The organism is Buttiauxella massiliensis (assembly GCF_902500225.1).
Taxonomy (GTDB): Bacteria; Pseudomonadota; Gammaproteobacteria; order Enterobacterales; family Enterobacteriaceae; genus Buttiauxella; species Buttiauxella massiliensis.
Window position 1 is genome coordinate 406072 of record NZ_LR722649.1, and the last position, 57671, is coordinate 463742.

47 protein-coding genes (1 of these 47 running past the window's edge) are annotated in these 57671 nt (G+C 48.1%); 29 read left to right on the forward strand and 18 right to left on the reverse strand.

The genetic code is table 11. The features are described 5' to 3' along the window. Positions 1-942, forward strand: a 942-nt coding sequence (locus GC128_RS04135) for an Ig-like domain-containing protein (RefSeq protein ID WP_151993219.1), incomplete at its 5' end; no start/stop codon positions are given. Positions 943-999: 57 nt separating this feature from the next. Next, positions 1000-1350, forward strand: a complete 351-nt coding sequence (locus GC128_RS04140) for a tryptophan synthase subunit beta (protein WP_151993220.1) — start codon at positions 1000-1002, stop codon at positions 1348-1350. 268 nt (positions 1351-1618) lie between these two features. On the opposite strand, the gene lapD is transcribed toward GC128_RS04140, so the two are convergent. The 5 genes from lapD to GC128_RS04165 all read right to left on the reverse strand — a co-directional run bounded on the left by lapD (position 1619) and on the right by GC128_RS04165 (position 8257). Further along, positions 1619-3559 carry a cyclic di-GMP receptor LapD gene (gene lapD / locus GC128_RS04145; protein WP_151993221.1) on the reverse strand — a complete coding sequence of 647 codons (1941 nt, stop codon included), beginning with the start codon at positions 3557-3559 and terminating at the stop codon, positions 1619-1621. Between the two features lie 9 nt (positions 3560-3568). Continuing rightward, a complete protein-coding gene (gene lapG / locus GC128_RS04150; RefSeq protein WP_151993288.1) occupies positions 3569-4207 on the reverse strand; it encodes a cysteine protease LapG in 639 nt (212 codons plus the stop codon). Between the two features lie 82 nt (positions 4208-4289). Continuing rightward, a complete protein-coding gene (locus GC128_RS04155; protein WP_151993222.1) occupies positions 4290-5156 on the reverse strand; it encodes an amino acid ABC transporter substrate-binding protein in 867 nt (288 codons plus the stop codon). A gap of 1 nt (position 5157) precedes the next feature. Then, positions 5158-6072: an amino acid ABC transporter substrate-binding protein gene (locus GC128_RS04160; RefSeq protein WP_151993223.1), complete on the reverse strand. Its 915-nt coding sequence runs from the start codon at positions 6070-6072 to the stop codon at positions 5158-5160. Next, a complete protein-coding gene (locus tag GC128_RS04165) occupies positions 6062-8257 on the reverse strand; it encodes a putative bifunctional diguanylate cyclase/phosphodiesterase (RefSeq protein WP_151993224.1) in 2196 nt (731 codons plus the stop codon). The genes GC128_RS04160 and GC128_RS04165 overlap by 11 nt, the downstream gene beginning before the upstream one ends. Before the next feature lie 762 nt (positions 8258-9019). Between GC128_RS04165 and GC128_RS04170 the strand changes: the two genes are divergently transcribed. The 12 genes from GC128_RS04170 to GC128_RS04225 all read left to right on the forward strand — a co-directional run bounded on the left by GC128_RS04170 (position 9020) and on the right by GC128_RS04225 (position 24578). Continuing rightward, on the forward strand, positions 9020-11200 hold the full coding sequence (locus GC128_RS04170; RefSeq protein WP_226811982.1) for an EAL domain-containing protein: 2181 nt from the start codon (positions 9020-9022) through the stop codon (positions 11198-11200). 130 nt (positions 11201-11330) lie between these two features. Then, positions 11331-13430 (forward strand): methyl-accepting chemotaxis protein, encoded by a 2100-nt coding sequence (locus tag GC128_RS04175; RefSeq protein ID WP_151993226.1) that lies wholly within the window; start codon positions 11331-11333, stop codon positions 13428-13430. Beyond that, entirely contained in the window at positions 13417-14484 is a 1068-nt protein-coding gene (locus GC128_RS04180; protein ID WP_151993227.1) for a chemotaxis protein CheB, read from the forward strand. The genes GC128_RS04175 and GC128_RS04180 overlap by 14 nt, the downstream gene beginning before the upstream one ends. Then, positions 14481-15905 (forward strand): CheR family methyltransferase, encoded by a 1425-nt coding sequence (locus GC128_RS04185; RefSeq protein WP_151993228.1) that lies wholly within the window; start codon positions 14481-14483, stop codon positions 15903-15905. Before GC128_RS04180 ends, GC128_RS04185 begins: the two co-directional genes overlap by 4 nt. 8 nt (positions 15906-15913) lie before the next feature. Continuing rightward, a complete protein-coding gene (locus tag GC128_RS04190; protein ID WP_151993229.1) occupies positions 15914-18058 on the forward strand; it encodes a hybrid sensor histidine kinase/response regulator in 2145 nt (714 codons plus the stop codon). Between the two features lie 23 nt (positions 18059-18081). Beyond that, entirely contained in the window at positions 18082-18450 is a 369-nt protein-coding gene (locus tag GC128_RS04195; RefSeq protein WP_151993230.1) for a response regulator, read from the forward strand. Between the two features lie 33 nt (positions 18451-18483). Then, positions 18484-20142 (forward strand): diguanylate cyclase, encoded by a 1659-nt coding sequence (locus GC128_RS04200; RefSeq protein ID WP_226811984.1) that lies wholly within the window; start codon positions 18484-18486, stop codon positions 20140-20142. Further along, on the forward strand, positions 20139-20663 hold the full coding sequence (locus GC128_RS04205) for a chemotaxis protein CheW (RefSeq protein WP_151993232.1): 525 nt from the start codon (positions 20139-20141) through the stop codon (positions 20661-20663). The genes GC128_RS04200 and GC128_RS04205 overlap by 4 nt, the downstream gene beginning before the upstream one ends. Then, entirely contained in the window at positions 20647-21006 is a 360-nt protein-coding gene (locus tag GC128_RS04210) for a hypothetical protein (protein ID WP_151993233.1), read from the forward strand. The genes GC128_RS04205 and GC128_RS04210 overlap by 17 nt, the downstream gene beginning before the upstream one ends. 220 nt (positions 21007-21226) lie before the next feature. Continuing rightward, on the forward strand, positions 21227-22237 hold the full coding sequence (locus GC128_RS04215; protein WP_151993234.1) for a sensor domain-containing diguanylate cyclase: 1011 nt from the start codon (positions 21227-21229) through the stop codon (positions 22235-22237). A gap of 39 nt (positions 22238-22276) precedes the next feature. Then, on the forward strand, positions 22277-23458 hold the full coding sequence (locus GC128_RS04220) for an acetyl-CoA C-acetyltransferase (RefSeq protein WP_151993235.1): 1182 nt from the start codon (positions 22277-22279) through the stop codon (positions 23456-23458). Positions 23459-23882: 424 nt separating this feature from the next. Next, positions 23883-24578: a porin gene (locus GC128_RS04225; protein WP_151993236.1), complete on the forward strand. Its 696-nt coding sequence runs from the start codon at positions 23883-23885 to the stop codon at positions 24576-24578. Between the two features lie 180 nt (positions 24579-24758). Here the strand turns inward: GC128_RS04225 and GC128_RS04230 are convergent, their stop codons facing one another. Further along, on the reverse strand, positions 24759-25934 hold the full coding sequence (locus GC128_RS04230; RefSeq protein WP_064513496.1) for an oligogalacturonate lyase family protein: 1176 nt from the start codon (positions 25932-25934) through the stop codon (positions 24759-24761). A gap of 427 nt (positions 25935-26361) precedes the next feature. Between GC128_RS04230 and kduD the strand changes: the two genes are divergently transcribed. After that, positions 26362-27123, forward strand: coding sequence for a 2-dehydro-3-deoxy-D-gluconate 5-dehydrogenase KduD (gene kduD / locus GC128_RS04235; protein WP_151993237.1), 762 nt, complete (start codon positions 26362-26364; stop codon positions 27121-27123). Positions 27124-27984: 861 nt separating this feature from the next. Here kduD and GC128_RS04240 read toward each other — a convergent pair. From GC128_RS04240 to GC128_RS04255, 4 genes are read right to left on the reverse strand one after another with little or no spacing between them, the layout of a single operon-like run. Next, positions 27985-29274, reverse strand: coding sequence for an ABC transporter substrate-binding protein (locus GC128_RS04240; RefSeq protein ID WP_151993238.1), 1290 nt, complete (start codon positions 29272-29274; stop codon positions 27985-27987). A gap of 14 nt (positions 29275-29288) precedes the next feature. Then, a complete protein-coding gene (locus GC128_RS04245) occupies positions 29289-30416 on the reverse strand; it encodes an ABC transporter ATP-binding protein (RefSeq protein WP_064560715.1) in 1128 nt (375 codons plus the stop codon). Positions 30417-30429: 13 nt separating this feature from the next. Further along, positions 30430-31344: a carbohydrate ABC transporter permease gene (locus GC128_RS04250; RefSeq protein ID WP_064513487.1), complete on the reverse strand. Its 915-nt coding sequence runs from the start codon at positions 31342-31344 to the stop codon at positions 30430-30432. Next, positions 31337-32227, reverse strand: a complete 891-nt coding sequence (locus GC128_RS04255) for a carbohydrate ABC transporter permease (RefSeq protein ID WP_064560709.1) — start codon at positions 32225-32227, stop codon at positions 31337-31339. The genes GC128_RS04250 and GC128_RS04255 overlap by 8 nt, the downstream gene beginning before the upstream one ends. Before the next feature lie 692 nt (positions 32228-32919). Here GC128_RS04255 and wzz(fepE) point away from each other — a divergent pair. Further along, positions 32920-34029 carry an LPS O-antigen length regulator Wzz(fepE) gene (wzz(fepE), locus tag GC128_RS04260; RefSeq protein WP_151993239.1) on the forward strand — a complete coding sequence of 370 codons (1110 nt, stop codon included), beginning with the start codon at positions 32920-32922 and terminating at the stop codon, positions 34027-34029. A gap of 59 nt (positions 34030-34088) precedes the next feature. Here wzz(fepE) and GC128_RS04265 read toward each other — a convergent pair whose 3' ends face one another. Beyond that, a complete protein-coding gene (locus GC128_RS04265; RefSeq protein ID WP_151993240.1) occupies positions 34089-34412 on the reverse strand; it encodes a cupin domain-containing protein in 324 nt (107 codons plus the stop codon). Between the two features lie 163 nt (positions 34413-34575). Between GC128_RS04265 and GC128_RS04270 the strand changes: the two genes are divergently transcribed. After that, on the forward strand, positions 34576-35271 hold the full coding sequence (locus tag GC128_RS04270) for an aspartate/glutamate racemase (RefSeq protein ID WP_151993241.1): 696 nt from the start codon (positions 34576-34578) through the stop codon (positions 35269-35271). Positions 35272-35478: 207 nt separating this feature from the next. After that, positions 35479-36645: an MFS transporter gene (locus tag GC128_RS04275; RefSeq protein WP_151993242.1), complete on the forward strand. Its 1167-nt coding sequence runs from the start codon at positions 35479-35481 to the stop codon at positions 36643-36645. Between the two features lies 1 nt (position 36646). Here the strand turns inward: GC128_RS04275 and GC128_RS04280 are convergent, their stop codons facing one another. Continuing rightward, entirely contained in the window at positions 36647-37570 is a 924-nt protein-coding gene (locus GC128_RS04280; RefSeq protein ID WP_151993243.1) for a LysR family transcriptional regulator, read from the reverse strand. Positions 37571-37682: 112 nt separating this feature from the next. Between GC128_RS04280 and lysA the strand changes: the two genes are divergently transcribed. Further along, on the forward strand, positions 37683-38942 hold the full coding sequence (lysA, locus tag GC128_RS04285) for a diaminopimelate decarboxylase (RefSeq protein WP_151993244.1): 1260 nt from the start codon (positions 37683-37685) through the stop codon (positions 38940-38942). Here the strand turns inward: lysA and GC128_RS04290 are convergent. Next, positions 38915-39943, reverse strand: a complete 1029-nt coding sequence (locus GC128_RS04290) for a LacI family DNA-binding transcriptional regulator (protein WP_151993245.1) — start codon at positions 39941-39943, stop codon at positions 38915-38917. The two genes, lysA and GC128_RS04290, sit on opposite strands and share 28 nt — an antisense overlap. Positions 39944-40249: 306 nt before the next feature. Here GC128_RS04290 and GC128_RS04295 point away from each other — a divergent pair, with 306 nt between their 5' ends. The 4 genes from GC128_RS04295 to GC128_RS04310 all read left to right on the forward strand — a co-directional run bounded on the left by GC128_RS04295 (position 40250) and on the right by GC128_RS04310 (position 44331). Next, positions 40250-41587 carry a PTS sugar transporter subunit IIC gene (locus GC128_RS04295; RefSeq protein WP_134184504.1) on the forward strand — a complete coding sequence of 446 codons (1338 nt, stop codon included), beginning with the start codon at positions 40250-40252 and terminating at the stop codon, positions 41585-41587. Between the two features lie 7 nt (positions 41588-41594). Continuing rightward, a complete protein-coding gene (locus GC128_RS04300; protein ID WP_151993246.1) occupies positions 41595-43022 on the forward strand; it encodes a glycoside hydrolase family 1 protein in 1428 nt (475 codons plus the stop codon). Positions 43023-43111: 89 nt separating this feature from the next. Next, on the forward strand, positions 43112-43885 hold the full coding sequence (locus GC128_RS04305; RefSeq protein ID WP_134184500.1) for a GntR family transcriptional regulator: 774 nt from the start codon (positions 43112-43114) through the stop codon (positions 43883-43885). After that, a complete protein-coding gene (locus GC128_RS04310; RefSeq protein ID WP_151993247.1) occupies positions 43882-44331 on the forward strand; it encodes a GNAT family N-acetyltransferase in 450 nt (149 codons plus the stop codon). Before GC128_RS04305 ends, GC128_RS04310 begins: the two co-directional genes overlap by 4 nt. Before the next feature lie 3 nt (positions 44332-44334). Here the strand turns inward: GC128_RS04310 and galR are convergent, their stop codons facing one another. Further along, positions 44335-45342: an HTH-type transcriptional regulator GalR gene (gene galR / locus GC128_RS04315; protein ID WP_064555224.1), complete on the reverse strand. Its 1008-nt coding sequence runs from the start codon at positions 45340-45342 to the stop codon at positions 44335-44337. 689 nt (positions 45343-46031) lie between these two features. On the opposite strand from galR, the gene aas reads away from it, so the two are divergent. Both aas and lplT read left to right on the forward strand, forming a co-directional pair. Next, positions 46032-48191: a bifunctional acyl-ACP--phospholipid O-acyltransferase/long-chain-fatty-acid--ACP ligase gene (aas, locus tag GC128_RS04320; protein WP_151993248.1), complete on the forward strand. Its 2160-nt coding sequence runs from the start codon at positions 46032-46034 to the stop codon at positions 48189-48191. Further along, entirely contained in the window at positions 48184-49380 is a 1197-nt protein-coding gene (gene lplT / locus GC128_RS04325) for a lysophospholipid transporter LplT (protein ID WP_151993249.1), read from the forward strand. The genes aas and lplT overlap by 8 nt, the downstream gene beginning before the upstream one ends. A gap of 36 nt (positions 49381-49416) precedes the next feature. On the opposite strand, the gene GC128_RS04330 is transcribed toward lplT, so the two are convergent. The 4 genes from GC128_RS04330 to mutH form a co-directional block, all read right to left on the reverse strand. Beyond that, positions 49417-50457: an NADP(H)-dependent aldo-keto reductase gene (locus GC128_RS04330; RefSeq protein ID WP_151993250.1), complete on the reverse strand. Its 1041-nt coding sequence runs from the start codon at positions 50455-50457 to the stop codon at positions 49417-49419. Between the two features lie 279 nt (positions 50458-50736). Next, a complete protein-coding gene (locus GC128_RS04335) occupies positions 50737-50955 on the reverse strand; it encodes a YgdI/YgdR family lipoprotein (RefSeq protein ID WP_034457556.1) in 219 nt (72 codons plus the stop codon). Between the two features lie 126 nt (positions 50956-51081). Beyond that, positions 51082-51795 (reverse strand): TerC family protein, encoded by a 714-nt coding sequence (locus tag GC128_RS04340; RefSeq protein WP_151993251.1) that lies wholly within the window; start codon positions 51793-51795, stop codon positions 51082-51084. A gap of 73 nt (positions 51796-51868) precedes the next feature. Next, positions 51869-52555, reverse strand: a complete 687-nt coding sequence (gene mutH / locus GC128_RS04345) for a DNA mismatch repair endonuclease MutH (protein ID WP_151993252.1) — start codon at positions 52553-52555, stop codon at positions 51869-51871. A gap of 685 nt (positions 52556-53240) precedes the next feature. On the opposite strand from mutH, the gene rppH reads away from it, so the two are divergent. From rppH to thyA, 4 genes are all read left to right on the forward strand, one after another. After that, positions 53241-53771 (forward strand): RNA pyrophosphohydrolase, encoded by a 531-nt coding sequence (gene rppH / locus GC128_RS04350; protein WP_034457550.1) that lies wholly within the window; start codon positions 53241-53243, stop codon positions 53769-53771. 12 nt (positions 53772-53783) lie between these two features. Then, on the forward strand, positions 53784-56030 hold the full coding sequence (gene ptsP, locus GC128_RS04355; RefSeq protein WP_151993253.1) for a phosphoenolpyruvate--protein phosphotransferase: 2247 nt from the start codon (positions 53784-53786) through the stop codon (positions 56028-56030). Between the two features lie 234 nt (positions 56031-56264). Further along, positions 56265-57140: a prolipoprotein diacylglyceryl transferase gene (lgt, locus tag GC128_RS04360; RefSeq protein WP_151993254.1), complete on the forward strand. Its 876-nt coding sequence runs from the start codon at positions 56265-56267 to the stop codon at positions 57138-57140. A gap of 6 nt (positions 57141-57146) precedes the next feature. Continuing rightward, positions 57147-57671, forward strand: partial view of a thymidylate synthase gene (thyA, locus tag GC128_RS04365; protein WP_151993255.1) — the 5' portion only. 270 nt of this gene lie beyond the right edge of the window; only the first 525 of its 795 coding nucleotides appear in the window; the start codon lies at positions 57147-57149; the stop codon falls past the right edge of the window.

Consider the following 57671-nt stretch of genomic DNA (forward strand, 5'->3'; position numbering starts at 1 on the left):
CACAAGATCTTCACCGGTGACGTTAAGCTTTATAGCGATGGTCATGTGGGATACGAAATTGCAGTTGAGAGAAAATATCTACTTGAAGGCGAAAACGACATTAAAGTCAGCGTCACTGTTACGGACGGTGTCGGTAACACTATCACTGTTGACGACGGGCATACTGTGAATGTGGACACCCACGCTGACGCCAAAATCACTATCAATAATGTCACCGACGATAACCGTATCGACTCGCAAGAAGCGCGTCACCATGTGACACATATTACCGGTCAGATCGATAGCGCCGATGTGCATAACAACGAACATATTAGCGTCACCGTCAATGACAAACATTATGACGACGTGGTACTACACGAAGATAATGGCCATCTGACCTATGACGTTCCGGTTAATACCAATGAGCTTCATATTGGTAAAAATAGCGTGGGTGTTTCAGTTATCGCTAACGACGATCATGGCAACACCAACGTTATCCATCAAAAAGCTGATTTTACGATGGATGATCCATCCCATCGTGGAAAGCATGACGTAGATGGTAGTGACAAATCACATCATGCTGCTAATGCACATTCTCACGATAATGGATTAAGTAACCTGTTTGATGACAGCCACGATACTTTCTCCTTTAATCTTGCCCATGATTCGAAAGGCCATCACGGTGATGAAAGTCTGAAGATCTTTACCGGTAAAGAAAGCCACGGAAACGAGAAAGTTGATCTGAGCGATCTGGCGCACGAACTGCACGAAGGTACAGATATTACGCAGATGATTAAGGGCGGGGATGCACACCACGGCAAGGGAGGTACAAGCGCTGCTGATGCACCTTCTGTTACCCCGGCACACGGTGGTGATGCACACCATGCAAGCTTTGACTCAGCGGGGGCGGCGACCCATTCGCTGGACCACCTAATCCCAAAGCCTGAGCATTACCATTCATAATTGAGAGCCGCCGCCCTTAACCGGGCGGTGATTCCTACGCATATAAAGGTATCGAAAATGTATTACGTTCAACGTAATGAAGAAGGCCAACTGACGCGGGTTGAAAGCGAGCCGTTTGTCGGCATGACGGGTGAGATATTCTCACAGACTCCGGAGATTGCGGCGTGGAACAATGCCCGCGATGTGGTTGATGGGACTTTGCAGCATCGTGAGTTGCTTCAGCGAAGCGACCTGGAAATGGTTCGTGTTCTGGATGACCTGATTTTCTTGCTGATTCAAAAAGGCGTGATAACGATTACTGACTTGCCGCCAATGGCGCAAGTTAAGCTGATGAATCGTGCGCAGGCGCGCCAGGGATTAGGTGGTCTGGAAGATCTATTAAACTCTGACGACCAGGGCATATTCTAAATAGCCGTCATATTTCGAGCTGCTTCTGCGTTGACTGCGTTCACAAACCCCAGTCACTTACTTTTGTAAGCTCCTGGGGATTATGCGGCCCATCCATGGGCCTTACCCCTTTGGGGACGCTGCAAGCAGCGTTCAAATTTGTTCCAGAGAAATTTGTTGCTCTCTTGCCGCCTTGATGCAACTCGAACTATTTAGGCTACGCATTAGTGAACGTGTTTAATGGTTTGTAGGGTGGATAAGCGAAGCGTCATCCACCATTTTTTACTGCTTAAAACGGAGCTGGTTCACCTAACAACTGCCCCATCGCACCATAAATCCCAACTTCTTGCAGCACTCGCAGTTCACCTTCGGTTTCTACTCGCTCGGCAATCAATGGCAAATCAATGTTGTTTGTCGCACCATGTAACACGTCAATAAATAAGCGCTTATCGTTTTCAATATCAATATGGCGGATATAGCTGGAGTCGATTTTCAGATAAGCCAGGCCCCATTGTGACAGGTGGCCAATCATATCGAAGCGACTACCGAAGTGTTGCAGACCCAGGCCACAGCCATACTGGTTCAACGATTTGATAAACACTTCCATCTGCTCTGGTTCCGGCAACTGGTTTTCATCCAGCTCCAGAATTAAGCGGTTGGCAAGCTGCGGGCTTTGCTTCAGTGGGTTGAGGAGCTGTTTGATACTCGCCTCATTGGCCAGTGAATTCCCGGACAAGCTGAGCGCCAGATAGCCCGGGTAGCTTTTCAACTGCTTCAGCGTCAGGCTTAACATCACTTGGTCCAGACGTTGGCTCCATCCAAAGCGGTGAATCCAGGGCAGGAAGCGACCGGCGGTAATGCTGTTGCCGTTTTCATCCACGATGCGCGACAACACTTTGTAATGAATAACTTTCTGTGTATTTTTACAATCGACAACCGGCTGGAAGAATAACTGGAACTGCTCTTTACTCAACGCATTTTCAAGGCGAGTAAACCACAGGTGTTGGTCTTCCAGGGCGGCGTCAGTTTGTACTACTGGCAGGAAATTAGTCTGATGCGTGGTATGGGTTTCTGACTCCGTCAGCGCGCGGTCAGCCTGAACAATCAGCGACTGCGCTGAATCGCCGTAGCTAAACGGCACCATTCCTGTATGTGCGACAGGGTTCATGTCAGACATACCGGTGGCATAGAATGCGGCAAGCTGCTGATTGAGCGAGTTTTGCAAATTCAGCATTTCATTATGTGTGACACCTGGGCAGAGCAGGGCGAATTCACCACCACGGATACGCGCAAGAATACTGTCTGAGCCGGCGTATTGGTTTCTCACCACATTCATCATATCGGCAACATGTTTGAGTAGGTTGTCAGTATGCGGGCCGCCAAAACGTTGGTTCAAACCACCCAGATCCTGAATACGCAGTAACAGTAAATATCCTGGTGCGGTTTCTTCGTCGCTTAAACGTGTCTGCATCTGCATATCGAAAGCACGGCGGTTAGCAATACCTGTCTGGCTGTCGATATAGGCTTCACTATGCAGGCGCTCACTATGCTCGGCCTGATCTTCGAACAGCGTCTTGAGTTTGGTGACCATCAGGTTCATGGCTTCAACCACACGGCGCAGTTCGGGGGTTTTCGGTAAGTCGACCTGAGTCAGGTATTCACGGCGAGTAATAGCTTGTGATTGTTTGACCATGTAGTTGAGGGGGCGCAATTGGCGGCGTAATAGTGCGGCACCGGCCAGAATACACACGACGCTACAGGCCAGCATCCACAACAGGTTTGCCAACGTACTTTCCCACAAACGCTTAATGGCAAAGACTGGGTTACTCACTACTTCGACGCGTGCAGCCTGCTGCCAACCGCGCATAATGGTGGCTTCAGCGGCTTGCGGAGAGACATTAACCAGCGCAACGAACCAGTGTGGAACCTCAGGAATAGACAAAGAGGCGGTGCGCTCAAGGATGATTTTCCCGCTACTCTGATCGATAACGCGGATAGCATCGTAGTACCCACTATCAAAAATCGAGCTAACCATAAGCTCGATCATTGCCGGATCGTCAACGTGCGGAGTTAGTGATAAGCCCAGAGCCGTGGCAGCATCCTGCGCATGGGACAGCAGCTGATTATTATATTGCTCTCGAGAACTTTCGAGATTAACAATAAAACTGCCGCTGAAAATAATCAGCATAAAAAGAAAGATAGCTATAAGAAGCTGTTTGAAAAGAGACACAGGCTTATCCTATTCATCAACCGGGAAACCTTCGTCCCGCATTTTTTTCAACACATCCTGCCAGCGAGAAAGGCGCTTACTATCCCCGACACGTTTATTATTCTGACTTCCTGGTAACCACAGACCGTTATCATTAAAGGAATACACAGGTAATAAATCCGTACGCTTTGTTGCAGGTAAAATGTTATCCGTCAAACTATCAAGAACTATCGGTATTGCATCGGGTGTTTCGTACCAGGTTAAAACCATATGGGCTTTATCAAGTCGTAAGGCTTTAACGTAGGTAATACGCAGCTTTTCTCCTGAAACACCTAGCTGACGTAATGTGAAATATTTAGCGATGGCGTAGTCTTCGCAATCTGCTTCCCCTTTCCGTAGGGATTCTATCGGTGTCGCCCAGTAGTCAATTACGTGCCAGATATCTATATCTTCACGATAGTGCAGCTTCTGGTTAAAAAAGTGATTCACCGCACTTAATTGTTCAGACTCACTTTTGTTTCGCTGCTCAAGCAACAACTGCTGCCAGTCATCAATTCGCTGCCCGGCGTCAATAGGTGCAGGGCCATACAGTTTGTCGGTGCGTTGTTGAATGGTGGTGAAATCCCAGGCAGCACGTAATGAGCTTCCCGCCAATAACAACAAGAGCATGCCAGAAAATATGAAATGCGTAGCGTGTCTGGTATGCAAAAATTTCCTGACTGAGTTCAATTACACGTCCACATCGAGGCGCTTAATATTGGTTTTTCTGTGTGTTTTTTACGACCACTTTCTGCGTCAGCCATTTGTTGACTAACTGAGCATTAAGTGGTGATTCGAATATTGTCCCCAGAGTTTTGTCGACAAAAGCGACAAACATTGGGTCTTCCTTTCTCATCATCAGGGCATATTTCATTTTATCACCAACAACCTCATGTGAAACAACGAAGTCTTCAGGGTGTTCGCTTTGGTTGATATATGGATAAGCCAGAATATCATCCAATATTAATGCAGCTGTACGCTTTTGCGCCATCATATCGAAAGCGTCTTCCACAGTATCTGAAGTAACAATCGAAAGGCTAAGGTTTTTTTCGCGATTAATCCTGTTCAGTTCTAACAGGTCTTTAGATCCACGCGGTACAGCAATGGCTCTGCCTTTTAAATCATTAAGAGTTCTAATGTTATTATTGCGGAAGGACACAATGCGCATGTGCGCAACAAAGTAATCGGTAGAAAAAGAGACGCTATTTTGGCGCTCAGGTGCAACAGTATTAACGCTGCAATCTAAATCAATCTTGCTGGAGTTCAGTGCAGAAACACGCTCGGTAAATAAAACAGGAATATAATGAACAGCGAGTTTTTTGATACCCAGGCTTACTCGTAACTCATCAGCAATCATATTACACAGTGCAATGGTGTAACCTGTGACTTTGCCGTCGCTGTCGCGGAATGAAAATGGCTCAAGCTGGCGATAACCGATATTTAAAGTGTCACTTGATTTGATATGCTCAAGAGTCACAGAGGTTGGCTCTGCGGACAAAGGCTGCGATGCCATGCTTAATGGTATAAACATCAATGCATTGAGTAAATGCTTTAGCTTGAGACTAAATAAATTTTTCATTTTAGTTCGCATTGTTTGATGTTGATGCAATTAGTGCTTTTAGCGCAGTCGACATAGGTATGTTGAGATTTATCGCTTTCGGCGGAATGGGTGACATAAACCAGCGTTGATATAAATTATTAAAGTCCTTACTAATGAGGATTGATTTCATTGTGTCATCAATAAAACCTTTAAATTCATTATCATTTAATGGCAGGAGTAACCCTGCAGGTATTGGCTGGCTAAACACTTCATTCGATATTTCGAACTCATCAGGATTAGGGGATAGAGTCATCATACCTTTAAGTAATACATAGCTTGAAATTAATGCAGGTAATTCCCCCGATTCAAGGCTCTGAAATGCAGCATTGTTACTATTTTCTAGTTCTATATTGAGGTTGAGATCGTTCGTTTTATTAAGCTGATGTAATTGCTCAACATAGATTGTGCCACTTTTGACTAACACACTGTGTCCGGCTAAATCATCGATGGTATCGGTATGATTATTTTTTCGTGTGATAAAGCGTGTGCTGGAAAAGAAGAAGGGGAGGGTGAACTCTGCTTGTTGGTGGCGTGCTTCTGAATAAAATGCCGGAATGCACATCATGTCCGTAGCATGGTTTTTGATCAAAACAAACTGCGAGGCGGTGCTGCTTTTGACCCAGCGAACTTTAAGGTCTTTTATTTTTAACTTAACTTTAAGTGCATCAACGATTTTATTACAAATATCTATCGAATAGCCCGCTGGATGCTGTGACTCGACATACGAAAATGGGAAAGCATCATCCTGGTAGCCGAGTGTGATGGTCTTTGTCTCGGCTATCCTGTCCAGGGTTGGCTTACTATGAATATTATGCGCCCGGCACAGCGGGCTTATCAAAAGCAATAGTGCAATGGCCAGATACGAGGTCTTACAAAACAATGGCTTATTCAGCATTGCAAACCTCACCATCGATGACTTTATTGCCAAAGGTTGGCTCCAGATCTTTTTCTGGCAACGGCCGGCTGTAATAGTAGCCTTGTACGTTTTGGCAGGAAATGCGTCGTAAAATAGTGCGCTGCTGTTCAGTTTCAACACCTTCGGCGGTCACACTCATGCCATATTTCTGGGCAAACTGAATCAGCATGACTACCAGATACTGACTGGCACTTTCTTGTTCCAGTTTCATAATCAGCGTGCGGGCAATTTTTATGCGCGTGAATGGATAAATAAGCAGGTAATCCAATGCTGCGTATCCGGTGCCCAGGTCGTCCATTGCAATTGAGATACCCATCTCGCGAATACTGTTAAAGACGGGTAATGCGATGGACTGATCCAGTTTTTCGGATTCAGTGACTTCGATTTCAAGGCGGTTTGCCGAAAGGCCGCTTTGTTTCAATGCATCAACAATAATATCAAGCAATCCAGGGCTATGAAGTTGATAGGCAGAAATGTTAACGGCAACTTTTATTGTCTCAGGCCACTTAGCGGCTGCCATACAGGACTGGCGAATAATCCACTCGCCTAGTCGAATAATCAGACCTGATTCTTCAGCAATATTAATGAAGTAATCAGGGTATATCAGACCTTTGGTTGGATGATTCCAACGAATAAGCGATTCATAACCACAAACAGTTTCATTTTCCAAATCGACAATCGGCTGGTAGTGCAGCACAAACTCATTGTTATCAATACTATTAATGATTTCCTGGTTCACAAACACACTGTTGGTGTGCTTCATCATCATGCCATCTTCAAAGAAGTGGTAGCAGCCACGGCCACTGTGTTTTGAGGCATACAAGGCCAGGTCGGCATTGATCATCAGCGTCGTAGCGCTATTGCCCTGCGAAGGTGCCGTAACAATCCCGACGCTACAACTGATGGCGAAGGAGTTTGTGCCGTAGGTAAATGGAATGCTTAACGCGCGGACAATTTTTTGCGACAGCGCGGCAGCTTCCTGATTATTGTCTGACTTCACGCTTTGAAGGATCGCGAACTCGTCACCGCCCAAGCGGGCAGCAAAATCCATTGGCCCTAACAGCAGTGATAAACGTTGGGCAACACCGATAAGTACTTCATCCCCGGCCGAGTGGCCGAAGGTATCGTTTACCGGTTTAAAGTTATCAAGGTCAATAAGCAGAAGGTTGAATAGTTGCCCGTTCTGATTCACTTCGCGGATGCACTTATCAAGTGCCTGGCTAAATGAGGCGCGGTTAGGAAAGCCGGTCAGTGAATCATGGTGAGCCATATATTCCATTTTTTGCGACATCTCCTGCATTTTCTGCAGGTAATCTCGTTCAACCATCGCCACGCGCAGTTTTTCAATTGCCGATGCAAGCTTGCCGATTTCATCATCCTGGTCTAAGAAAGGAGTAATGAGGTCGGTTTGCTCGTGTGCAATACGGGTTAAAGAGTTAATCAGTACAGGGACCGGACGGAATAGTCGGCGCATAAAAATGGTAACCAGCGCAAGCGTTGCCAGTAAAATCAACGCCAGAATGACAAGGGTCTTCTTCAACATGGCATCGTAAGCTGCATACAGCTGGCTTTTATCACCGATGCTACTGATCAAACTACCAAGAATTTCACCGGATGGTGCAAGGATCGGAACGGCACTAATAAAGCACTCTTTTCCGTTAATAGAAGCGAAGCCAATATAGTAGTTCACCAGAACGTCTGTGGCTCTTTGCCCTTTAAAGACTATTTTTGCTTCTGGTGAATCTGAATTATTGCTGATGCCCTGAAAGCCTTTTTCTGGCGTATAAAGGAAAAGCCAGGTTGGGTTACGGGTTTGCACTGAAGCCAGTGCCAATACATCAACAGGGTTATAACCGGTTTGGATGACTGAGTCAGGGTCACCAAGTTTATGTTCCGAGACAATACGTGTAATTTGCCCGGTTGAGCTCGTTCCTACCGCGACATTGGTGTACACGTTACGGACGATGTAAGTCATTATTTGAGCATTCGCTTCAGCCTGGTGTACCCATTGCTGGTACGAGAAGCTATCAATCAGGCCCCAACCAGCACATGCACCCGCACCAAACGCAATAAGGATACCAGCCAACAAGAATTGGGTTATTTTTCCTGCGATAGAATGGTGCCAACCTTTTACGCGTTTAAGCGAGAAAAAATTTTTAGCCACAGATTGATAGTTTCCTAATAAATGCGAATGACTCATGAATTAAAAACTTGGTATTAACTCATTACTATATATTGTCTGGTTGTTGCTTTTATGTGAGTTTTTATGAAGTGTGTCAGACGTTGCGTCAACAATAATGAACTGTAATGTAGCATTATTGATGAGATAATAAATAAAGGCAAAACGACGCGCCGGGACTATAGTTAACACTGCTATTCAAGTCAATCATAATAAATGCCTGCTAAAAACCAAACTCGGCATTGATTGATTCTCTTTAACATCCATATTAAATAAACACGTTAAGCACTATTGTATATTGTCCTGCATTAAACATTATAGAATTAATTCTATTTAGTGATTTTCTATTAGTTTTGTTATTTTTCAGCGTGTTGCGTGATTGCTTTGTTTGAGGTTAGATGTTTTTCAATTGTTTGTTATTGTCCATTTTTACCTATAAATAGCTGTTCTTTTTTGTTCGAAAAATGAATACAATTAAAAATGACTTGAGAGTGAAAGCGGTTTTAACATTCATTAATCATAAAGATTATTAAAGTTAAGCGTAATTGTTAGTTATTTGTTTATACCACTGTTGGCTTGGAAGTGTGTATGTTCTTTTTTGCTATGGTGTGAATGTTAATTAATCGCAGCATTTGTTTTAATTCATTATATCTTCTGCAAGAATTTTGTCCATTTAGCAATACACTCACCACATCACATTATTAACATTCGAAAGCATACAAACGGGTTAAATACTTGGACTCTACAGTGAGCAATAGCACAGCATATACCAATAAACGGTGGGTTTTACCGCTGGTACTTCCGTGCCTGCTTTACTTACTGGCGCAGCTACTAAGCAGTCATCGGGTTTTTGAAGACCAGGTATTGGTAGTGTATGACCTGAGATTAGCAGCTCTGACGGCTTTGCTTGTGTTGTTTGGCTACAGAGTCATTGCCGGGGTTACTCTGCTTGCTGTTTACACATTGTTATACCGTCCAGAACCTGAAATCTATGAACTGTTTTGCTATCAGTCTACGGCCCTAATCAGCTACTTCCTTTATAAACAGAGTACGGGCTGGCGAAGTGCGGCAAGTTTTGGGCGTATAAAGCTCACTACCAAAAGAATTATCTGGCTATGTGTTTGTAATGCTTTACTAAATACCGTTATGAGCGAAGTGATTTTTCTGTTTACGACCTATCACACCGACTCAAAAATGGTCTTTGATCAAGTTTTCAATGCGGAAACTCTGGTCAGAATACAAGGGGTGATGAACGGGTGTGTTACCGGCATTCCTTTGTTTTATACCGTGTTAAGGATTATTTGCCGCCCGAAGTATTGGTTTACTTGCGTAAGAACGATGAAGGCTCAGTTTTCTGCAAACGTGAGTCTTTCCCAGTTTGCCGCGTGGTCGGTAGTGCTGATTGCTCTGATGTACTGCCTGAATACTCCTTACCAGGGCTCGGTCTTATTCACCTTTTATAGCCTGATATTAATCTTCCCGCTCATGCTGTGGAGCTCTGTTCGTATCGGCTATGTTTTTACGGCACCTGTCTGGACCGTGATGATGATTGTGCTGGCGAAGAACAACGCAAATTATATCGCGCTAAACGATGACTTCATGCTTCATCAGGTGTTGGTTTCAACGGTCATTTTTATCTTTACCCTGACCATTGTCATCATGGGCGTTTTGGCGAGATTCAATACGTTACGCTTCGAGCAGTTGCTTCATATGGGGTTCACAGACCCCATGACCAACATGCCTAATCTCCGGGCATTAAAGGCTGATATAAAAGCATCCCCGAACTCTACCGTTTGTCTGATACAAGTTCCTGAAGTGGATCTGTTTGCCCGGCGCTATGGCACGCACTTTCGTGCCAGATATCAGAAAAAACTAGCTCAAGAGTTACGTACAAAACTGAATGACGATGAAAAGGTTTACTACCACGCGGGCTACGGTCTGCTGTTCAAGCTCGAGCAGCCGAGCTGGGGAAGACTTAGCATTCTGTACCGGTCAGCGAATACGTTTCGTTATTCCCATAATAACCAGCAACTCGGCTTTCGCAGTGGGCTTGGCTATTGCCGGGCCACACAATTTTGCGATGACGTTTACAGCCTGACCGGGAAGCTCGGCATCGTCTCCGGGCTATCGGTGGTGAGCGGTAAGCCTGAAAACCTCGAAGCACAATCCAGTCGCGCCATTGAACATCATATTGTTGGGCGTACCGATATCCGAACAGTCTTACAGAAGACGCTGGATAACGATGCATTTGTCTTAATGGCGCAGCCCATCGTCAGCACCCGTGGTGAAGAGCGGTATCACGAAATACTGCTTCGCATGCTGGATGAAGAAGGGCGCTTTATTCCGCCAGATCGGTTCTTACCGGTGGCAACCGAAGCGGGCCTGGCACCAGAAATTGATTTATGGGTGATTAAGAACACCTTAAAAAATATGCAGTTGTACCCTGACCGCTGTTTTTCAATCAACCTGACGCCGGTGACTGTTTGTCGCGCAAGCTTTGTTAATAGCGTTCAGCTATTGCTAACGCAGTTTGGGGTCGATCCACATAGGATCATCTTTGAAATTACCGAAGCGGACGCGCTGTCCGATACGGAGCAGTCACAGAATACGGTGCGCTCGCTCAAAAGTCTGGGATGCCGGATAGCGATTGATGACTTTGGCACGGGCTTTTCTAGCCACGCCCGTTTAAGAGACGTCAGCGCGGACATTCTGAAAATAGACGGTTCTTTCATTCGTGAAATTACCGAGAACGAACTCAGCCACTACATTGTTGAGTCGTTTTGCCATGTAGCAAGAATGAAGAATATGCAGGTCGTTGCTGAGTATGTTGAGAATGAAAAAATTCAGCGGTGCCTGGAAAAAATGAACGTTGAATGGCTACAGGGCTATCACTTAGGTAAGCCTGTGCCTTTACTGACGTTGGTATGAAATGGCTGTGAAAAATCACTTTCTTTGGAATGATTTTTCTGGCCCTTACGCTCGCGTGTCCAGTGAGTACTGCACGTAGCAAGATATTAATTCGGCATTAATTTCACATTATCTAGATCACTGGAATCTCATGCATAAATTCTTAAACATGCAGCAACCTGCGGAAGCTGACGCCTTAGCTACTACGGAAAAATTTCTGACATCATGGCTGCATAAGTTGCAAATCGGTGTCGCCATGAAGCTGGGCCTGATGCTGGTTTCATGCATTGCTGTGTTGTTGGTTGGTGCATCCTTCGTGCTTTCGTCTTACCTGGCGACTCAGCTGCAAGATAATGCTCTGGAAGTTCTGCGTTCCAATACACGGATTTTCCACAATAACATCAACACCGAATACAAAAGGGTCCTGCGGGACGCTGAGCGTTATAGCAACGTTTATATTAACAATTACCAGAATATGTCCCCGGCTCCGCTGCGTTCGCTGGATGAAACTGCGCTTAAAGCTTTATTAAGTGATACCAATATTAATTCCCACTTCACTGAGTTAACCAGCGTATTCGCTTCCACCTTAGTGCGTGAAGGCGATCAGTTTGTGCGCGTTTCTTCGACCTTGCAGGGTAAAGAAGGAAAGATTGCCACTTCTACCGTTCTGAGCCATGACAACCCTGCATATGCTGCGTTAATCAAAAACAAACCCTTCTCTGGTGTAGTGGTGATTTACGGAAAACAGTTCATTAGCCACTACGAACCGATTGCCGATAAATTCGGCCAGGTTGTTGGGGCGGTGGCAATTGGTTTTGACGTTAAACTTGCTTTGCAGCCGGTCATTAAAGAACTGTTAGCGGTACACATCGGCGAGGGAGGTTACGCATACGTGCTGGATGCTGGATTTAGCCCAGGCACTATGGTCGCACACCCGACTCTGGTGAATCAGCATGTTGAGAACCTCACCGACGCCCATGGTTATAAGCGTTACGCCGATATTTTAGCGCGTAAAAACGGCACGATTTATTACGAAACCGTCAGTGGATATGGTGCTGCTCCTCGCAAAAGAGTCGCGGTGTTCGAATATATTGATGGGATTAACTGGATCATCGCCACTACCAGTTATGTTGATGATGTTGCTCGCAGCAGCAACCTGGTACGCAATAGCCTGCTGCTTTTCAGCTTGCTGCTGATGCCGATAATTTTGCTGTTGATTGCCGGAACCAGCCGAATCCTGATTTCCAAGCGTTTGAAGAACGTATTGAAAATTTCACAAGCGATTTCTCAGGGTGATCTCACCGTTGATATTCGTATCGATCATAAAGATGAAATCGGTGACTTGCTGAGCGCCAACGAAAAGATGCGGGCTTCTTTGCATGCGTTAGTCGGCGGAGTTGTTTCTCACGCCCATCACGTACATGAAGCGGCACTAAAAATTACAGAGGCTGTTGATGGCCAGGCTTCTACTAGCGTTGAAACCTCTTCTTCGGTAGCAGAAATCACCTCGACCATGGAAGAGTTGTCAGCTTCTTCTACGCAGATTGCTGAGCATTCTCGCGCAGTGGTAGACATTGCCAATGTGACTCTTGATGACTGCAACAAGGGCTCCGATTCGATGGGTGAATTGCTGACTCGCATGTCTGATATCGACAGCGACAACCAGCAAAGCATGCGCGAAATTATGATGCTGGGTAACAAGTCTAAAGAGATTAGCCGCGTGATGGTTATCATCAACAACGTTGCTGACCAGACTAAACTCATTGCCTTTAACGCGGCTCTGGAAGCTTCTAGTGCTGGCGAGTCCGGTAAACGTTTCTCAGTAGTTGCTGCAGAAATTCGCCGCCTGGCAGACTCAGTGACCGAATCGACCTTTGAGATTGAGAACAAAATCAGCGAAATCCAAAACTCGATTAATCGCCTGGTTCTTAACGCAGAGAAGGGCAGCAATAGCATTAAAGCGGGCACTAAAGCCTGTAAAGTCAGCGCCGACCGCTTACATGACATAGTAGCAACTGCTGAACAAACCTCTACCGCGGCCATGCAGATTTCTTTGTCTACTCAGCAACAGAAAACGGCAAGTAATCAGGTCGTTATGGCTTTGCGCGAAATCGTAGTTGCCAGCAATTACACCTCTCAATCAATTAAAGACATTCTGTCCATCAGCCAGGATATGACCCAGTTATCCGAAGAGTTGAACCAGGCCTCAGGGTCTTTCAAATTGACGGATAGACCTGATGAACAGGCCTAAAATTCGGGTGCTGATCGTCGATCATGGCAGCGTGTCGCGCAACGATCTGATTAGACAGCTTGAGATCAATAAAAACATAGTGGTCGTAGGCCAGGCTGTGCATCGCGAACAAGCGGCGAGCCTGGTTCAAAAGATGGCTCCGCAACTTCTGTTGCTGACGTTAGGTGCGCCAGGTCCGGAAAACGTCGAAACCGTTGAAACGATTATGGCCACTTGCGCGATCCCTATTATGGTGATGCGTTACTATCCCGATGCGCAGTGGGATGCGGAGTTCATCACGCGTGGTGCCCTGGCTGTGGTAAACAACCAGGGTGAGTCAGCACAGGCGACTAAAGCGTTGCATCGTCAGGTTGAGATGTTGGTCGGTGTTAAGGTTATTCGCCATATCCAGGGGCTACGTCAGCATTCCGAGGTTCAGCCAGATAGCATTCAGGCTCCCATTTTTGACGAGGCGTATCACCGAGAGTGGCCCTATGTGTTGGCAATCGCCTGCTCAACGGGTGGGCCACAGGCGCTAAGCAAATTACTGCAGGCACTGCCTGCAGATTTTCCTTGCCCGATTATTATCGCCCAGCATATTGCTGACGGCTTTGCCAAAAGCATGGTTGAGTGGCTGGATAGTGTCACTGGACTTATTGTGCAACTCGCTCAGGAAAATGATGTGTTATGTGCCGGCCACGTTTATATCCTGCCTCCGGAGCACCATCTGGTGGTCAAAAAGTATCATCGTTTGGCTGTTATTCCTCGCAAGGTGACTGATGTTTATCATCCAAGCTGCAATTTGCTGCTGGAGTCTGTGGCTGAAGTTTATGGTGAAAAAGCAGTAGGACTCATCATGACGGGCATGGGTAGCGATGGATGCCGTGGCATCGAGGCTATCTTCCATAATGGCGGTAAAACACTGGCGCAGGATGAAGTGTCCTCTGTCGTATTTGGTATGAATAAATTCGCCATCGACAAAAACGTGGTTCATAAGACACTTCCGCTGGAAAAACTTGCTGGTGCTTTGTTGGCTATGGCTCGTCTTGGGCAATCTGAGGGCAAACTGCCATGATCCCAAATATTGCGGCCTTTAAAACACTCATCAAAGATAGAGTGGGTCTGCATTTTTTTAATGGCATGGAAGGATTGCTCAATGCGGCATTGCAGCAGCGCATCTCTGAGCGCGGTAAAGAGAGCTTTGAAGAATACTATGAGATCCTCTGCGTCTCGACTGACGAATTCGATAAGCTTCTTAGCCTACTGACGATTAACGAAACGTACTTTTTCCGTGAGCCGGATGTGCTGGATATCATTTGCGATAAGCTGGTGCCGCGCATTCTTGAGCAACGCAGTGGCCCGGTGCGCATCTTAAGCGCAGGCTGTTCTTCGGGCGAAGAAGCTTACTCTCTGGCAATAAAGCTCCATCAGAAATACCACGATAAATTCATCGACAACGTTGAGATTCACGGCTGCGATATCGATACCAAAATTCTGGAAAAGGCTCGTACAGCAATTTACTCCAGTTACTCTTTCCGTGGTGTCGATCCTTTATTGCAGCAAAGCTATTTCACACGCAACGGTAACCAGTTCCAACTGCATGATGTGATTCGTAATAAGGTGAAGTTTCACCGTGCGAACATTGTTAAAGAACAGCTTCAACCCACATTCGATATTATTTTGCTGCGTAACGTCTCCATCTACTTTGATGTCGAAACGCGCCGAGCACTGCATTTTAACCTGCTGAACATGCTGCAACCGGAAGGGGCGCTGTTTTTTGGTAACGCTGAAACGCTGGCTAATAATTTTGGCATCCTGAAGCTTAAACAAGAGTTCGGGAATTTCTACTTCTGCCAACCGAAAGCGGCGCGTACTCAGGCTCCGGTAACCAACGTACGACCACGTATTATTACTCCGGTTATTCCGGCCGCCGCACCTTTCATTGATGCTCCGGTTCCTTCCGCGCAGCAGTGTGATAGCTGGATTAAAAAAGCACTCGCCTGCGTTGCTGACAAACGCTTTTCTGAAGCAGAAGAGCTGATAGGTCAGGTGTTGAATAGCGACATTCATAATCTGGAAGCGCTGGTTATCAAAGGTGCCATTGCACTGGAGAAATGTGAGTTCGAGCAAACGGCTTTAAGTGCGAAACACGTGCTTGAGCTGGATGAATGGTCTGCGGAAGCGAAAATGCTACTTGGTTTGGCAATGATGTGGCAGCAGCATACCCAACAGGCGATTGCCTGGTTTAAACAGGTTGTTTATCAACAGCCTGGATACTGGCCTGCCCATTACTACCTAGCCGAAATGTATCGACAAAGCGAGTTGTACCGCCCGGCTCAACGGACTTATCGCATTACTCTTCAATTACTCAACGCCGAAATGAGCAATACCGGCAACGCCACCGCATTGCGGCTGCCGCTGTCATTTCCGAGTAATTCTTTTCGTTTTCTTTGTGAACATCAGCTGGCGCAGTTCACCACTCAGGATGGGCAATAGAGAACCGTATGGCTATCGATCTTAAAAAATTTGTGCTGCGCTTTATTGATGAAGCAAACGGCCATTTACATACCGTAAAAGAGGGGGCGTTCCTGCTCTCATCTGGTCAAAATACCGACGCACAAATCGGAGAGATGTTCCGTGCGGCACATACCCTGAAAGGGGGCGCGCGAATGCTGAAATTGCAAAGCATCGCCGATGTTACCCATCAGCTTGAAGAGATATTAAGCGAGCTACGAGATAAAAAACTCGAGCCTAACCAAAGCATTGGTACATTAATTCTTCAGGCCTGTGACTACATTTCAAACCAACTGGCACAACTGTCGGCAAGTGAAGGTAATAACCAGTTGCCTCCGGCCGATGTTGCATTATGCGAGCAGTTAGCCCGCGCCAGCCGTGGAGAAATAGACACAGCTGCTGATGAAATAGCTAAAGCCCCGGTAGAAAAAACGGCCACTTTGCCATCGCTCGAAGTATTAGATGGTGGCTTAAAACAGGCCGGTTCGGTTCGGGTTAAGCTCGAAAAACTCGATGACCTGATTAACATCCTCGGTGAAGTTGTCGCCAGTCATGACCGTCTCGAGCAGCAAGTACACACGTTAGTCAATCTTGGGCCACGGCTGGCACAAATGGATGTCGAACAACTGCGCAAGCAGGTTCTGCAATTCAGCCGCAAGCTAAAAGATGATTTCCAGGTTCAACATCTCCAGATGCATGAACTTTATGATGTTGCCACCACCATTCGAATGCTTCCGGTGTCGATGCTGTTTGAACCGGTCTCAATGCAGGTGCGGGAACTGGCATCCTCCCTGAATAAGCAGGTGGACTGCCGTATTTTGGGTGGTGAAGTAGAGATCGACAGGCAATTAATCGACAGACTTTCTGAGCCTTTAACCCACTTGCTGCGTAATGCCGTTGATCATGGTCTTTGCGAAGCACCAGAACGGTTGGCTGCCGGAAAGTCGGCGCGTGGCACCATCACCCTGACCACTCAGCAAGACGGGCGCGGTATTTTGCTACGTGTGGAAGATGATGGCCGTGGCCTGGATTACGCGGCTATTCGCGCTAAAGCGGTGGCTCGTGGTTTGGTTGATGCGGCTGTGGTTGATCAGCTTTCAGAGCTGGAATGTAACGAGCTTATTTTCCATCCTGGATTTTCAACCAGCAAGATTGTCACTGAATTATCCGGCCGTGGTGTGGGCCTGGATATTGTTCGCAAGACTATTGTGACTGATTTACAAGGCACGCTTCAGGTCCATAGCCGCCCAGGGCAAGGCACCACCTTTATTATCAGGCTGCCCATTTCTCTGGCAATGATGCGCATTTTGCAGTTTGAACAGCAGAACCATCTTTTTGGGGTTGCTGCGCAGTACGTCGTTGAAGTGGTTAAATATTCTCGTGATGAAATTCGTGATATTGCCGGGCGCCCGGCAATTATTCTGCACAACGAATTTATCCCGGTTATCTCCGCGGCTGAAATACTGCGTATCAACGACAGGCCTGGAGTACATAACTCATCGGCCTCTAATGCGAATGACTTGCTGCTTATTATCATTCAGAACCAGTTTGGCAAGATGGCGATGCTGGTGGACAGCTTGCTCGATGAACGCAGCATGATGATTAAGCCTCTGCCGAAGCATATGCAGCAGCAGTCGCTAGTCTCTGGCATGGTTCTAAGCCCCGACAATCAACTGGTCAGTATCTTGCAAGTTCCAGTTTTAATGGATATGGCACAAAAACAAGGGCAGCCACGGACCGCTGCACCTAAGCCACAAGTTCGACAGAACTCATGGCATGTGCTGATCGTCGATGATTCATTGAATACGCGTGAAATTGAGAAAAACGTTCTGGAAGCACACGGTTATCAGGTCACGCTCGCCGAAGATGGATTCTCGGGGTTACAAAAAGCGCGTTTAACACAGTTTGACGCAGTGTTGACGGACGTAGAAATGCCAGTGATGGATGGATTCTCGCTCACTAAAGCATTGCGTGCCGAAGATAACTACCAACATATTCCGATTATTATCGTGACTTCACGGGCTAAAGAAGAAGATCGCCGCCGAGGGATCCAGGTGGGTGCGGATGCATATATAGCCAAGGGTGATTTCGAACAGGACAGCCTCATAGAAACATTAAAAATGCTTTTATGCTGAAGGCTTAAAAAGTGAGAAAAGAGATGCGTGTTTTATTAGTTGATGATGATTTGTTTGCCGCTGAATTGGCTTCGGTATTTCTGGAAATGAGCGGCTATGAAGTGGTTCTTGCTGAAAGTGCAATGACCGCATTAGCCAATCTTGATTCTGACGATGGAATCGATTTGGTCATCAGCGATTTCCATATGCCGGAAATTACCGGGCTGGATTTACTAGAGGTTTTGCGTGCCAACGGCTGGAAAAAACCTTTTATTTTACTCAGCGCCAGTGAGATGACTGACATCACTATCATTCCAGATTGCTGGGTGAAGAAAGACGAGAATATGGCTGAAAGGCTGGTGGCTGTAGTGAATGAGTTACTTAAGCCAGATGCTGCGGTAGAGCAACTATAAATCATGATAAAACAAGAGTTTATGCAAAATACGATGAATACTGCTCAAGATAAAATCGCTCGCTTGCGTCAGCGCTTTTTGCAGCGTATTCCCGTGATGTTAAGTCAGGCAGATGCTCTGCTGGCAAAATTAGTCACTGAACCGAATGAAGTGGATAGTAAGCAATTGCACCTTTTGTTGCATAGCATCCACGGGACCAGTGCGTCGTTTGGTTTCACGAAAATTGCCAGCCAGGCTGCTGAAGGTGAGCACCTGTTAGTGAGTCATTCTGTTTCGGATACGAAATACAGCAAGCTTGGCGAGATATTACGCCAGCTATATGCATTGACTGAAGAGCAGATGGAAAGCGCACGTCGTGGAGCAGACTCTTTAGTTAAGTTCCCGATAGCGGCTTCGACTCAGGAAGAGGTTGCGATTAATCGCACCATTAAGCCTGTTTATCTGTGTGACGATGAATGCGACCAGGCTGAATTACTGGCAACCCAACTTCGCTGTTTTGGCTTTATCTGTTATGTGTTTACCAACACCGCCGATTTTACCAAGGCGGTTTTATCACAGCCTCCGTCAGTGGTCATTATGGATGTTAGCTTCCCGGATAACGCTTATGGCGGCCCGCTTGCGATGTCTGATCTGAGAGAGAAAGTCGGCACACCTTTCCCGGTGCTTTATCTTTCCTGCCATAGCCATTTCCACGCTCGCATTAATGCGATTAAAGCCGGCTGTGATGGTTACTATGTAAAACCTGCATCAACCACCGATTTAGTTCAGGAGTTGCACCGCTTAACGCAACCGTCACTGAAAAAACCGTATCAGGTTTTACTGATTGATGATGAGCCTGAAGTCGCGCAATACAATGCCGAGATGCTGCGTATGGCGGGGATGGAAGTGCATGTTCTTACGCAGATTCCACACTTGCTGAATGTTCTCAATACTCATCCGATCGATATTGTTCTGATGGATTTCCACATGCCGGACTACAGTGGCGAAGAACTGACAAAACTGATTCGTCAGATCCCACAACATATCGGTTTGCCTATCGCCTATCTCTCAAGCGAGACCAATAAGAAAACCCAGTTTGGGGCGATGAGTACTGGCGCGGAAGATTTTATTATTAAGCAGGCCGATCCGCAGGAGTTAATTAATGCGGTTTCGATTCGCGCAGAAAGAATGCGTACACTGCGTGCTCGCATGTCTCAGGATAGTTTGACGGGCCTGTATAACCACTCAACGACGACGCATTATCTGGAAAGCGCCATCACAGAGTCCAACTACAGCGGCATTCCATTTAGTCTGGTAATGGTCGATTTGGATCACTTTAAAAATATCAATGATACCTACGGTCATGTCGCGGGCGATCAGGTGATTCTGGGCATCTCACAGCTGTTTTCCCACCGTTTACGCAGCACCGATATTGTTGGGCGCTATGGCGGCGAAGAGTTTGCGATAATTATGCCGGGCACCACGCAAGAACAGGCAGCCGCAGTGGTTGAAAGACTGCGCCAGGGATTTGAAAAAATTCACTTCTCAGTCAACCAGACTAACTTCAGCAATACCTTCAGTGCGGGAATTGCCTCCTGGCAGCCGGGAGACAAAATAGAAACTATCCGCGAACGTGCAGACCAGGCTCTATATTCGGCAAAACAGCATGGCCGTAACCGTTATTGCATTGCCGATGATAAGGAAGTCGCATGAGCGAGCCATTAGAGCAAATACTCAGTCTCTATCAGGACGAAAATCGGGAAATTGCCAACGTTGATGAACCGCAGTGCAGCCTTGTTTTGTTTAAGCAGGCTGACAAAAATTTTGCTTTTTACGGTTCGCAAATAAAAGAGATTCTGGCCGAGCGCCCTGTGTCATGGGTGCCAGGCTGCCCGCCTTCTCTTGAAGGGGTGATTAATTATCGTGGGCGCGTTGAATCAGTGATTAACATTAATCAGTTAATTGATGCCGCTGGTCAGGATGTGCCAGGCAAACGCACAATTTTTATTGGCCGGGGCAATAAAATGCAAAGCGGGATACTTATCGACAAATTAATAGATGTGCTGGATGTGGCTGAAAGCCTGATTCTTCCTGCCGCTGATAATTTATCTGCTGCTATGCAAAAAGTGGTGGTCGGTATTGTTCCTGTAGGCCACGAGTATTTTGCGCTACTGGATTTGAATTTAGTCTTTGAGCGTTACCTGGAAACCAGTGGCTATGACTCACTCGCTTAGTCTTGCGGCAGTGCGAATCACCCTCGGGAAGATGCATTTTTATATCCCATCATCGCAGGTGCAGCGCTGTGTGCTGGCGGGGCCCGATACACCGGATATACAGCAATTTAGCCACTGGCTAGGGTTGCCGGGTGAGCCACAGAGCGGTATGCATCTGCATTTATTAGTTCCTGCAAGTAACGTCGCAAAAGGTTGGTACTTCTGGGGAGAGCTGGAAAATGTGGTACTACGGCCAAATGAAATACTCCCGCTACCCGTGATATTACAGCAATGTTGCAAATTACCCGGGCTGCGCGCGCTGGTGCAGGATGAAAGCCTGAGTCCGTTATTAAGCTGGCGGTGAATTTTGCACCGCCCGCTCTCTTCGTTATCACTACGTCAAATTCGCAGATAACTCCCTGAACTAAACGTTTCTTCAATCTTGTGAAAAATGAATCCATCCAACGAGTGGCAGACTCCCAATAGTCATATTTGGCAGGGGAAGTCGTACTCAAAATATGTTAAAAACATACCCATCTGAGATTTACATCTGTGCGATTAATTAAAAAGGTATACCCGATTTTATGTCTGACAATCTTATCGAGCGTATTTCCACCGCGTTAGAATCTGAATACACACTTGAGGGGCTTGTCCGACAGCTGCTGGAAATGCTCGAATTGGTTACCAACATGGAGTCAACTTACCTGACTCGTATTGACCCGGACGGCAGTTTCCAGCATATCCTCTTTGCCCGTAATACCCATCACATGCAGATCCCTGAAGGCCTTTCGGTTCCTTGGGGTGATACGCTTTGCAAGCGCGCGTTAGACGAAGGAAAGCGTTACACCTGCGATGTGGCCAATGTTTGGGGGGATTCGCAGGCCGCGAAAGCGTTAGGCATTACCACTTACGTCAGCACGCCGGTAACACTTGCGGATGGTTCTTTATATGGCACGCTGTGCGCAGCCAGTTCCGAGCATCGCATTTTGACTGAGCGTAGCGAACAAGTGCTGCAACTCTTTGCACAGCTGATTGCGCAACAAATTCAGAATGAACAGCTTTTGCAGCAGCTCCAGCAGGCAAATGCCGCGCTCACTACCGCCAGCTATACTGATGAACTGACAGGGCTGCCTAACCGCCGAGCGGTATTTGAAAAGTTACCAAAACTCTTTTCTCAGGCTCGTCAGGATGCGCGTTTTGTGTTGCTGGCTTTTGCCGATCTGGATGATTTCAAAGAAATTAATGATGTTTATGGCCACGATTCTGGTGATGACTTCCTCTGCTCCATTGGGCAGCGCTTGCAAGCAGGTGCCCGGCCTGACGATATAATAGGGCGAGTCGGTGGTGATGAGTTTATCGTGGCCGGTATTGGTCCTAAAGAGTACGGCATGGCGCTACAGGCTGCGCAGGCATTCAAAATTCGCCTCTCAAACTTGCTGACTGGCGAGTATCAGCTACATTCCAGTGTGATTAATTATGCAGGCCCGAGTATTGGTGTTGTTGCAATCAACCCAGAGCTAACCGATCACGATCAGGCGTTGCGCGAAGCTGATGCCGCGATGTATCTCGAGAAAGATCGTCGCCGGGGCTTATAACCTTTCCAGTAAAGCAGTCACAACGTTGCGGAGATAATGATGAAAGATGTCGTGATAGTGGGGGCTGCACGAACGCCTATTGGCTGCTTTCAGGGGGCTCTTTCACCACGTAGCGCTTCGGAGCTGGGGAGTGCGGTGGTTAAAGCGCTACTAGAACGCAGCGGCGTGAGTGAGCAAGAAGTTGATGAAGTGATCCTGGGGCAGGTTCTCACTGCGGGAGCCGGGCAAAACCCTGCGCGCCAAACCGCACTGAACAGTGGTTTGCCGTGGTCTGTTTCCGCTATCACCATTAATGATGTTTGTGGCTCCGGCTTAAAAGCGCTTCATCTTGCGACTCAGGCGATTCAATGTGGTGAAGCTGACGTAGTGATTGCTGGTGGACAGGAAAATATGAGTCGTGCTCCACACGTTTTGGCCGATAGCCGTAACGGTGCTGGCCTGGGGAATAGCCAACTTATCGACAGCCTGGTTCACGATGGATTGTGGGATGCCTTCAACGATTATCATATGGGCGTGACGGCTGAAAACCTTGCGCGTGAATATGGTATCAGCCGTGAAAGCCAGGATGCCTATGCTCTGGCATCACAACATAAAGCGCGGGCAGCGATTGATGCCGGGCGTTTTAAAGATGAAATTGTGCCGGTGGCGTTTGAGACTAACAGTGGAAAACTGGTGATTGTTGATACCGACGAGCAACCACGCACCGATGCCAGTGCCGAAGCTCTGGCGCAATTGCACCCAACCTTCGATATTCAAGGAAGCGTAACCGCGGGAAATGCCTCTTCTATTAATGACGGTGCCGCAGCGGTATTAATGATGAGCGCCAGCAAAGCCGAAGAATTGAATCTGCCGGTGTTGGCTCGTATCAAAGCTTTTGCAAGCGTTGGTGTTGATCCCGCTTATATGGGCATTGCGCCAGTCACCGCGACCCAGCGTTGCCTTGAACGCGCGGGCTGGAAGCTTGAGGAGCTTGATCTTATCGAAGCCAATGAAGCCTTTGCGGCGCAGGCACTTTCGGTGGGAAAAATGCTTGAATGGGACGAGCGCAAAGTGAATGTCAACGGCGGTGCGCTGGCGTTAGGGCACCCGATTGGCGCGTCCGGCTGCCGGATTCTGGTGTCGCTGGTGCATGAAATGATCAAGCGCGATGCCAAAAAAGGGCTAGCGACGTTGTGTATTGGCGGCGGGCAGGGCGTGGCGCTGGCAATAGAACGCGACTAATTTCCTATATTAATTTTGATTATTGATTTTTAAGAATACCGCCTTATGGGCGGTGTTTTTCTATTACAGAGGTCACACTTTCACTCCATTTTATTTAACTGCGTCACAAAATCCCCCCTGTTACTCATTTTAATTGTTAAGCATCCACCCATTTTAATTTCATTTAAGTCCTCAGCTTTTTCTTGTGTAAATAAATTTAAATATCATTGAAATGTATACCAAATGAAGTTTTTGGTTATTTTAATGTGATGATTGTCGCCAAATATCAGGTGTTGTCCTTAGTTTTGTTGATAGTCATCACGAAGATTACCAGATGTTAATTTCGACATAAATATTTACGATCTCGATCACTAAAATAATGTTCATTTAAAAATAAAATCCAGTTTCATAATAATGAAACGATATTTCAATGAGGGATTTATTTATGTTGAAGAAAACTCTGGGCCTGGCAATGTTGATTGGTGCTTCTTTTGCAGCCCAGGCTGTAACCGTCGACTTACGCCATGAATTCATTGACGGTGGTAATAAGGATAAAACCAACGCCGATCGCGTCTCAGTTTCACATCGTTTTGCAAACGGCTTTGGTTTCTCTGTCGAAGCGAAGTGGAAATCAGGCGGTGATAATACCGATCAACCTTATAGCGATTTCGTGGGTAACGGCCATGAAGAAAATATTAGCTGGCAATGGAAAGCGGATAAAAACTTCTCTCTGACGCCCGGTTTTGCCATCGAAAGTAATGACAGCCGCACTATTTATAAGCCGAACCTACGTGCGCAATATAGCTTCGACAATGGTTTCTATGTTGCAGCTCGTTATCGTTACGATTACACCCGCTTCCCGGCGAACGCAAATAAAGATGACGATAAAGTCAACCGTGGTGACGCATGGGCTGGCTTCGTGATGGGGGACTGGCGTACCGAGCTGAACTACGTTTATGCGCGTAGTGAAGAAGGTAATAAGCGTAATAATAACAAACCTTATTCCCAGGAATATAACGTGAAGTTGGCTTATAAACTGGATAAAAACTGGTCCCCATATGGTGAAGTCGGTAACGTCGGTGTGAATGACCGTGACGATCGCCAGACGCGTTTACGTGTCGGTGTTGCGTACTCCTTCTGATAGTTTAATCCTTTAATATCCTCTCCCAGCCTCTGCTATTAGCAGAGGCTTTTTTATATTTGAATAAGATATAAAGCGATTAATTTTAAGTACACAACCAACACCTTAAATAAATAGATATAAAAAAGCCCTCTCATAAAGAGAGGGCAAGGCCTACACAGGGCACACTATGTTTATCTATCAGGCAGAAATTAATTCTGGGTTAGCAGGCATTTTGGCAATATACAGTGCAGGCTTACCATCTTTATCGGAGCTGAATAAAATGGCACTGTCATCCGGAGTAAATGAAGGATGCGGATGCGTAACCTGGCGGCTATTAGCAAAAGTTGCCCAGGAAGTATCGTGGCGAGCGACGCGGAAATAAGCTTTTTTCGCTACATCGAAGGCATATAAATATGGATCGTTGTCGATGGTGTAACCGCTAGTATCTTTAACGTCAACCGGCGTACCGGAACCGTCTCCAACCAGCAACGAACCATCGAAGTTACTCATCAGGTGTGAACATGCTGGCATCTGCATGACTTCGGTATTTTCGCCGTTATCTGGGTTGTAACTATAAATGGTGCGGCCTTGCTGACCTTTCAAATAAGAAACGTACATCAGCGAAGAACCGTTTGGCACCCAGAATTCGTGCGTGCAACTTTCGCCTTCCGCATGTTCTTTCACTTTGCGCACGTTGCTGCCGTCTTCATTAACCATCCACATGCGCGCATCGACTAAATCATGCGGGCCTTCGTGGCAGAACGCGACAGTGTTGTCATCGAACGGGCGGTAAATCGGGTGGCCGAGCCAGTTTTTTTCCTGATGGATAACCGCGCTTTCGCCGGTTTGTAAATCCACACGCAGCAGGCGGCAGTTTGGTCCTTTATGGAAGAAGTCATGGAAGATTTTCCAGTCGTTCAGTGGAACCCAATCGTCTTTGGAAATTTCAATACCGACTAATTTGGTGCAATCGCTGTTAGCAACCCAGGTACCGTAACCAACCCAGTCAGCAGGTACACGATAAACTTCACGCTCAACCAGAGTTTCAAGGTTAACTTCCAGCAGAGTGCGCTCGTTCTTCACATAATAGAGAGATTTGTCATCCGGGGAGAGGAAACCACCAAAGGTATTGTCGCCAGTACCTTCCGTTAACTGTACGGCTTCGGCAGCGGCGATATCCAGCAGATAGTAGTTCCAGTTACCGTCAAATTCGCCTGCAAACAGTAACTTACTGCCATCCTGGGTAAAGCATTTTTGGTAGAAGTAATTGCGGTGGCACGTTACTTCCGGTGGCGTTAAGCGGGTGACTTCGACGCCTGTGTCTGGGTCCTGGCTCACTTCGTAAACCAGTTTAACCCGCATACCTTTAGCCATGATGCTCTCCTTTAAATGACAATTCATATACCCGTCATCCTGCAACTCGAATGCTAACGGATATCCGGTGAAATCAATGTTCAAAATTCTGGTGTTAATTTATCAAAACATTGTTTCAATATATGTGATTGCATTCACTAAACAGCAACACCACTAACAATACTTTCAGTAAACAGATGCATTTAAGGGGGTAAGTGCAGAGGGAACGTGATCGAAATATCAAATTTGAGAAGTATTCTCCGAAAGTTGAAACAACGTTTCATTTATAATTGAAAAGCGATTTCAACAAGATTACTATGAATCCATCAAAGATTACGGAACAGCGTTTTTACCGTAAGTGATTTATGAGTTGCGCAATTTGCGTGAACAAATTTTTCCCCAAAATGCTTGCACTTACAGCAGGCCCGTATAAAAAAAGGAAACCTACATGATTCTGGATTCATTCTCCCTGGAAGGTAAAGTTGCTGTTGTTACTGGTTGTGATACAGGTCTGGGCCAGGGTATGGCTATCGGTCTTGCAGAAGCTGGTTGTGACATCGTTGGTATCAACATCGTTGAACCGGCTGAAACCATCGAGCGTGTAAATGCTCTGGGTCGCCGCTTCCTGAGCCTGACCGCTGACCTGCGCCAGATTGATGGTATTCCATCTTTGTTGGAGCGTGCGGTTGCTGAGTTCGGCCAAATCGACATTCTAGTTAACAACGCAGGTCTGATTCGTCGTGAAGATGCCATCAACTTCAGCGAAAAAGACTGGGACGACGTAATGAACCTGAACATCAAGAGCGTATTCTTCATGTCTCAGGCTGTGGCTCGCCAGTTCATTGCTCAAGGCAAAGGCGGCAAAATCATTAACATCGCTTCTATGCTCTCTTACCAGGGTGGCATCCGCGTACCGTCTTACACTGCTTCTAAAAGCGCAGTTATGGGTGTGACTCGTCTGCTGGCGAACGAGTGGGCACAACACGGTATCAACGTGAATGCTATCGCACCGGGCTACATGGCGACCAACAACACCCAACAGCTGCGTGCTGATGAAGAGCGTAGCGCTGCAATTCTGGAGCGTATTCCTGCTGGTCGTTGGGGTCTGCCAGAAGATCTGAAAGGTCCAATCGTGTTCCTGGCATCTACTGCTTCTGATTACATCAACGGTTACACCGTTGCAGTTGATGGCGGCTGGTTAGCACGTTAATTCGGGTCAGCGGTGGATGACGCTTATCCACCGTACAACACCAAGCCCGTAGGTCGGGCAAGCGAAGCGCCCCCGACACCATCAAACGATAGAGAAGCCTCCTGAAACCAGGAGGTTTTTTTTATTCTGTGAGTCGCGAGACTGTTCCGTTCACTTGGAGTTCAGTGTTTTATATAGCCACTGTACCGGTGAACGTCTTAGGGTGACCACCGTCGTCACCCTAAGAACCCGGACTCCCGGCAAATCAATCGCCGCAAGCGGTAAGCACCGTTTTTCACCCAACATTCGCGGTCGTTCGCGACTCGTTCCCGACGATCGCTCACTCACGTGGCTCCCGGCCACGTGACCCCGACTGAAGGGTGAAAAACGGCGCGATTGAAGCCGGAACCAAAGTTCAAATTCAAAGACCACACCGAGCCGGTTTTGACCTTGTTCCCGGTATAAATTGCCCCCAGTGTTCGCCATAAGTCAGGGTTGAGCTGCCGTCCGCCGTGAAAGAGAGCGATCCGTTGTTCAAAAATGTCAGGAACATTTTTGAACAACGCTTGCGTTGGCCACGAAGTGGTTCGGCACAGGGATGTGCCGAATAACCGAGTCGCGAACGACCCTGATGTTGGGGATAAGCTGGGGTTTACCGCGCAGCGGCAATTTAATGACCGGGTGCCTGGATTATCAAGGAGATGGCGTAATCTCCTTGATACGTTCACCGTTTTCGGGAATGAAAGAGATAACTGAACGCACGGGTGAACGGAAAATCAACGAGGCTTACAGATCTCACCCTGACAAAATTGCCAGGGTGAGTTGTGACTAAGAGACAACACCGCAAGCGGTGCAGGGTATCTATCCAAATACTTAGGCTAATTAACGCATTGCGCGTTTCAGAATACGGTTACCCTGGCGTTCAAACTCAGCAGCGGTTTCTTCTACGGTTTTCTGGCCATAGTCGATGTACTGCAAAGAAGTACCGAACAGGGAAACAATCTGCGGGTCATCAAAGTAAGGCGATGTTGGCAGTTTGTTTGGCAAAGATTGCGCCAGTTTCAGGCCCGCAACCGCCGGGTCGTTATCTTTAATCACACCATCAGCAGTCAGCTGAGTCACAGCCGCTTTGCTCAACGGAACGCCACGCTCAAGGCCCAGCGCTTCCACGCCTGCTTTTTCGTTCAGCAAGAAGTTAATCAGCATCGCTGCTTCTTTCGAGTGCTTGGTCGTTTTGCTGATAGAGAACATCTGTGCTGGTTTAAAGAACATACCGGCGTCTGTTGCACCTGGCAGCATTGGGTAAGAACCCAGCTCGAGTTTCGCTGGTGGCTTCAGGTTGTCGGAATACTTTTTAATGGTCGAGTTCCACATATAAGTACCGGCCCATTCTCCCTCAATCCACGGCTTCATCTCATACATATTGCTCTTACCAAATGACGCATAGTATTTGGTATCAGGCATTACGTGGCTGTCGATAAGCTTTTTGTACATGCCAAAGAACTCAACCCACTGTTCTTTGGAGTAGCCGAATTGCTTTTTCGCGGTATCGATTTCAGGAATATTATATTTCTGCACCATGTAAGAGCGCAGCAGGGACAGCGTATCCTGGTGCTCAAGCACTACTGGGAAATATTGCTTGCCCAGTTTGGATTCAAAGGTTTTACCCGCCGCCATCAACTCATCCCAGGTTTTCGGGTATTCAACACCCGCTTTTTTCCAGGTCTCATCGTTGAAATAGAACACACGAGCAGTCACGGAGATTGGAATGCCGTTCAGCTTGCCGTCAACGGTGGTGGTTTGCAGCTCTTTCGGGTCAAACTGAGTCAGATCCAATTCACCTTTCACAGTGTTCAGATCGTAGAAGCCCGTGCCGGTTTTGGAGAAAATTGGCAGCCAGTTCCAGTTAGTTTGCATCACGTCAGGCTCGGTACCGCCAGCAATCTGTGTAGTCAGACGCGAAAGGTGGCCGTCCCAACCGGTGTACTCAGACTTCACCTTAATGTTCGGGTGTTGCTTCTGGAATTCTTCAACTGCTTTCAGTGTGACCTGATGGCGACCGTTGCCGCCCCACCAGGACATACGTAAATCAACATCATCTGCCGCAAATGCCGAGCCGGCAGCCATTCCTAAAGTAGAAGCAATCAGGGTACTTAACAGCACTTTTTTCATTATGATAGATCCTGTTAGAGAGAGATGTTCTGTTCAGTTTTAGCGTCAAAAATATGACATTTTTCCATGTCAAACTTGAAATACACCTTGCGGTGAAGGCCTTTTTCAATCATTGGCTTAGCTTCATCGGAAGGGATGCGGCAGGTCATTTCGAAATCAGCTACTTTCAGGTAGATGAAGAATTCATGGCCCATATTCTCTACACGCACCATTTCACCGCTTGAATGGCTTTCAGCGAACGGTTCATCAGAGATTGAAATAAACTCAGGACGGATACCGAAGAATATGTCCTGATTCTTGTACTCAGCGCAGCGCTTCTGCTGACGCTCGTTCAGTGCCAGGGTGTCATTCCCCACGCTAATTTGCAGACGGCCATCTTTCTCGATCAGCTTGCTCGGGCGAATGTTCATTTCTGGCGCACCAATGAAGCCTGCCACGAACATGTTTTTCGGGAAGTGATAAAGATTATCTGGCGTATCCACCTGCATGATGTGGCCCAGTTTCATCACGCAAATACGGTCGCCCATGGTCATTGCTTCGGTCTGATCGTGGGTTACGTAGACAGTGGTCGCAGGCTTGCCGCTTTTCTTGAGTTGCTTATGCAGGTCGGAGATACGAATACGCATCGACGCACGCAGCTTGGCATCAAGGTTAGATAACGGTTCGTCAAACAAGAACACGTCAGGTTTTTTCACAATCGCACGGCCTACGGCCACACGTTGTGCCTGGCCGCCGGATAACTGGCGCGGCAGGCGGTCCATCAGCTCATCGAGCTCAAGAATTTTGGCTGCTTCATTCACCTGGGACTCGATCTGCTGTTTTGGCAGCTTGCTGAGTTTCAGGCCAAAGGCCAGGTTTTCACGCACGGTCATGTGCGGATAGAGCGCATAGTTCTGGAACACCATCGCGATACCGCGAGATTTCGGTGCCAGGTTATTCACCACGCGGTCGCCAATTCTGACTTCGCCGCCGCTGATGGTTTCAAGGCCCGCCAGCATGCGCAGGGTGGTTGATTTCGCGCAGCCGGATGGGCCGACGATAACCATAAATTCACCGTCTTCAATTTTCAGGTCGATACCATGAACCGCCTGAAAGCCGTTGGAGTAAACTTTTTGCAATTTGTTGAAAATAACTTCAGCCATGATATTCCCTCACTTAACCTTTAATTCCGCTGCTGGTCACGCCTTGTACGAAGTAGCGTTGAGCCAGGAAGAAGATGATGATCGATGGCAGAATGGAGATGCTCGCCATTGCCAGAATTTCGTTCCATGGAGCGCCTTCAGTCACGTCGATAGACATTTTGAGCGCCAGTGCAATTGGGTATTTGTCTACGCTGTACACATAAATCAGCGGCCCGATAAAGTCGTTCATCGACCACATGAACTGGAACAGGGCGACGGAGATAATGGCCGGTTTCAGAATCGGCACCACCACATACCACAGCACCTGGAAGGAGTTACAGCCATCAATCTGCGCTGCTTCTTCCATATCGCGTGGCACACCACGCAGGAACTGGATCAACATGAAGACAAAGAACCCTTGGGTTGCGAATGCCATTGGCAGCCACAGCGGCAGGTAGCTATTCAACATGCCCATTTCACGGAACATCAGGTATTGCGGGATTAGCAACACGGTGCTTGGCAACAACATGGTGGTAATCAAAGTTGCGAACCAAAACTTCTTGAACGGGATTTCGAAACGGGCAAAGCCGTAAGCGACAATCGTTGAAGAGATAATGGTTAGCAGTACTTTTGGAATCACATACTGCATTGTGTTCCACATATAGTGGCCAAAGGTGTACTCAGTACCGGTTTTCCAGCCGTTGACGAAGCCGTCGCTGGTTGGGTTTGAAGGCCACAGGCCGAGGGTTGTGAAGATCTCATGGTTCGGTTTAAACGCCGCAGAGAACATCCACACCAACGGGTAGAGCATCAACAGACCGACAATAATCAGCACCACGTAACGGATGGTGCGGCTGATTTTTTCACGGCGCAACGTACGCGCAATCTCTTCTTCTGCAAGGTCCGTCGCATTTTTAGCCGCTAGCTGGCTTGGTTGGATATCAGCCATTTTTGCCTCCCTTATCTGCGGAGTAGAACACCCAGTATTTCGATGACTTAAAGGCGATGGAGGCAAAGACCGCCACGACCAGGAACAGAACCCACGCCAGCGCCGCGCCATAACCCATATCGAAGTATTTGAAGGCGGTGTCGTAGATGTAGAGCGAGAACAAGTAGGTGTAGTGAGTCGGGCCGCCACCGGTGATGATGTACGGTGCGGTAAACTCCTGGAACGCCTGCGTGGTCTGCATGATGAAGTTGAAGAAGATGACCGGCGTAATCAAAGGCACGGTCACTTTCATGAACATCTGCCATTTAGACGCGCCGTCGATCATTGCGGCTTCATACTGTGATTGCGGAACGTTTTGCAGTGCTGCCAGGAAGATGACCATCGCCGAGCCGAACTGCCAGACACGCAAAAGCGTAACGGACATCAGCGCCAGAGACGGCTCGCCCAGCCAGTTCACCGGGTCCAGACCAAACACACCAATAAAGCTGTTCAGCAGGCCGTCGATAGCAAACAGTGCGCGCCACAAAACGGCGATGGCAACAGAGCTACCAAGAATTGACGGAATGTAATATGCAGTACGGAAGAAACCGATGCCGCGCAGTTTAAAGTTCAGCACAAACGCGATGCCAAGTGCGAATGCGAGTTTTAACGGGATGGTTAAAAACACATACGCAAAAGTCACACCCATGGATTTCCAGAAGAGTGAATCTTCGGTCAACATGTAGCGATAGTTCTCAATACCGGTGAATACCGGCGGGTTCATCAAATCGTACTCAGTAAAACTGAGGAAGAAAGATGAAACAAACGGGAAGGCAGTAAAGACTAACAACCCTATTATGTAGGGCGAAATCCATGCCAATCCCAGCATTTTGTTTTCATTCATACATACCTACCTGGTGGTCAATGGTTTAAAAATTGTTTTTGCAAAAATCGTTCTTGAAACTCATTGCCTCACCCGTGAAGCCAAACGGATGGGTCGGAAAGAGGTGGGCGTGCCTGTCATATTCATTCCCTGATAATTAATTGATAAATAGAGATTAAAAATCCATGTCGTTTGTTCGTGTTCTGTATTTACATTCAGATTTCATAAACATGCGAACCATGGTTCCCGATTAGTAAAACAGCGTTTTAATTAATCCTATTACGATTTGTAACTGAGTCATTCAATTCATGATGGAAATGTGATCAAAGTCGAAACACTGTTTCGATAATGTGAAATGGACGAGGTTTTGCTCGGGATGAAAAAAGGAAGGGAGAAATTCTTAGTTTTTAAACTGCAATAGTTGGTGGTTGTTTTTCAGTTGATTCTTAGGAATAATGGCCATTCATTAAAGAGAGTTACGTTTCTTTACAGGGTTAAGGCTTTGTTATCAGTGCGTTACCAGATGGTGATTTTGTTATTTAAAGTCAGTTTTTGATATCGACAGTGACATGCACAAGGAAAAGATATACAGCCTTTCTAATGGTTTAAAAACCCAACCTATTTCTCATTCTTTGGCGTAAGCGCTGCTTAATTTCCTGCTCCTGGAAGTTAGACGGGTATTTTTCTCAATAACTTAAAAAAACCGGCTAGTTATGTCTTCTATAGAAATGAAAACCAATCAATTAGAGAACGCGTCTCCATACCCACTTATGGCTCCTCGCCACGAAGAGATCGACTTACTAGGTCTGATGTCTGCTCTTTACGCGGCAAAAAAACAGATAATTACCATTACGCTACTGTTTGCATTATGTGGACTGGCTGTCAGTTTTCTACTGCCGCAAAAATGGACTAGTGAAGCGATTATCACCCCGCCTGAAACAAGAAATATGATTGGGCTGCGCCGTGCGCTGGTGGATATGACGGTGCTTGGTGTGGATGCGAATGTTGATGCGGGTAGTCTCTATAATATGTTTTTGAAGAAATTTGAATCGCAAGAGCTGCGCGAGCAATTTCTGGCAAAATCTCCTTATGTACAGACTTTGGTGAAAAATGCGGATGTAGATAAGAGTGCGCTATATCGCGCAATATCCAACGTTTCGGAAAACTTCAAAGCAGTAAACAATATCGATCCTAAAAAAACCGACAATGCTCCTTATTCTTCCTGGACGCTAAGTTTTACCGCACCAGATGCGGAAACAGCTCAACAGGTGTTGAAAAGCTATGTTGAGTTTGTTGCTGATGAAGTGAACAAAGACGTTATCTCCAATGTAAAAAATGCTCTTGAGCTCAAAGTGGCATTTGAAAAAAACAAACTGGCTCTTGACCGTATTGCGCTTGAGAATCAGCACAATGTTAACCTGGAACGTCTGGGGTATTCACTGCAGGTAGCAAATGCTGCAGGCCTGAAAGACCCTGTATATAGTAATGGCCAGGCGGTAAAAGATGACCCTGATTACTCTGTTGCGCTCGGTGCTAAAGGCCTTACGGAAAAATTGAAGATTGAGCAGTCGATCAAAGATGTGGCTCAATTGAATGCATCAATGCAAAACCGTGATCATGTTCTTAGTGCTTTAGAATCAATTAATCTTGGCAATATCGACTTCAAGCCTTACCAATTCCAGATGCAGCCTTCGTTGCCACTGAAAAAAAATGGCCCAGGTAAAGCGCTGATTATCGTGTTGGCGTCACTAGTGGGTTTGATTGTCGCTTCAGGTGTGGTGTTGGTGCGTGGTGCATTCACATCTCGTATGCATATCGATTGAAGACATCTAAATTAGTTTTCTCACAAGCGGCGCCTTATCAGGCGCCGTTTTTTTGTACCCTACTTTAGGAAGTCTTCACGCACTGGGGTAAAGGTGTCTAGCAGAGTACCCGCCTTCAGGCATACGCAGCCATGCATCACATGCGGTTCTTTATATAACGTATCACCCGCTGTAACGCGGTGAGTTTCATCACCGATAGTGAATTCAAACTCGCCGGAAAGTACGTAGGTCAACTGCTCATGTGGATGGTTATGCATCGGGCCAATTGCGCCAGCTTCAAAGTTAACCTGTACACCCATCATTTTACCGTCGTGCGCAAGAATACGACGACTTACGCCAGCACCTAAATCTTCCAGTTTGGTATCTTTAATAAAAGTGAACATTCGCGATCCTTTTTATGTGAAACATTGTTTCATTTAATTAATCGTATCTTGAAAAGTCCTTTTACGGTAGTTCACAACAGCGTTTTGTAAGGCAGATCACGCTTTCCTGCCAGGTAATCTCTCTGATATAACCAAAGTAATAAAAGTTAACAGGTGAAAAGTCATGAAAACAATTGGTTTGCTGGGCGGGATGAGTTGGGAGTCGACCATCCCTTATTATCGTTTAATTAATGAAGGCATTAAGGAACGATTAGGCGGCCTACATTCAGCGAAAATTGTTCTGCATAGTGTTGATTTTCATGAGATTGAAGCTTGCCAGTCAAAAGGCGAATGGGATCTAGCTGGCGATATGCTGGCACAGGCAGCGTTAGGGCTGCAGAAAGCCGGAGCGGAAGGTATTGTGTTGTGCACCAACACGATGCACAAAGTCGCGCACCATATTGAATCGCGCTGTGGGCTGCCGTTTTTGCATATCGCTGATGCAACTGGCCGTGCGATTACTGCGCAAAATGTGCAGCGTGTTGCGCTGCTTGGCACGCGTTACACCATGGAACAAGATTTCTATCGTGGCCGCCTGAGTGCTGAGTTTGGTATCGAAACTCTTATCCCGGAAGAGCCTCAACGTTTGCGTATCAACCAGATTATCTTCGAAGAGCTTTGCCTTGGGAAAATCACCGAAGAATCGAAACGCTACTATCAGCAAGTAATTGAAAAGCTACAAGGGCAGGGTGCACAAGGTGTGATTTTTGGCTGTACTGAAATTGGGTTGCTGTTAAACCAACAGGATTGCCCGCTCCCAGTCTTCGATACCGCTACGATTCACGCGGCCGACGCGGTGAATTTTATGCTGGCTGAGTAATATTTTTTTATTTCGTATTTCAAATGGTTAAACCATAAAAAAGAGTATCCTTAGCGTACGTCGGGTCACCCCCGGCGTTTTTTGTGTTATTAATTTGTTAAGCAGCGCACGTTTTTCCAAACAAGCTGCACCTCTGACATCCTCGTAATCTGGCGGTCGAACACAGTTCTCCCGCCTTTTGTTATTTCTGCAACCTGGAGTTATTCCATGCCTATTTCCTTACTCGCGCTGGCGATGAGTGCATTTGCCATCGGCACAACGGAGTTCGTTATTATGGGCCTGTTGCCCGATGTGGCAGGAGATCTGGCGATCTCTATTCCCACAGCCGGTTGGTTGATTAGTGGCTATGCGCTAGGTGTGGCGATTGGCGCACCTATCATGGCTTTGCTTACGGCACGATTGCCACGCAAACTCTCACTGGTACTACTGATGGTGATTTTTATTGTCGGTAACATCCTGTGTGCCTTAGCGCTGAATTACCAATTCCTGATGCTGGCTCGCATAATTACCGCGCTGTGCCACGGTGCCTTCTTCGGAATTGGCGCGGTGGTAGCTGCAAGTCTGGTTGCCCCTAATCGTAAAGCATCAGCGGTGGCACTTATGTTCACCGGTCTGACGCTGGCCAATGTGTTGGGCGTGCCGATTGGCACCTGGTTTGGGCAATTGTACGGTTGGCGTTCGACGTTTTGGGGAGTGGCGATTATCGGTGTGGTTGCCTTTATTGCGCTGATTGTCAGCCTGCCATCGCAGAAAGAGGAAGCGCCGACCGACCTTAAACGTGAAGTCAGCGCACTGGCTAATGGCAAGCTTTGGCTTTCTTTGGCGATGACGGTGTTTTTTGCCGCAGCGATGTTCACCTTATTTAGCTACATTGCCCCAATGTTGTTACAGGTGACGGGAGTGACTCATCAAGGCGTAAGCTGGACACTGTTCTTGATTGGTGCCGGTTTAACGGTTGGCAATATCCTTGGTGGGCGTCTGGCAGATTGGAAAGTTTCCTTTAGTTTGATACTGAGTTTTAGCTTGATTGCTATCTTCTCTCTGCTGTTTCGCTGGACCAGCCACGGAATGTGGCTTGCGGAAATCACCTTATTCCTTTGGGCAATGGCGGCTTTTGCAACCGTCCCCGCGCTGCAAATCAACGTTGTGCTGCACGGTAAAGATGCACCGAACCTGGTTTCGACGCTGAATATTGCGGCTTTTAATGTCGGCAATGCGCTCGGTGCATGGGTTGGCGGCACAGTTATTGCTCACGGTTTTGGTCTGACTGCCGTTCCGGTCGCGGCAGCAGGGCTTGCGGCTATCGGGCTTATCATTTGCCTGATTAACTTTAGCAGCGGAACGGGTCACCATCAGCCGGTGACCGAGCAGTAATTCAGGCATCGAGCAGCTGATTTAGCGGCTCGATGTAAATCTGCATACTATTTTGCAGGTGTTCGCTGAACGCCGTGACTAGCGCAGAAGCAGGGCGGTGAAGTGGGCGAATCAGGCTCACCGTAAACGGCACCGCCACGCTAAATCGGCGGGCAACCACGCCACTTGAAGCATAATCCAGAGCGGTCAACGGATTGACCACCGATACACCCACACCCGCACGTACCATCGCGCAAACTGAGGCTGCACTGTGTGTTTCCATCACCATTCGTCGCTTAACGTCGTGCTCCTGAAATAGTGAATCCAACAACTGGCGATAGCTGTCTGTGCGTGAAAGGCTAATGTAGTTTTCCCCAGCGAAATCTTGCGGTGTGAGTACTTTTTTATCGGCGAGGTGATGCCCTGCGGGTAACACGCACACTTCATTGAGCGTCAGTAACGTCTGGCGCTCCGTTCCGGCAGGTGTTGTGGTGTTTTCGGTTAACCCTAAATCATGGCGCTGAGCTGATAGCCACTCCTCTAACAGCGGTGATTCCTGCGGCACAATATTCAGACTCAATTCCGGGTAGCGTGCCAGAAAAGGTTGAATCAACATTGGCAAGAATGATTGTGAAAACACCGGCAGACAGGCTATGGAGAGCTCGCCCTGGCGGAATTCACGTAAGCTCTCAGCGGCACTCAGAATTCTGTCCAACCCGTACCAGGAGCGCTGTACCTCTTCAAATAACCGTAAACCTTGCACTGTCGGGTGCAAACGCCCACGGCTACGTTCGAACAATTGCAGACCAATTAACTTCTCAAGTCTTGCCAGTTCGCGGCTAACGGTAGGCTGCGAAGTATGAAGCAACCCTGCGGCTTCGGTGAGGTTACCGGCGGTCATTATCGCGTGAAAAATTTCAATATGGCGCAGAGTTATTGAGGGCATGATAGTCTCCTTTATCTATATCAGTTTTGCATAGACTCTTGCTAAAGAGATATTTTTTCTTCACTTCACTCTGTGGCGTAATACAAAAAACAAATTGTTGCCGGAGCCCACCATGCCACGCCCACTGAATAACACCGACACTGCTTTGAATGCGCAAAACCTGCTGGCATTGCCAGCCGAATTTGGCTGCCCAATCTGGGTTTACGATGCTGAAATTATTCGCCAGCAGATTGCTCAACTGCGTCAGTTTGATGTGATTCGCTTCGCGCAAAAAGCGTGCTCCAATATTCATATTTTGCGTCTGATGTGCGAGCAGGGCGTGAAGGTGGATTCCGTTTCGCAGGGCGAAATTGAGCGTGCGCTGGCTGCAGGTTACAAGCCATTGGAAAATCACGACGATATCGTATTCACCGCCGATATGATTGACCAGCCGACGTTACAACTGGTCGCCGAACAACAGATTCCTGTGAACGCGGGTTCCGTGGATATGCTGCAACAGCTTGGCGAGGTTTCTCCAGGTCATCGCGTCTGGTTGCGTGTCAACCCTGGCTTCGGCCATGGCCACAGCCAGAAAACCAATACCGGTGGCGAAAACAGCAAACACGGTATCTGGCACGCAGATTTACCGCAGGCACTGGAAATTATTCAGCGCTACAAACTGCATTTGGTCGGCATCCATATGCATATTGGTTCTGGTGTGGATTACGGTCACCTTGAGCGTGTTTGTGGTGCGATGGTACAGCAGGTGATTGATTTTGGTCAGGATCTGGAAGCGATTTCCGCAGGTGGTGGCTTGTCTATTCCGTATCGTGAAGGTGAAGAGACTATCGACACCAATCACTATTACGGACTGTGGAATGCTGCACGTGAAAAAATTGCTCAGCGTCTGGGGCACCCGGTGAAACTTGAAATTGAACCTGGCCGTTTCCTGGTAGCACAGTCAGGTGTGCTGGTGGCTCAGGTACGTTCGGTGAAAAACATGGGATCGCGCCACTTCGTGCTGATTGATGCCGGGTTTAACGATCTCATGCGCCCGTCGATGTACGGCAGCTACCACCATATTTCTGCTTTAGCGGGTGACGGGCGTGAGCTGACTCAGCTCCCGTTAGTCGAAACTGTCGTCGCCGGGCCATTATGTGAATCGGGGGATGTATTTACCCAACAGGAAGGCGGAAAAGTAGAAACTCGCACGCTGCCGCCGGTACAGGTGGGAGATTATCTGGTGCTACACGATACCGGGGCGTATGGCGCATCAATGTCGTCTAATTACAACAGCCGTCCATTGTTGCCTGAAGTGTTATTTGATAATGGCGCGGCGCGACTGATTCGCCGCCGCCAGACTATTCAGGAATTGCTTGCGCTGGAAATGTAATACGGGCCCGGGCCGACTGAATCACGTAATACCAGCTTGCCGACAAACGGTGGGATTGCTTCTAGCGACTCGCCGTTTGCCAGTTTTATGACTTGATCGATAGCCGTGGTTATCATGCTATCGATAGGCAAATAGACACTGGATAGCGCAGGTTCCAGCCATTGAGCGCTCGGTGCATCATCGAAACCAAACAACGAAATATCCTGTGGAATTCGCACGCCTGCCTGATGCAAAGCTTTCGAAGCACCTAATGCCATATCATCGTTGCAGGCAAACAGTGCGGTAAATGGTACGCGACTTTCAAGCAATTCCTGGCACAGTTTATGGCCGAGTTCCATGCTTGAATCACCATATTTGACCCGCTCTTCACTAAAGGCAATACCATGCTTTTGTAGCGCTTTTCGATAACCCATCAGGCGCGCCTGGCCAGTTGGTGTGGAAATTGGCACCGTAATGCATGCAATGTCGCGATGCCCTTGCTGAACGAGGTATTCGGTCGCCTGAAATGCAGCATCTTGTTGCTCGAAGAACACGCAGCGATCGCGAGCCTGGCTTACATCACGGTTAATGACGACCAGTGGCACTTTGATGCTATTGATGAGCGAAAGTAATGTACGTTCATTCATAAAGCGGGTGTACAGCACAATAGCGTCGCAATGCCTGTCCACCAGCATTTGAACGGCTTCCAGCTCCTTTTGCGGCGTGTCGTGCCCATCAGTGACAATCAGCTGTTTACCCCAGACTTCAGTCTGGCGTGAGGCTTGCTGGAGCAGGCGTCCAAAGTAGAAGCCATCAAAAGTAGACACCACCAGACCAACGCTATTACTGCTGCGATTGGCAAGAGATCGTGCCAAAAAGTTAGGCCGGTAGCCCAACTCTTCCATGGCGTTAAATACCTGTTCACGGGTGCTCTCTTTGACTTGCCCAATCCCGTTGAGCACGCGTGATACCGTTGCTTTAGAAACGCCAGCGCGTAGCGCGACATCCAGCATTGTTACCATCAATTCATTCCTGATTAAGACGCTTGCTGCGTGGTCGCATGATTTCGCTAGTTTAACATGCTGTGCTTTTGAAACATCGGGCTTGCGGGTTCGTTATGCCACGGATCACGCTTTTGAATGATTAAGGCTACTTACCTCTATTTGGTATACCAAAATAAGTGAATTGGTTGGCATTGGAATTCCAATATAACAATGTGGGACATTTGTCACGGAAGTGTTACGCAGTTACTTCTATTTTTGGTATGCCAAATCGGTCGTCTTCCATCGCAGTAAATAATAAAAAACGACAACACAGAGGTATACCCTATGGCTTTGCAGGAAAAGTTAATCGACTCTCTGGGAAGTTTTGCCACTAAATTCAATAGCTACCGCTATATTATGGCGATCAAATCTTCCTTTATTACCCTGATGCCAGTGATCATCGTCGGGGCATTCTCAGTACTAATATCCAACATGGTGCTAGATCCCAAAAACGGTCTTGCCAGTTTTTCTGCGCTGTCGTTTCTCGCACAACTAAAGCCGATTACCGCGGCGATAAACTACGCCACGCTTAACTTTTTGAACATTGGTGCGGTGTTCCTGATTGGTATCGAACTGGGCCGGATCAACGGTATTAAAAGTCTGTTCCCGGGCTTGCTGGCGGTGATCTGCTTTATCTGTGTTACACCGACCACCATCGAGATGATGGTCGACGGGCAGATGCATATGGTGAAAGACATTCTGGCACGCCAGTTTTCTGATACCCGCAGTCTGTTCCTTGGCATGTTTATCGCCATTTTGTCGGTTGAAATTTACTGCTGGCTAGAAAAAAGGGAAGGGCTGAAGATCAAAATGCCTGACACCGTTCCACCAAACGTTTCGGCCTCTTTCTCCGCGTTGATCCCGTCGATCATTACCGTTACCGCTATAGCGACCTTTGGTTTTATCTTCCATCAAACTACCGGTATGTACTTGTATGACGCAGTCTATCAGGTGGTGCAACAACCGCTGGAAAAAGTGGTGCAAAGCTTGCCGGGAATTCTGCTGTTGATGTTTGTGGCGCAGCTTTTCTGGGTTATCGGAATTCACGGTAACCAGATGATTAAGCCTATCCGCGAGCCGCTGCTGCTGGGGGCGATTACCGTCAACATGAGTGCGTTTGAACAGGGCAAAGAGATTCCTAATATCATCACCATGCCGTTCTGGGATGTGTATATGAGTATTGGTGGTTCTGGCTTAACCATCGGTCTGCTGATTGCGGTGATGATTGCGACAAAAAGAAAAGAAATGAAGGAGATAGCCAAGCTCTCTTTTGGCCCTGGGATCTTCAATATTAACGAGCCAGTGATTTTTGGTATGCCGATTATGCTTAATCCTATTTTGGCGATTCCTTTCATTATTACGCCGTTGGTGACCGGCACCATTGGCTACTTCGCAACCGCCATGGGTTTTGCCGGTAAAGCCGTGGTGATGGTGCCATGGACCACACCGCCACTGATCAATGCCTGGCTTTCGACCGCGGGTTCTATGGGCGCGGTGGTCACGCAATTGGGCTGCATTCTGGTATCCATTCTGATTTACCTGCCATTTGTGAAAATTGCCTCCCGACGTGCCGAACAGGCGCAACTGTTGGCCGAGCAGCAACAAATTGCCAATAACGCGTGAGGAAGGCATGAGCAACGTAAAAATCACCATCCCAAAAGATTTCATCCTTGGCGCTGCAGCATCAGCCTGGCAAACAGAAGGCTGGAGCGGCAAAAAAGAAGGGCAGGACTCGTGGCTGGACGCCTGGTATAAAAACGACAGGCATGTCTGGCATGAAGGCTATGGTCCGGCGGTCGCCACGGATTTTATTAATCGTTATCGCGAAGACGTGGCGTTGATGAAACAGGCAGGATTGACGCATTACCGCACCTCCATCAACTGGGCACGCTTTTTCACTGATTATGAAAATGGCGTTGTTGATGAAGAATATGCGCAGTACTACGACAATCTGATCGACGAAATGCGCAGCACCGGCATTGAGCCGATGATCTGCCTCGAACACTACGAACTGCCTGCCACATTGTTTGAAACTTACGGTGGGTGGGCGTCGAAGAAAGTCGTCGATTTATATGTGTTATACGCGGAGAAAGTTTTTGCACGCTATGCCCACAAGGTGAATCGCTGGTTCACCTTTAATGAGCCGATTGTGGTGCAAACTCGTGTTTATCTTGATGCATTGCGCTGGCCATACGAGCAAAACACCCATAAATGGATGCAGTGGAATCACCATAAAAACCTCGCGACTGCGAAAGTCGTAAAACTATTCCGCGAGAAAGGATATAGCGGAACCGTAGGCTGCATTCTTAATCCGGAAGTGACTTACGCACGTTCCAGTGCCGCCCATGATCAGCAAGCCGCGCAAATTTACGATCTGTTCTACAACCGCGTATTCCTCGACCCTCTGGTGAATGGAGAATATCCACAGCAGTTGATTGACCTGCTTGAAAAACACAATGTGCAATGGGATTACACAGAACAAGAACTCGCGATCATCCGCGAAAATACCGTTGATGAATTGGGGATTAACTTGTACTACCCACATCGGGTAAAAGCACCGTCGCGAGCCTGGAACCCGGAGACGCCATTCCATCCGGCTTATTATTATGAGCCGTTTGAGTTGCAGGGGCGGCGCATGAATAAATCGCGTGGCTGGGAAATCTACCCGCGCATCGTTTATGACATGGCGATGCGCATTAAAACCGAGTACCGCAATATTCCGTGGTTTGTCGCAGAAAGCGGAATGGGTACAGAAAATGAAGCGCAGTTCCGCAACGCCGACGGCGTGATTGAAGATGATTATCGGATTGCGTTTATCAGTGAGCATTTGTACCAGACGCTGCGCGCCCGTGAAGATGGGGCAAATTGTCTGGGTTATATGCTGTGGGCATTCACCGATAACGTTTCGCCGATGAATGCATTCAAAAACCGCTACGGTTTGATTGAAATTAATCTGCAAAACAACCGCGAGCGGCGCGCTAAAAAATCAGCACATTGGTATCGGTCTATCAGCGAATCTCGAATGTTACAGCTCAACCTTGATGATGAATGGAAATAATATTTCAGATGAATAGTTTGATAAGCTAATGGGTATTAATCAGCGGCAGGACACTATGCCGCTTTTTTAGCAAACACGTAGGTAACATTGTGGATAAGCTCGTACTTTCGCCAGAAAAAAAACAATACCAGGAAATTGGTGAGGATCTGCGCGCGCAAATAATACAGGGATTGTATCCGGTTGGTTCGCGTTTACCGCCGGAACGAAATATTGCTGAGACTTACGGAGTTAGCCGCACCATCGTCCGTGAAGCACTGCTCATGCTTGAACTGCAAGGTACGGTCGATATTCGACAGGGCTCGGGAGTGTATGTCACCCGTGTTCCTGCAGAAAACGAAGCGGAAGAAGAAGCCTTTTTCAGTAGCGATATTGGCCCGTTTGAAATGCTCCAGGCCCGCCAGTTGCTGGAAAGCAACATCGCGGCGTTCGCTGCCAAAATGGCGACTAAAGCTGATATCGACAATCTCAAACGTATTCTTGAACAAGAGCAGCGTGCCATTGCGATTAATGACCTGGGCCAGGACAACTGCAAAATGTTTCATCTTGTGTTGGCAGGCGCTTCGCAAAACCAGATGCTACTGGCGACGGTTGAAAGTATCTGGCGTCATATGGACAGCAGCCCAATGTGGCAGCAACTACGCGCGCATATCGATTCCCGCAGTTATCGTCTGAAATGGCTTGGCGACTTACAAACTATTCTGGCTGCACTTCGCCGCAGGGACGTGATGGGGTCTTGGCAGGCAATGTGGCAGCATCTTGAGAACGTGAAAAACAGTCTGCTTGAACAGTCGGATTCTGATGCCCCTGATTTTGACGGCTATTTGTTCGAGTCCGTTCCTATCTTCCAGGGAAAACTGATGTGAAAATTGTGCCACTTTATGCCGAGCCGCAACATGAACAGCCAGTCACCGACTGGCTGTGGCAGGCGTTTGGTACTCCCGATAGCCGGGACTTTTTCGCCTCGATTATCACAACCAGCCAGCTGGAAGGTGAAATGCCGCTGACGTTTGTTGCCGTAGAAGGTGAGAAATTGGTTGGAACGGTGGGATTGTGGCGTTGCGATCTGATTAGCCGCCAGGATCTTTATCCATGGCTGGCTGCACTCTACATCGATGAAAACCAGCGCGGACATGGCTTAGGGGCAAAACTGCAACAACACGTTATCGAACATGCCCGTGCGTTAGGTTACCCGCAGCTTTATCTCTACTCAGCCAGTAAAGGCTATTACGAACGCTTTGGCTGGCAGTACATTGGCGATGGCCTGGACTACCCAAATACGCCCGTCCATCTGTACCAATTCACTCTCTGAAAATCATTCGCCTGAATACGCAATGACTGAATGGCGGCGTACAAGTGTTGGGCTAAACATATGAGTGATTTCGGGTAATTCACGTTTTTCAGCCAGCGCCAGTGCCAGTTCTGCAGCTTGTGCTGCCATGGTGATTATCGGATAACGCACTGTTGTCAGACGTGGACGCACATAGCGCGAGATCAGCACATCATCGAAGCCAATCAGTGAAATCTCTTTTGGTACGTCAATTCCGTTGTCGTTTAGAACGCCCATCGCACCTGCGGCCATAGAATCGTTATAACAGGCGACGGCACTGAAATGTTTCCCACGACCTAATAATTCGGTCATGGCCTGTTCACCGCCACTTTCATCCGGCTCACCGTAAGTCACTAAGCGATCATTCACCGACAAGCCGTGCTCCGTTAGCGCATCGTAGTAACCCTGTAGCCGGTCATCCGCGTCGGAAATCTGGTGGTTGGAACACAGATAACCAATTTTGGTATGGCCTTGCTGAATCAGATGTCGTGTCGCGAGCCACGCGCCATAGCGATCGTCCAGCGCCACACAACGCTGCTCAAAACCGGGCAAGATGCGGTTAATCACCACCATCCCAGGCATCTGCTTCATCAGAGAAATCAACTCACTATCAGGAATCATCTTCGCGTGAACCACTAATGCCGCACACCGATGGCGAATGAGTTGTTCAATCGCCTGGCGCTCTTTTTGTTCGTTGTGATAGCCGTTGCCGATCAACAAAAAATTGCCGGTGCGGTAAGCAACTTGTTCGACCGCTTTTACCATTGCGCCAAAGAAAGGGTCGGACACATCACCAACGATAAGGCCAATAGTTTCAGTGGTTTGCTGTGCCAGTGCACGGGCATTGGCGTTAGGGTGATAATTTAGCTCTTCCATCGCGCAGGTGACTGCCTGACGTGATGCATCGCTGGCTTTTGGTGAATCATTAATGACACGAGACACAGTGGCGACAGAAACGCCTGCCAGTCTTGCTACATCCTTTATTGTCGCCATCGTAGATATTCCTTGGTGGGTAAACGCTTACACAACTTTAAGTGTTACGGAAAAGACGCGTCACTTCAAGGTCGCAACTGTATTCCTTGTCGCAAACCTATGCAAAATGGGGGCGTTTTGAGTGTAATCGTTACACTTAGCGAACATGGGAATTCAAGCGCAGCGGCAGATAAAGGCATGTTCTGGATTTTTAATGATTTCAGACTAAATCTTTGCTTACAGTTTGCAGCGTGCTGTTGCTATTTCGCCATGGCGAAAAGTATTCAGCCACTGCTACATTTGAAGTCCCAGAGGTATTGATAGGTGATGTCAGCATCTAATGCTGATCACATGATTTACACCAACCTGCGCGGATGCGCAGGTTTTTTTTGCCCAAAATTTGCCTGCCTGTAACAAGACGCGATGTTTTAAACACCTGGTTGCACTTTCCGCTAATTCTCTTGCTTTTTGTCGCTGGTGACACTGACTGGACTGAGCCACACTTCAGATCCCAGAGGTATTGATTGGTGAGAATTCTAGTTACATTGTTAAGTACAATTCTTTTGCACCGACCTGCGCAGATGCGCAGGTTTTTTTTGCCTTTTTTTCAGACTTTACACACATTCCGACTCTCGCTCCTATGCAGTTAGTCATGTAATCTGCCGCTACACTTAATTGCCTGCGGTTCATTAATGACAAAGGGAGTTGCTATGCTATTTGGTTTTTTCCGTACGCTTTTTCGTATTCTGTTCAGGGTGCGACTTCATGGCGATCAACAACTTCTTTCCCAATCACGCGTTCTGATTGTCCCCAATCACGTCTCCTTTATTGACGGAATTTTACTGGCGTTGTTTTTACCGGGGCGTCCGGTTTTTGCTGTGTACTCATCGATTAGCCAGCAGTGGTATATGCGTTGGTTAAAATCGCTAATTGATTTTGTGCCGCTTGACCCAACAAAACCGATGTCGATTAAGCATCTGGTTCGCCTGGTTGAGCAGGGCAGGCCGGTTGTCATCTTCCCGGAAGGGCGCATCACGGTGAGTGGCTCATTGATGAAAATCTATGAGGGCGCAGGGTTTGTTGCCGCTAAATCTAATGCGACTGTTATCCCTATTCGCATTGACGGTGCCGAACTGACATTTTTCAGCCGCCTGAAAGGATTGGTCAAACGCCGCTTATTCCCGCGAATTAATCTGCACATTCTGCCACCCACTTCAGTTGCGATGCCGGATGCACCACGTGCCCGCGATCGCCGCAAAATGGCCGGAGAAATGCTGCACCAGATAATGATGGAAGCACGTATGGCGGTGCGCCCTCGTGAGACATTGTTCGAAGCGTTGCTTTCCGCGCAGTACCGCTATGGTGACCGTAAAAACTGCATCGAAGACATTAATTTCAAACCTGATACCTATCGTAGCTTGCTGACCAAAACGCTGTTTGTTGGACGCATCCTGAATAAATACAGTGCGCCGGGCGAAACCATCGGGCTGATGTTGCCGAATGCGGCAATAACCGCCGCTGTTATTTTTGGTGCTTCATCGCGCGGACGAATTCCTGCCATGATGAACTACACCGCTGGCGTGAAAGGGTTGACCAGCGCGATTACGGCAGCACAGCTCAAAACGATTTTCACTTCGCGCCAGTTCCTCGATAAAGGCAAACTATGGCACCTCCCGGAGCAACTCACGCAGGTGCGTTGGGTGTTCCTGGAAGATTTAAAAGCAGATGTGACGCTTAGCGATAAACTGTGGATATTCGGCCATTTATTCGTGCCGCATCTTGCGCAGGTAAAACAGCAGCCAGAAGATGCTGCGATGGTGCTGTTCACTTCCGGTTCCGAAGGGAACCCAAAAGGTGTTGTGCATAGCCATAAAAGCCTGCTGGCAAACGTCGAGCAAATTCGCACGATTGCAGATTTCACCGCCAATGACCGCTTTATGTCAGCGCTGCCGTTATTTCACTCTTTTGGCCTGACGGTAGGTTTGTTCACACCGCTATTTACCGGCGCGGAAGTATTTCTATACCCAAGCCCGCTGCATTACCGAATTGTGCCGGAACTGGTGTATGACCGTAACTGTACTGTGTTGTTTGGCACTTCTACGTTCCTTGGCAACTATGCTCGTTTTGCTAATCCATATGATTTCTACCGTCTGCGATATGTCGTGGCGGGGGCGGAAAAACTTCAGGAAAGCACCAAACAAATCTGGCAGGACAAATTCGGCCTGCGCATTCTTGAAGGCTACGGCGTAACGGAGTGCGCACCAGTGGTTTCCATCAACGTTCCAATGGCGGCGAAAGTCGGCACTGTGGGGCGCATTCTCCCGGCGATGGATGCCCGTCTGATGGCGGTTCCTGGTATTGAAGATGGTGGTCGGCTACAACTGAAGGGGCCGAACATCATGAAAGGTTATCTGCGTGTGGAAAATCCTGGTGTGCTAGAAGCGCCGAGTGCTGAAAATGCGCTGGGTGAAGTTGAACCGGGTTGGTATGACACGGGTGATATCGTCAAATTTGATGAAAACGGTTTTTGTGTGATTCAGGGACGAGCGAAACGCTTTGCAAAAATTGCCGGTGAAATGGTTTCGCTGGAAATGGTAGAGCAACTGGCACTCGGCGTTTCTCCAGAAAAAATGCATGCAACCGTCATCAAAATGGATGTAGCAAAGGGTGAGGCACTGGTGATGTTCACCACTGATAACGAACTTAACCGCGAAAAACTGCTGCAATATGCTCGCGCAAATGGTGTGCCAGAGCTGGCTATTCCGCGCGATATTCGCTTCCTGAAACAGTTGCCTGTGTTAGGTAGCGGTAAACCCGATTACGTCAGCCTGAAAGCGCTGGTAGACCAGCCGGAGACACAGAATGCATGATAATGCCGTGAACGATACCTCAATCTGGTCCAGAGGTATGATGGCAGTTACCGGCGCGCAGTTTCTATCGGCGTTTGGCGATAACGCACTGCTGTTTGCCACGCTTGCGGTACTGAAACAACAGTTCTACCCCGACTGGAGCCAGCCTGTTTTGCAGATGGTCTTTGTCGGTGCGTACATTCTGTTTGCTCCTTTTGTCGGCCAGATAGCTGACAGCTTTGCCAAGGGGCGGGTGATGATGTTCGCCAACAGCCTCAAGCTGATGGGAGCGGCGATTATCTGTTTTGGCTTCAACCCGTTTGTCGGCTATACGCTGGTGGGCGTGGGGGCTGCTGCTTATTCTCCGGCTAAATATGGCATTCTTGGTGAACTAACCACCGGCGATCGCCTGGTGAAGGCTAATGGCCTGATGGAATCTTCGACCATTGCCGCAATATTGCTTGGCTCAATGGCTGGCGGTGTGCTGGCCGACTGGCATATCGTGGCGGCACTTAGTGTGTGCGTGCTGGTGTATGCGGGTGCGGTTGTTGCCAACCTATTCATCCCGAAACTCGCCCCTGCACGCCCTGGTCAGTCATGGCGCTTTACACCGATGACGCGTAGTTTCTTCACGGCGTGTCGCACACTTTGGCACAACGGTGAAACTCGTTTCTCATTAGTTGGCACCAGTTTGTTCTGGGGGGCAGGCGTAACACTGCGCTTCTTGCTGGTGTTGTGGGTGCCGGTGGCGCTGGGTATTACCGATAACGCGACGCCAACCTATCTGAATGCGATGGTGGCGGTGGGGATTGTCGTTGGGGCCGGTGCGGCGGCGAAACTGGTGACGCTTAAAACTGTAGCGCGTTGTATGCCTGCCGGTATTTTGATTGGCGTTGGCGTACTGTTCTTCGCTATGCAAACCGCATTGCTGCCGTCTTATATGCTGCTGGTGCTGATTGGTATTATGGGCGGGTTCTTTGTGGTTCCGCTCAATGCGCTGCTTCAGGAACGCGGCAAACATTCCGTCGGCGCAGGGAATGCGATTGCTGTGCAGAATCTCGGCGAAAATACCGCGATGTTGCTAATGCTGGGGCTTTATTCGCTGGCGGTAAAAACCGGCGCGCCGATAGTCGGAATTGGAATTGGTTTTGGTGCCGTGTTTGCGCTCGCGATTGGCTGGCTGTGGGTTTGGCAGATTCGGCAGAAATAGTTTTATCCTCTCCCTGGGGGAGAGGATATTTCTACATCACGGTGCCGGATAAGTATAAATCCGGTTCACCGCTTCTAACTCTTCAAGTACGTCTTCGGTCAAGTCCAGATGCAGGCTCTCAAGGTTAGTTTTCAACTGCTCAAGTGTGGTGGCACCTAACAGCGTGCTGGCAACAAACGGCTGACGGCGAACAAACGCCAGAGCCATTTGAGCTGGGTCCAGATTGTGTCGCTTAGCAACATCAACATAGGCGGCAACGGCATGCTGAGTCTGTTCGCCGCTATAACGAGTGAACCGGCTAAATAGCGTGTTGCGAGCGCCAGCAGGTTTAGCTCCGTTGAGATATTTACCGGTCAGCGTACCGAACGCCAGACAGGAGTAAGCCAGCAACTCCACACCTTCGCGCTGAGTAATTTCTGCCAGCCCCACTTCAAAGCTGCGGTTCACCAGACTGTATGGGTTCTGAATGGTGACAATGCGCGGTAAATCATGTTTTTCAGCAAGTTGCAGATAACGCATCACGCCCCATGGTGTTTCATTGGAGACGCCGATATAGCGGATTTTCCCAGCACGCTGGAACTCCGTGAGTGCTTCCAGGGTTTCAAGCAGGGTGACCGGTACAGCGTTATCGGTCCACGTATACCCCAATTTGCCAAAGCAGTTGGTGACACGTTGTGGCCAGTGAACCTGATAAAGGTCGATATAGTCGGTTTGCAAACGCTTCAGGCTGGCATCTAACGCATCACGAATATTTCTGCGATCCAGCATTTGATTTGGGCGGATGCCGGCATCGTTGTTGCGGCTTGGGCCACTGACTTTTGTGGCGATAATCAGTTTTTCGCGATTCGCGCGCTGCTTTAGCCAGTTACCGACGTAGGTTTCTGTTAAGCCTTGGGTTTCCGGGCGAGGTGGCACAGGGTACATTTCTGCGACATCAATCAGGTTAACACCCTGGCTGACTGCGTAATCGAGTTGTTCATGAGCGTCGGCTTCGCTGTTTTGCTCACCAAACGTCATGGTTCCCAGCCCTAGCGTACTTATTTCAAGAGAGCTGTGGGGGATACGGTGATATTGCATAGCCGCCTTCCTTATTCTTCTGTCTTATCGGTCAGGCAAGCACCCGACAAAAAATTGACTAATAACCAAAATAATTCGAGCTGCATCGCGGCGGCAAGTGAATGAATCCCGATGAGCTTACATAAGTAAGTGATTCGGGTGAATAAACGTAGCCAACAATGATGCAGCTTGAAGTATGACGGGTATAAACATGGCAGAAGGGAGGCAAAAGCGGAAGGGGGAATGTGAAGAAAAAGTGTTACAGGCCAGCGAGGCGCTGACCTTTATACGCTGTATTTACTAACGTTCGATAATTTGTGAAACATCATCGCGATTAATCTGCATCTCATTGCCTTGCTGATCGCGATAGCTAACCAAACCGGTGTCGTCATCGACTTGCGGTTTACCATCAGTCAGGATCATACGGCCATCTTTGGTTGCCATCACGTAATCGCTGCTACAACCTGAAACCGCAAATGCCAGACCGACAGCGGAAATTATAACTGCCCATTTTTTCATCGTTATTCGCCTCGTGTGGTATGGAATGACATATACAGTCTAGTAATAACTCGGGCAACCGTTAAAAGTAAGCAGTAAATTCTTAAAAGAAACAGCGGGGAAGCGAGAATGCTTCCCCCGAGACGATTAAAGCGGGTTCTTTTTGTTGCGAATAAGATTTAGCGTTTCTACCGCAATTGAGAAGAACATAGCAAAGTAGATGTAACCTTTTGGCACATGAATATCGAAGCCTTCAAGAATCAGCGTAAAACCGACCAGCAACAAGAATGACAGCGCCAGCATTTTCACCGAAGGGTGACGTTCTACAAAATCACCAATCGATTTTGCAGCAAACATCATCACCATTACGGCAATCACCACAGCAGCCATCATAATAAACAGATGATCGGACAGGCCAACGGCTGTAATGACGGAATCCAGACTGAAGATAATATCCAGCAGCATTATCTGCACAATTGCGCCAAAGAAGGAGTGAACGTTGGTTTTTATTCCTTCCTCTTCACCTTCAATGGACTCGTGAATCTCTTTACTCGCTTTCCAGATTAAGAACACGCCACCTAATGTCAAAATGAGGTCTCGTGCCGAGAACGCATGGCCCATCACGGAAAAAAGAGGGTGAATTAAGTGCGTCATCCAGGCGATAGACGCCAGTAACACCAGACGCATAATCATCGCAGCCCCCAGTCCCAGGCGGCGCGCTTGGGCTTGCTGCGCTTTAGGCAGCTTCGCCACAACAAGTGAGAGGAAGATGATATTGTCGATACCCAGAACGATTTCTAGAATCGTCAGTGTCCCTAGCGCCATCCACGCGTTAGGATCGGTAACCCATGCAAACAACATTTAAAGCCCTGCCAGAAATTATAAAACGCCAATTATAAACGCGAGCTGAACGCAGGACACAAATTAATTGGTGCTACAACGAGAAATGATTAGCCAGTAAAGCGGCGGTAAAGTTCTTTTTCAGATAAAAACCGCGCGGGAGCGTAAGAATTGGCGCGCCATCAGCACCGAATGCATTGGTTAGCGCTTTGCTATTGGCGGCTTTGGGGCGTAACTGCAACACTTCTCCGTGTCGTGCGGTGATGCGCTCAACCTGGCCGAGCACAATCAAATCCATTAACTCCTCCCAATCCTGACGCAACTGCTGCTCTTCTTCCTCGGAAGGAGTCCACAGCAAAGGGGTGCCGATATGACGCAGAGCAAGGGGAATTTGCCGCTCTCCTTCAACCGGAACCCACAGAACCCGTTTTAATTTGTGGCGCACATGGCTGGTTTCCCACGTCACCCCTGTGTTGCCGGTGAGCGGGGCCACGCAAACAAAAGTAGTTTCCAACGGGCGGCCAAATCTATCCACAGGGATAGTTTTCAGCTCAATTCCTAATGCTGCGAAATCTTGTTCAGGTTTGCTACCAGCGCTGGCACCCAGCCATAGTTCGAGCAAAACACCGATCCAGCCTTTGTCGCGCTTGAGATCCTTTGGGATCGGCAATCTGGCTAAAGCAGCCAGTTCACCTAGCGTATAGCCAGCCAGCTTCTGAGCTTGAGTCAGTAATATCTGTTCGTTTTCTGGAGGGTTAAGTAAGGGACTGAGTGTTTGCATGTTGTCTTGTTACTGGCTGTTCAAAAAGTAAGCGTAATTATCCCGCGATATAAAGATAGTTTAGCGTGCCGGGGATAAGAATGACAATGCACTGATTTTTAATAACTTTTAAGATTAAAACTTATCGTTTTTTAATTTGGAAAAAACCTTTTCCCATTCTGGTCACCGGGAGTGAACAGGATCTTACACCGGGTTATCCACAGAAAAATGGGATAAGTGATAAAAAAGCTCACTACTGGTTCGATTTACAGCCTTGACTGGGGGTTAAACCCATTTTTTCACCAGATTGTGACTAACTTGTTGGCACAATCTGTGGATAAAAACGTCATTGGTCGATCTTTCATCAGTGTGAGATCTTCATGTGTGATGATCATCACATTACTGGGCTGTAAGTTATTCATTATATCTTTATTGTATTGAATATATTGATTATTTTATTTCATATTTTTAGTGGGTTTCAGGAGTTATCCTAAGTTGTCCCGAGTGTATAAGGTAGTTCTTCACAGTTATATCCACAGAAAAAGTGAATAAACTGCGAGGCCCATCCACGTTAATGTTTATAACTCGGTCATATTTTGTGAGTTATTCAAATGTTATTCCTTCTGAGAACCGTTACACAGTGGTTTACCGTCTAGCGCTTGTATGAAACAATCGCCCTAATCTAAGTTTGTTTTGAGGTAGTCCGGTGATCGATGATGATGGCTACCGCCCGAATGTTGGTATCGTAATCTGTAATCGGCAGGGTCAAGTAATGTGGGCCAGGCGTTTTGGTCAACATTCCTGGCAGTTTCCGCAAGGTGGCATCAATCCTGGCGAATCCCCGGAACAGGCAATGTACCGGGAGCTTTTCGAGGAAGTGGGTTTACAGCGAAAAGATGTCCGAATACTCGCCTCGACCCGAAACTGGTTACGTTACAAGTTACCTAAACGTTTGGTGCGTTGGGACACAAAGCCGGTTTGTATCGGCCAGAAACAAAAATGGTTTCTCTTGCAGTTGATCAGTAGCGATAACGATATCAATATGCAAACCAGTAGTACCCCAGAGTTTGATGGCTGGCGTTGGGTTAGTTATTGGTATCCGGTTCGTCAGGTCGTCTCCTTTAAACGCGATGTTTATCGTCGGGTGATGAAAGAGTTTGCAAGCGTCGTAATGCCGCTACAGGAAGTTGCGCCACCACGTAATAACGCGCCTGCATGGCGACGTAAAAGAGGTTAAGTCACGCGAAAAATGCTTACCCGTCTGCGAGAAATAGTCGAGAAGGTTGCCAGTGCCCCGCGCCTCAATGAGGCGCTGGATATTTTGGTTACAGACATCTGCCTTGCGATGGATACCGAGGTATGCTCGGTTTATCTCGCAGATCATGACAGGCGCTGCTTTTATCTCATGGCAACACGTGGCCTTAAAAAGCCACGTGGTCGCACCATTACACTCGCATTTGATGAAGGCATTGTCGGACTGGTTGGGCGTCTTGCAGAGCCGATAAACCTTGCTGATGCGCAGAAGCACCCAAGTTTTAAATATGTACCTGCAGTAAAAGAAGAACGTTTTCGCGCCTTCTTGGGTGTCCCTATCATCCAGCGTCGCCAGTTGCTGGGTGTGTTGGTAGTACAACAACGTGAGCACCGGCAATATGATGAAAGCGAGGAGTCTTTCCTCGTTACGCTCGCCACACAAATGGCGGCAATCCTCTCTCAATCACAGCTAGCTGCCTTATTTGGTCAATATCGCCAAACGCGTATTCGTGCGTTGCCTGCATCTCCGGGTGTAGCAATTGCCGAAGGTTGGATGGATTCGACACTCCCTTTAATGGAGCAAGTGTCGGAGGCATCTACACTCGATACGACACTTGAGCGTGAACGTCTGACTGCAGCACTTGAAGAGGCTTCCAACGAATTTCGCCGCTATAGCAAACGCTTTGCAGCGGGAGCTCAGAAAGAAACTGCGGCCATCTTTGACCTTTATTCTCACCTACTTACCGATGCCCGACTTCGTCGTGAACTATTCGAAGAGGTGGATAAAGGGTCGGTGGCAGAATGGGCAGTCAAAAAAGTCATCGAAAAATTTGCAGAGCAATTCGCAAGCCTCAGCGACAGCTACCTAAAAGAACGAGCGGGCGATCTCCGCACGCTCGGTCAACGTCTGCTATTCCATCTTGATGACAACATTCAGAGCCCAAATACCTGGCCTGAACGCTTTGTGCTGGTGGCTGATGAGCTATCTGCAACCACGCTTGCTGAATTGCCGCAAAACCGCCTGGTTGGTGTTGTTGTGCGTGATGGTGCTGCGAACTCGCATGCTGCAATCATGGTGCGGGCGTTGGGCATTCCAACCGTCATGGGAGCTGATATTCAACCCTCTGTGCTGCATCGGCGCACATTGGTTGTTGATGGCTATCGGGGTGAATTGCTGGTTGACCCTGAAACAGTGTTGTTGCAGGAATACCAACGGCTTATCACCGAAGAGAATGAACTCACTCTTCTGGTTGAAGACGGCGTTGATAGCCCGGCTGTACTGAAAAGTGGTGAGCGTGTGCAAGTCATGCTGAATGCGGGTCTGAGCCCGGAGCATGAGCAGCAACTTGGCAGTCGTATCGACGGAATCGGTTTATACCGCACCGAAATCCCGTTCATGCTGCAAAGCGGCTTCCCGTCAGAAGAAGAACAGGTCGCCCAATATCAGGGCATGTTGCAGATGTTTAACGAAAAACCGGTCACACTACGAACGCTTGATGTTGGGGCGGATAAACAATTGCCGTATATGCCTATCAGTGAAGAAAATCCATGTCTGGGCTGGCGGGGAATCCGTATCACGCTTGACCAACCTGAGATTTTCCTCGTGCAGGTGCGCGCTATGCTGCGTGCTAACGCTGCCACGGGTAACTTGAGCATTCTGCTACCGATGATCACTAGCATCGACGAGATTGATGAGGCACGCCGCCTGATTGACCGTGCCGGGCGCGAAGTGGAAGAGGTACTGGGTTATGAGCTACCTAAGCCGCGTATTGGTGTGATGGTTGAAGTCCCGTCGATGGTATTCATGATGGGGCACCTTGCCAGCCGCGTTGATTTTATCTCTGTGGGCACCAACGACCTGACGCAATATTTGCTGGCCGTCGATCGCAATAACACTCGTGTTGCAAGCCTGTATGACAGTCTTCACCCGGCAATGATCCGTGCGTTGAGCCACATTGCGAAAGAGGCGGAACGTAACGGTATTGACCTATGTTTATGTGGTGAAATGGCGGGTGACCCGATGTGCGTGGCACTGCTGGTGGGTATGGGGTATCGCCATTTATCGATGAACGGCCGCTCGGTGGCTCGCGTCAAATATCTGTTGCGCCACATTAGCCTGGAAGAGACACAACAGCTTGCGCAGCGTAGCCTGGAAGCTCAATTATCGACAGAAGTGCGCCATCAGGTTGCGTCCTTCATGGAACGACGTGGAATGGGCGGTTTGATTCGCGGCGGGCGTTAGTTGCTGGCGCCGCTCTTCTTTCTCATACCTTATTCATGCCGAAATAATTCGAGTTGCAGCCAACACAGCCGCGGCTCGAAGTATGAAGGGCATTACATATCTTTTACAACTTCACCGACTTAATCCTTGAGCCCTTTGTGCTATGATCCGCTGCTTTCGGAGCGCATCCGCACAGATGCGTACTTGCAACCCATCGTCGACTTTCGGTGGGGTAACAATGGTTTGTGGTGACAGATGAATAGTGGCTATCTGCATTTCCCTGAATTTGACCCGGTGATTTTTTCCGTCGGGCCAGTCTCTTTGCACTGGTACGGAGTGATGTACCTGGTTGGTTTCGTGTTTGCTATGTGGCTTGCAGGTCGTCGCGCCAATAAGCCAGGTAGCGGTTGGACGAAAGACGAAGTCGAAAACCTGCTATATGCTGGCTTCCTCGGGGTATTCCTCGGCGGGCGCCTTGGTTATGTCTTCTTCTACAACCTGCCATCCTTCCTTGCTGACCCACTGTATCTGTTTAAAGTCTGGGATGGCGGTATGTCCTTCCACGGCGGGCTAGTTGGTGTTATCTGCGTGATGATTTGGTTCGCGCGCCGTACTCACCGCAACTTCTTCCAGGTTGCTGATTTTATTGCACCATTGATCCCATTTGGTTTGGGCGCAGGCCGCCTGGGCAACTTCATCAATGGTGAACTGTGGGGCCGTGTTGATCCAAACTTCCAGTGGGCGATGCTGTTCCCTGGTTCCCGTAGTGAAGACGTTGGCCTGTTGGCTACACATCCTGAATGGCAGTCGCTGTTTAACACCTACGGTGTCTTACCACGTCATCCTTCTCAGCTTTACGAGATGGTTTTGGAAGGTATCGTGCTGTTCATCATTCTTAACGTCTTCATCCGTAAACCGCGCCCAATGGGGGCTGTATCCGGCCTGTTCCTGATTGGCTATGGTGCTTTCCGCATTATCGTTGAATTCTTCCGCCAGCCGGATGCACAGTTTACCGGTGCGTGGGTGCAGTACATCAGCATGGGGCAAATCCTCTCGATTCCGATGATTGTCGCCGGTGTGGTAATGATGGTTTGGGCGTATCGTCGTCGTCCACAGCAACAGCTTTCGTGAGGAAACATGCAACAGTATCTTGATTTGATGAAACATGTGCTGGAAAACGGCACTCCAAAAGATGACCGCACTGGCACCGGTACGCTGTCGATTTTCGGTCATCAGATGCGCTTCAATTTGCAAGATGGTTTCCCGCTGGTTACCACTAAACGCTGCCATTTACGCTCCATCATTCATGAACTACTGTGGTTCCTGAAGGGGGAAACCAACGTTGCATATCTGCATGAAAACAACGTCTCTATCTGGGACGAATGGGCAGATGAAAATGGCGACCTTGGCCCTGTGTATGGCAAGCAGTGGCGCTCTTGGGCAACGCCAGATGGCCGCCATATTGACCAGTTAACCACTGTGATTAACCAGCTTAAAAACGATCCCGACTCACGCCGCATTATTGTTTCGGCGTGGAACGTGGGTGAGCTGGATAAAATGGCACTGGCACCATGCCATGCGTTCTTCCAGTTCTATGTGGCTGACGGCAAGCTTTCCTGCCAGCTTTATCAACGTTCATGTGACATCTTCCTTGGCCTGCCG

Bases quoted from the DNA above. Each gene is read 5' to 3' on its own strand.
- GC128_RS04200 (WP_226811984.1), top strand. From the start codon at position 18,484: ATGAATACTGCTCAAGATAAAATCGCTCGCTTGCGTCAGCGCTTTTTG.
- lgt (WP_151993254.1), top strand. From the start codon at position 56,265: ATGAATAGTGGCTATCTGCATTTCCCTGAATTTGACCCGGTGATTTTT.
- GC128_RS04230 (WP_064513496.1), bottom strand. From the start codon at position 25,934: ATGGCTAAAGGTATGCGGGTTAAACTGGTTTACGAAGTGAGCCAGGAC.
- GC128_RS04195 (WP_151993230.1), top strand. From the start codon at position 18,082: ATGCGTGTTTTATTAGTTGATGATGATTTGTTTGCCGCTGAATTGGCT.
- aas (WP_151993248.1), top strand. From the start codon at position 46,032: ATGCTATTTGGTTTTTTCCGTACGCTTTTTCGTATTCTGTTCAGGGTG.
- lapG (WP_151993288.1), bottom strand. From the start codon at position 4,207: ATGCTCTTGTTGTTATTGGCGGGAAGCTCATTACGTGCTGCCTGGGAT.
- GC128_RS04255 (WP_064560709.1), bottom strand. From the start codon at position 32,227: ATGAATGAAAACAAAATGCTGGGATTGGCATGGATTTCGCCCTACATA.
- GC128_RS04225 (WP_151993236.1), top strand. From the start codon at position 23,883: ATGTTGAAGAAAACTCTGGGCCTGGCAATGTTGATTGGTGCTTCTTTT.
- GC128_RS04155 (WP_151993222.1), bottom strand. From the start codon at position 5,156: ATGAAAAATTTATTTAGTCTCAAGCTAAAGCATTTACTCAATGCATTG.
- GC128_RS04210 (WP_151993233.1), top strand. From the start codon at position 20,647: ATGACTCACTCGCTTAGTCTTGCGGCAGTGCGAATCACCCTCGGGAAG.
- GC128_RS04275 (WP_151993242.1), top strand. From the start codon at position 35,479: ATGCCTATTTCCTTACTCGCGCTGGCGATGAGTGCATTTGCCATCGGC.
- galR (WP_064555224.1), bottom strand. From the start codon at position 45,342: ATGGCGACAATAAAGGATGTAGCAAGACTGGCAGGCGTTTCTGTCGCC.
- lplT (WP_151993249.1), top strand. From the start codon at position 48,184: ATGCATGATAATGCCGTGAACGATACCTCAATCTGGTCCAGAGGTATG.
- GC128_RS04180 (WP_151993227.1), top strand. From the start codon at position 13,417: ATGAACAGGCCTAAAATTCGGGTGCTGATCGTCGATCATGGCAGCGTG.
- kduD (WP_151993237.1), top strand. From the start codon at position 26,362: ATGATTCTGGATTCATTCTCCCTGGAAGGTAAAGTTGCTGTTGTTACT.
- GC128_RS04140 (WP_151993220.1), top strand. From the start codon at position 1,000: ATGTATTACGTTCAACGTAATGAAGAAGGCCAACTGACGCGGGTTGAA.
- ptsP (WP_151993253.1), top strand. From the start codon at position 53,784: ATGCTTACCCGTCTGCGAGAAATAGTCGAGAAGGTTGCCAGTGCCCCG.
- GC128_RS04215 (WP_151993234.1), top strand. From the start codon at position 21,227: ATGTCTGACAATCTTATCGAGCGTATTTCCACCGCGTTAGAATCTGAA.
- GC128_RS04175 (WP_151993226.1), top strand. From the start codon at position 11,331: ATGCATAAATTCTTAAACATGCAGCAACCTGCGGAAGCTGACGCCTTA.
- GC128_RS04205 (WP_151993232.1), top strand. From the start codon at position 20,139: ATGAGCGAGCCATTAGAGCAAATACTCAGTCTCTATCAGGACGAAAAT.
- GC128_RS04190 (WP_151993229.1), top strand. From the start codon at position 15,914: ATGGCTATCGATCTTAAAAAATTTGTGCTGCGCTTTATTGATGAAGCA.
- GC128_RS04300 (WP_151993246.1), top strand. From the start codon at position 41,595: ATGAGCAACGTAAAAATCACCATCCCAAAAGATTTCATCCTTGGCGCT.
- GC128_RS04295 (WP_134184504.1), top strand. From the start codon at position 40,250: ATGGCTTTGCAGGAAAAGTTAATCGACTCTCTGGGAAGTTTTGCCACT.
- mutH (WP_151993252.1), bottom strand. From the start codon at position 52,555: ATGCAAACACTCAGTCCCTTACTTAACCCTCCAGAAAACGAACAGATA.
- GC128_RS04185 (WP_151993228.1), top strand. From the start codon at position 14,481: ATGATCCCAAATATTGCGGCCTTTAAAACACTCATCAAAGATAGAGTG.
- GC128_RS04290 (WP_151993245.1), bottom strand. From the start codon at position 39,943: ATGGTAACAATGCTGGATGTCGCGCTACGCGCTGGCGTTTCTAAAGCA.
- GC128_RS04245 (WP_064560715.1), bottom strand. From the start codon at position 30,416: ATGGCTGAAGTTATTTTCAACAAATTGCAAAAAGTTTACTCCAACGGC.
- GC128_RS04240 (WP_151993238.1), bottom strand. From the start codon at position 29,274: ATGAAAAAAGTGCTGTTAAGTACCCTGATTGCTTCTACTTTAGGAATG.
- GC128_RS04250 (WP_064513487.1), bottom strand. From the start codon at position 31,344: ATGGCTGATATCCAACCAAGCCAGCTAGCGGCTAAAAATGCGACGGAC.
- GC128_RS04270 (WP_151993241.1), top strand. From the start codon at position 34,576: ATGAAAACAATTGGTTTGCTGGGCGGGATGAGTTGGGAGTCGACCATC.
- GC128_RS04265 (WP_151993240.1), bottom strand. From the start codon at position 34,412: ATGTTCACTTTTATTAAAGATACCAAACTGGAAGATTTAGGTGCTGGC.
- GC128_RS04340 (WP_151993251.1), bottom strand. From the start codon at position 51,795: ATGTTGTTTGCATGGGTTACCGATCCTAACGCGTGGATGGCGCTAGGG.
- GC128_RS04160 (WP_151993223.1), bottom strand. From the start codon at position 6,072: ATGCTGAATAAGCCATTGTTTTGTAAGACCTCGTATCTGGCCATTGCA.
- GC128_RS04330 (WP_151993250.1), bottom strand. From the start codon at position 50,457: ATGCAATATCACCGTATCCCCCACAGCTCTCTTGAAATAAGTACGCTA.
- lysA (WP_151993244.1), top strand. From the start codon at position 37,683: ATGCCACGCCCACTGAATAACACCGACACTGCTTTGAATGCGCAAAAC.
- GC128_RS04220 (WP_151993235.1), top strand. From the start codon at position 22,277: ATGAAAGATGTCGTGATAGTGGGGGCTGCACGAACGCCTATTGGCTGC.
- GC128_RS04280 (WP_151993243.1), bottom strand. From the start codon at position 37,570: ATGCCCTCAATAACTCTGCGCCATATTGAAATTTTTCACGCGATAATG.
- GC128_RS04335 (WP_034457556.1), bottom strand. From the start codon at position 50,955: ATGAAAAAATGGGCAGTTATAATTTCCGCTGTCGGTCTGGCATTTGCG.